Here is a 56753-nt window from a genome sequence, read left to right as displayed (position 1 = left end):
GCCCGACGACCGTTTGTCGGGTGGGGTGCATGGTGAATCTTCCTTAGGAATACCGGCGAACCGCCGAGTGACTGTAGGGCATCTCCAATAGATCCCGTCTCCGTCCGACGATAGCGCCGAATTTCCCGGAATCCTTTGTAGGGTTCCCACAACATTTGCCCTGTGCGGCAACACCGAAAGGTCATGGATTTGATCAACGTATCGAACTTGGAGCTGCGTGCCGGAGCCCGGCTGCTGATGGAGTCGGTGTCCTTCCGGGTCGACCGCGGGGACAAGATCGGGCTTGTGGGGCGCAACGGCGCCGGCAAGACCACCATGACACGTGTCCTCGCGGGGGAATCACTCCCCGCGGGAGGGACGGTGACGCGGTCCGGGGAGATCGGCTATCTTCCCCAGGATCCCCGGACGCCCGATATGGACCAGCTTGCCCGTGACCGCATCCTGTCGGCGCGCAACCTCGACACCGTGGTGACAGAGCTCCGGCAGGCGCAGGAGGACATGGCCAGCGATGTCGCATCCGTCCGGGACAAGGCCATGTCCCGTTACGACCGCATCGAATCGGCTTTCCTGGCCGGCGGTGGCTATGCGGCCGAAGCCGAAGCTGCGGCGATCTCCTCGAACCTGGCTTTGCCCGAGCGCATCCTGAACCAGCCGCTCAAGACGCTCTCGGGCGGTCAGCGGCGGCGCGTGGAACTCGCGAGGATCCTCTATTCGGGGGCGGAGACGATGCTGCTCGATGAGCCCACCAACCACCTGGACGCCGACTCCATCACCTGGCTGCGGGAGTTCCTGAAGAACCATCAGGGCGGCCTGATCGTGATCAGCCACGATGTCGAGCTGCTCGAGGCGACGGTGAACAAGGTGTTCCAGCTCGATGCGAACCGTGCCACGATCGACATCTACAATATGGGCTGGAAGCGCTACCAGCAGCAGCGCGAGACCGATGAGCGCGCTCGGAAGCGTGAGCGGGCCAACGCGGAGAAGAAGGCCCAGGTCCTGATGGACCAGGCGAACAAGATGCGGGCGAAGGCCACGAAGGCCGTTGCGGCGCAGAACATGGCCAAGCGCGCGGAGCGACTGCTCGGAGGCCTTGACGCAGTACGTGCGAACGACCGCGTGGCGGCATTGCGGTTCCCTGATCCTTCGCCGTGCGGCAAGACACCGATGACGGCCGAGGGACTGAGCAAGTCCTACGGCTCGCTCGAGATCTTCACCGACGTCGACCTCGCCATCGACCGCGGATCGAAGGTGGTCATCCTGGGTCTCAACGGCGCCGGCAAGACGACCCTGCTGAGGATGCTCGCAGGAGTGGACGCGCCGGACACCGGCCGGGTCATCCCCGGGCACGGGCTCAAGGTCGGGTACTACGCGCAGGAGCATGAAACGCTCGATACCGAACGCACGGTCCTGCAGAACATGAAGTCATCCGCGCCGGACATGCAGGACGCCGAAGTGCGCGGCATTCTCGGCTCGTTCCTGTTCTCGGGTGACGACGTCGACAAGCCGGCCGGCGTGCTGTCCGGCGGCGAGAAGACCCGCCTGGCGCTCGCGACGATCGTGGCGTCGTCGGCCAATGTCCTGCTGCTCGACGAACCCACCAACAACCTGGACCCGGCGAGCCGCGCGGAGATCCTCGGCGCACTGCGGAACTACTCCGGTGCGGTGGTCATGGTCAGCCACGACGAGGGGGCCGTGGACGCGCTCAATCCCGAACGCGTGGTCCTGCTGCCGGACGGCGTGGAGGACCTCTGGAACGAGGACTACCTGGAGCTGGTCACTCTCGCCTAGCAGCGTCAGTCCGGCGTAGCCGCGTGCACCGTCTCCCAGCGCTGCCGGGGCCGCGTCTCCGGGTAGCCATCCTGCAGGAAGATCACCATCGCCTCGCGGACAAGGCACTGCAGATCCCAGATCGCACCGCTGTCCGCCGCACTGACGAGGACGCGGGCACGGATCAGGCCGTTCACCGCTTCGGTGACCTGGAGGGTGGCGGTGCGCCCGTCCCACAGGTCGGTTCCCTCCAGGATGCTGTGCAGGTGCCCCCGCATGGCCTCGACGGGGGCACTCCAGTCCAGATCCAGCTCTACCGTGCCCAGCAGCTCGGACCGGCGCCGCGTCCAGTTCTCGAAGGGGGTGCTGGTGAAGTAGGTGGACGGCAGGATCAGCCGTCGCTCGTCCCAGACCTGCACCACCACATACGTCATGGTGATCTCCTCGATGGTGCCCATCTTGTCTTCGACAACCACCACGTCGTCCACCCGGATGGCATCGGTGAAGGCGAGCTGGACACCGGCGAAGACGTTGCTGAGCGAGCTCTGTACCGCCAGGCCGGCCACGATGGAGAGGAGGCCCGCGGAGGCCAGGATACCGGCGCCGAGTGCGCGCACCTCGTCGATCGTGAGCAGTACGGTTGCCACCGCCAGGGTGATGATCACTGCTACGCCTACGCGCCGCGCCAGCATGATCTGCGTCTTCAGCCGGCTCATCCGGCGGTGGTCCCTGGTCTCGCTCCCGTACTTCCTCAGCAGCCCCGTTTCGATCAGCAGGAGCAGCATCGCGGCGAGCCAGGCCAGGGCGGCAATGAGACCCAGCACCAGGAGGTAGCTCACCGGCCCGAACCACGGCATCCGGCCCGCGGTGCCGTCGAGGGCGATCCGGATCGCCGTGATTCCCAGCACGGCACTGAGCGGTGTTCGGGCGCGGCGCGAGACGTCCGCGATTTCCGGTACGTGCCGGAACATGCGGGCGGCGACCCGCCGGATCAGCCAGGCGAGCACGACGGCGGCCACCACCGCAGCAGCAGTTCCGGCGATAATGGGCAACGATGCGGTGAGGAAATCGTCCATCGCTTCACCGTGTCAGACCGCAGGGGGGTGCTGTCCAACTCGGCAGCTCTTTGCCGGGCTACGTACAGTCCGGGCACAGGCTGCACGCAGGCAGGGCTCGTCACCGGGGTCCTGCCTGCGGTAGTGCGGAGCGCTCGGGCCCGGAGGTGTCCGGTGTAACGGACGGTCCGCCGGCTACAGGGTGTCCGGAAGAGTGCGTCCCGGGAAAAGCGTGGCGTACTGTCGCCGATACATCCTGCGTCCCACAAGCCGGTAGGCGGGGCGGACCGACGGTGGGATCTCCTTGAACATCTCTTCCCGCTTGCCGGGCGGATTCGAGGCCAGCACCATCCCGAAATAGGCGACCAGGCGTTTGCCGTTTCCATCCAGTTCAGGCGGACCGGCTCGATGCGGGTTCTCCATTCGAGTCTTCAGGATCGACGCGTCGGACGCTTTCACGAGCATTCCGGCGGTACCGCTTCGACGCGCCGACGGACATACCCTAGGAAATGCCCCGCGCGTCGAGGATGGCGTCTTCCTCCTCCTCCGAGGTAGGCCTCCGCCGGATCACACGTTTCCGGGCACGCGGATTCGGGGAGGTCTGGCGCATCTCGGCATCGTCCTCTTCCTCGGAATCGAGGAGATGCTGCTGGCGCGCGGCGTAGCCGAGGCCGACGAAGAGGAGCACGCCGAACGCGAACCACTGCATCGAGTAGGAGAGGTGGGGGCCCTCGTCCACCGAAGGCTTGGGGAACTGGAGGGGCGCCACAGTGGCCGCCGGGCTTTCCGAGGCCATCAGACCGTAGGCGCCGGTCTGCACCGGGTAGTCGAGGCGCTCGGCGTACCCGGGAAGATCGATCGAGGCGATCTGGCCGTCGGGAGCACCGCGGTCGACCGCAGGCTCGCCCGGCCGGACGCGCGCGATCACCGTCACGTCGCCTTCAGGAGGCACGGGGACGGTGTCGGGCCTGCCTGCTTGCTCATTGCCGATCGGCAGCCAGCCGCGGTTGATGATGACGGCTGTGCCGTTGTCGAGCCGAAGCGGCGTCAGCACCTCATAGCCCGGCTGCCCGTTCAGGGGACGATTCCGCACGATGACCTCATGGTCGATGTCGTAGACCCCCCGAAGCACCACCGGCATCCACTCACGGTCGGTCGTGTAGGAGTCGAAGGAACTGTCGCCGGCGTCGTAGGGTACCGGCACACTCCCATAGTTCGCCTCGATGCGCTGGATCTCGGCCACGGCGAGGTCCCTGCGCTCCATCTGCCAGTTGCCGAGGCCCACGCAGCCGGCAGCGAGGACGACGACGAGTGCGAGCCACCCCAGCCAGCGCGGGGACAGAAGGAAGCGGTACACCTACGCGCCTTCCGGTGCTGCGGTAGTGCCCGGTGGCGTCTGCGCATTCAGCGGCACTGTCTTTTTCCACAGCCCGCGGGTCTGCAGGTAGTCCTCGAACCATTCGACATGCTCGCGGCAGGACGCCCAGACCTTGCGCCGTTCGGGGGTGTGGATGCGCGGGTTGTTCCAGAGCAGCTGCCAGCCGGCATCGGCGCGGCAGCCTTTCCGCGAACAGACGACGTTCCCGGGGACGGGACCCGGGAGGTGACTACCCTGGAGGGAGTCGAGGACGTTGAAGGCCGACTGCTCAGGCATGCCGTGGCTGTTCCTCGTCGACGATCTCACCGGACAGGACGTCGTCCGACGAGTCGGGTGCGGCGTCGCTCACCCTGGCTTCGATCTCGCGAACCGGCGCACGGTCGAGGAGCGCGTCGCTGTGGCGGATGTCGCTCGTGTCGCTGCCGCCGTTGGCGAAGATCACTGCGAAATAGGGCAGGAAGACCGCTCCGGCGATCATGATCCATTGGAGCCACCCCTCGACCACGAACACCAGGACGAAACAGACGAGGCGAATGCCCATCGAAACCGAATACTTGATCATCCGCGAGCGCATTTCGTCGGTGTGGGACTCGCGTGCATCCGAGATGCTGTGGACATCCGAATCGTGCTTGCGCTGCCTTGATTGCTTACTCATCACACTCCATAGGGACTGTCTCTATTGTCTCACCGCGGCGCCCTTTGTTAAAGTTGGGAGGCTCGCCGCTAGGATCGACGGGATACTTTGACAACGTCTAGGTGGGCACAATGTGTCCGAAGAAGCGGAGGGCCTGGTGCAGGCGGAAAATCGGAGCACGGATACGCAGGGAGGACGGAGCGTCCTGGTGACGGGCGGGAACCGGGGAATCGGTCTCGCGATCGCGCAGGCGTTCCTCGACGGCGGCGACAAGGTCGCGATCACCTACCGGAGCGGGGAGGTGCCCGAGGGCATGCTCGGCGTCCGTGCCGACGTCACCAGCATGGAGCAGATCGACGCTGCGTTCACCGAGGTCGAGGCAGCCCATGGCCCCGTCGAGGTACTCGTCGCCAACGCAGGCATCACGCGGGACACTTTGCTGCTGCGCATGAGCGAAGCGGACTTCACCGACGTGATCGACACCAACCTCACGGGCGCGTTCCGGGTGGTCCAGCGGGCATCCAAGGGCATGATGCGCCTGCGCAGGGGACGCGTCGTGCTGATCTCGTCGGTGACCGCGCTGTATGGGGCGCCCGGCCAGATCAACTATTCGGCCTCGAAAGCGGGGCTCGTAGGCATTGCACGGTCGCTGACCCGGGAGCTCGGCTCCCGCGGTATCACCGCCAACGTGGTGGCTCCCGGCTTCATCGATACGGATATGACGGCGGCGCTCCCCGAGGACATGCGGAAGAGCTACCTCTCCACCATTCCCGCCGGCCGGTTCGCCTCCCCCGAAGAGGTGGCGAAGGTTGTCACCTGGGTCGCGGGCACTGACGCCGCCTACATCTCGGGCGCCGTGATCCCCGTCGACGGCGGCCTCGGCATGGGCCACTAGGGAGTACAGGCCGGGCACGACAACCGCAGGAAACTTCCAAACACTTTGCAGCAATCCGGAGAAGGAAAAAACTTATGGGTACGTTGAACGGCACAGGAGCAATCGTCACAGGGTCATCACGGGGAATCGGGGCCGACGTCGCCCAGCTCCTCGCAGGCGAGGGCGCCTCGGTGGTGGTGAACTACCGCCAGAAGGCACCGCGGGCCAACAAGGTGGTGGCGGCGATCGAGGCCGCCGGCGGGAAAGCCGTGGCGGTCGGAGCGGATCTCACGGCTCCGGAGGGCGCAGCCGCGTTGATCACTGCAGCTCAGGAGAATTTCGGGGTCCTGAACCTCCTGATCCTCAACGCGTCCGGTGGCATGGAAACCACCATGGGGGAGGACTACGCGCTGAAGCTCAACCGTGACGCGCAGGTCGACATGGTGAAGGCCGCGGCGAACGTCATGCCGGCCGGGTCGCGCATCGTGTTCGTCACCAGCCACCAGGCGCACTTCATCGACACCGTCGAGACGATGGAAGCCTACGAGCCCGTGGCCCGGAGCAAACGTGCGGGCGAGGACGCGCTGCGGAACCTCATCCCCAAGCTGGAGGGCAAGGGCATCTCGCTGGTGGTGGTATCGGGCGACATGATCGAGGGAACGGTCACTGCCACGCTCCTCGACCGCGCCACCCCCGGTGCCATCGAAGCGCGCCGTGAGGAGGCGGGCCGCCTCTACTCGGTGTCCGAGTTCGCCGCGGAGATCGTTCGGATGGTGACCGCTGACGTGCCCACCGGCCACACCGAGTACGTCGGGGGAGCGCAGGACTTCCTGGCCAAGAGCTGACGCCTGAGGAGCGGGCTCACACAGCCGCAAGGTGGCGGACGACGTCGAGGAAGGGCAGATCGACGACGGCGTCCGCCACGTCGCGAAGCGCAGGTTTCGCGTTGAACGCGACGCCGAACCCCGCGGCCGCCACCATGTCGATATCGTTGGCGCCGTCGCCCACGGCGATGGTTCGCGCTAGCGGAATGCCTGCGGCACCGGCCCACTTCCGGAGGGTGCGCTCTTTCTCGGCACGGTCCACCACCGGACCCGTCACCCGGCCGGTGAGCACCCCGTCGTCGATCTCCAGGAGGTTGGCCCGCGCCGAGGTGAGCCTCAGGCGCTGCGCCAGCGGCTCGAGCAGCTGGGTGAAGCCACCCGAGACCGCTGCGACGGAATGTCCGGCGCCCAGGAAAGCATCGACGAGTACTTCGGCCCCCTCGCTGAGTTCGATACTCCTGCCCACTGCGTCGATCACCGACACGGGCAGCCCGGCCAGGACCGCAACCCTCGCGTGGAGGCTCTGCGTGAAGTCGAGTTCGCCGCGCATGGCCCGCTCCGTCACTTCCGCCACCTCGGCTTCACGCCCCGCGTAGGCGGCCAGGAGCTCGATGACCTCCTGCTTGATCAGCGTCGAATCCACGTCCATGATGAGCAGTTTCCGACCCGGCCCGAAAACCGGGGCAGGCACGACGGCGGTGCCGACGCCGTTCCGGTCCCCTCCGTTCCGGGTGGCGACCCCGAGCCGACCGGTGGTGGTATTCCGGGAAGCGTCGCCGTCGTCGCCGCTGTCCACCTGTTGGCGGCACGCTTCCGAAATTGCCGCGCGCAGCTGATCCACCCTGCCGCCGTAGGCGACGGAAAGCGCCTGACCGGCATATCCGTTCCCCGAGGCGTCCCCGACCCCGGTGATGACACCGCCGGCCGTGGTGACGGCGGAGCGCACCAGCGAGAGCCGGCTCTCTGGAAGGGGGCTGCCATAACTGACTACCCGGTAGTCACGGTCCATTCTTCCTCCGGAAGCTGCTCGATCAGGATGGGCACGCAGGCCCGGCCCGCGGTTTCGCCAAGAGCCCGCCTATTAGCCTAGTGTCTAGTTCCATGAGTGACGTTCTGGAACTGGCGGGAGTGAGCATCGTCAGGGGCGGCAAAACCCTGTTGAACAGCATCGACTGGCAGGTGCGGGACGGCGAGCGATGGGTGGTGATGGGCCCCAATGGTGCCGGGAAGACCACCCTCCTGCAGGTAGCCGGTGCGCGGCTGCACCCCACGAGTGGCGTTGCCGGCATCCTCGACGAAGTGATGGGTGCTGTCGATGTCTTCGAACTACGCCCTCGGATCGGGCTGGCTTCGGCATCGCTGGCAGCTCAGATTCCCGACCATGAGACCGTGCTCAATGTCGTGGTGACTGCCTCCTACGGCGTGACCGGGCGCTGGCGCGAACAGTATGAGCGGCTCGACGAACGGCGGGCCTTCCGCCTGCTCGACACCTGGGGCATGTCCACTTTTCTGAACCGGCCGTTCGCTTCCCTGAGCGAAGGCGAGCGGAAGCGCGTCCAGATCGCGCGCGCACTCATGGCCGATCCCGAGCTGCTGCTCCTCGACGAACCCGCTGCGGGCCTTGACCTCGCGGGCCGTGAGGACCTGATCATGAGGCTCACCGTCCTTGCCCGGGATGAGGACGCACCGGCCATGGTCCTGGTGACCCATCACCTCGAGGAGGTGCCTCCCGGATTCACCCACGCGATGCTGCTCCGTGAGGGCGGGATCGTCGCGTCCGGGCCGATCGAGGGCGTTCTGACCGAGGAGAACCTCAGCGCAGCGTTCGATTTCCCGCTCAGCGTCAGCCGGACGAACGGCAGATTCAGCGCCGTGGCCCGGTCCGCCGCCTGACGGCACTCCCTTCCGAATACCAGCTGATGCCTCGGATCCGGCTCGAAGGCCCGGACGATCCCCGCCTGTCCGACTACCGTGGCCTCACTGATACCCAGTTGCGCCGCCGGACCGAACCCGCTGAGGGCCTCTACATCGCCGAGGGTTCGAAGGTGTTGCGACGCGCCGTTGCCGCCGGACACACGCCGAGGTCGTTCCTCCTCACCGAGAAGTGGCTGCACGGGCTGGAGGACGTCCTCCAGCAGTTTCCCGACGTGCCGGCGTTCATCGGGGACGCGGCAGTCCTGGAGGGAATCACCGGCTTCCATCTGCACCGCGGAGCGCTCGCAGCGATGAACCGTCCGGTGCCGGCCCGCCTCGACGCGGTGCTGGAGGAGGCCAGGCGGGTGGCGGTGCTCGAGGACATCGGTGACCACACCAACCTCGGAGCAGTGTTCCGCTCCGCAGCCGCACTGGGAATCGACGCCGTACTTCTCAGCCCTGGGTGCGCGGATCCGCTGTACCGCAGGGCGATCCGGGTCAGCATGGGAGGTGTCTTCCAGGTGCCGTGGGCGCGCCTCCCGGAGGGGCCGCTCGACCTTGGACTGCTGCGGGAGTTCGGCTTCGTGATCGGCGCACTCGCCCTCACCCCGGACGCCGTGGGTATCGAGGAGTTCGCTGCGGAACGCCATGTGCGGCTCGCGCTGCTGCTCGGCACGGAAGGAAACGGGTTGTCCGACGTCGCGCTCGCTTCGGCCGACACCGCCGTCCGGATTCCCATGTACGGCGGAGTCGATTCGTTGAACGTGGCTGCGGCGGCCGCCGTCGCCTTCTGGGAATGCAGGGAAAGGACAGCCAGGTGACGCGCGATCGAGGCCCGGCCCGCCGGCTTTCGCGGACGGAAGCGGCATACGGTAGTATTGCTGGTTGGTCCTCAGCGTCCAATCCAACTTTCAATCACCAGTGCCTGGCAAAATCCAGGCGACCAGAGAAGGTATTCCTGTGAAGTCTGATATCCACCCCAAGTACCAGGCGGTTGTCTTCCGCGACCTCGCCTCCGACAAGTCATTCCTGACGAAGTCGACGGTCGGTTCGAGCAAGACCATCGAATGGGAAGATGGAAACACCTACCCGCTCATCGAGGTGGAGATCTCTTCTGAATCCCACCCCTTCTATACCGGCAAGCAGCGGATCATGGACTCCGCCGGCCGCGTGGAGCGCTTCAACGCCCGCTTCAAGGGCTTTGGCGCCAAGAAGTAGGTTTCCCTGGACGACCCGGCTCCGCCCGGTGAGAGCGAATGAAGAAAGAGCCACGCCTGACGGCGCGGCTCTTTCTTTGTTAACCTGCCTGCTGGGCGCGTAACGCACGGAGGAGGTGGTCCCGTTCCTCGATCACGATGCGGCGCAGCGCCCGCGGGGCGGCCCTGTTTCCAGCCAGCCAGCGGTCAGTCGCCTGCACGGCGGGATGCGTGGAGGGCTCGGAGCCGCCGTCGGAGTCGCAGTGGGCCGGGTAGAGGCCCCGGACCACCCGGCTCGCCATCTCCATGCCCCGGCGCTGCCACACTTCGCCGATGGCGTCGAAGTAGCGGGCCTCGAAGGGCCGGGTCAGCTCGATCCCACCCAGCGTGAAGCCTTCGATCGTGGCGCTGAGCAGGTCGTTGGAGAGCTGATCACCGTGTACCGCCTCCTGCCAGGCCGCCCGCTTGATCGCAGGGTTCGGGAAGGCTGCGGACGCCAGAGTGTACCCCACCTTGCCGGACGCGGTGTTGTCGTTGGCGAGTTCCGCCTCGAGTTCGCCGCCGGTAGTGAGCCCGTGCGCCGCCAGCGCCTGGAGGAACATCCACCGCAGCTCGGCGTCGATCTCCAGGCCGGGAACGACGGCGTCGCCGTCGAGCAGCTCCCGAAGCAACCCGGTGGACTCATCGGCTGTGCGCGCCGCGCCGGCAAGGGCACGCGCCCAGGCGAGCTGGAGGTCGGAGCCCTGACCGGATGCCATCAGGCCGTTCTTCAGGAGCGTTCCGTAGCGTCGGCGAAGGTCCGGCCTCGCTGCAGGAGGGGAGAAGCGTTCGACGGCGGTCCGCCCGTTCGCCAGAATGACCTGCAGGACGCCGACGCCGGTTTCCCTCGGTGCGGCATGTTCCACGGCGGTGAGATATTCTCCGGGGCTGAGGTCCGCGTCCCGGGTGGTGGACCAGAGAGCGGCCAGGCAGGTGGCCCTGGCCAGGGGATCCCGCACCCTGTCCACCGCCGTGAGAAGGGTTGCCTGCGACCGCTCGTCGAACCGCAGTTTCGCGTACGTCAGATCGTCGTCGTTCGGGATGAGCAGGTCCGCCTGCCGGACGCCGACCAGCCCTGGAACCCCGGTTCGATCGCCCGAGACGGTGACCTGCTCCGATGCGGTCCGGACGAGGTCTCCGGCGGCATCGTAGGAGTACAGTCCGAGCCGAACCGTGTGCGGGCGCGGCTGCTCCTTGCCGGTGACGGGATCCGTGGCTTCCTGCCGTACGGTGACCGATGCGTAGGCGCCGGCGTCGTCGAGCGTGATCTCGGCGCCCAGGGTGGGGACCCCCGAGGTCTGGAGCCACTGGCGGGCCCAGGTGCTCAGATCCCCGCCGGTCGCGTCGGCGAGCGCGTCGAGGAGGTCGGTGAGCGTGGTGTTGCCGTAGGCATGCTTGCGGAAGTAGCTGCGCGAAGCCGCGATGAATGCCTCGAACCCGGAGAAGGCCACGAGCTGCTTCAACACCGCGGCACCCTTCGCATAGGTGATGCCGTCGAAGTTCTGCTTGGCGGCTTCGAGGTCCGGAATATCGGCGACGATGGGATGCGTGGTCGGGAGCTGGTCCTGCACGTATGCCCAGGCTTTGCGCTTGTTCGCGAAACTCACCCATGAGGTGTCCCACCGGGTGGCTTCCGCGACGGCGAGGGCGCCCATGTAGTCGGCGAAGGATTCCTTGAGCCAGAGATCGTCCCACCACACCATGGTCACCAGGTCGCCGAACCACATGTGCGCCATCTCGTGCAGGATGGTGTTGGCCCGTGCTTCATACTGCGCGGCGGTCGCTGCGGACCGGAAGACATAACCCTCGGTGAAGGTGACAAGGCCCGGGTTCTCCATGGCTCCCAGGTTGTACTCCGGCACGAAAGCCTGGTCGTACTTCCCGAACGGGTAGGGGTAGTCGAACAGGTCGGAGAAGAAGGTCAGCCCCCGCCGGGTGACGTCGAGGATCTCCTCGGAGTCGAAGGATGCAGCGAGTGATTTCCGGCAGTACAGTCCGAGCTCGATGCCTGGAGCAGCCGCATTCATCGGTTGCCAGGAGCCGGATACCCTGTGGTATGGACCTGCCAATACCGAGGTGATGTAGGTGGAGATCCGCTGCGTCGGCGCGAAGTGCCAGGTACCGGAGTCCTGGCGTCCCTCCTCACGGCGGTCCACGACGGCGTTCGACGCGACGGTCCACGACGACGGTGCCTGCACCGAGAAGGTGAAGGCGGCCTTGAGGTCGGGCTGCTCGAAATTGGCGAACACCCGGCGGGCGTCCGCGGGCTCGTACTGGGTGTAGAGGTAGGTGGAGCCGTCAGCCGGGTCGACGAATCGATGCATCCCCTCGCCGCTGCGGCTGTACAGAGCCGTGCCGTCCACGGTCACCGTGTTGCGTTCGCTGAGCTCTTCGAGCCGGATCCGCGCACCCGTGACCGTCGAGCCGAGGTCCAGTTCCACGCCGTTCAGCGTCACTGACTCGACGCTCCTGGAGATGAAGTCGAGAAAGGTCGAGGAACCGGGGGCGGTGCAGGTGAAGGTGACGGTAGACCGGGACCGGAAGCCGGTTTCCTCCGGATCCTCGGCATCGCGCAGGTCCAGGGCGACGTCATAGGCCTCGACCCGGAGGAGCTGTGAGCGCGCTGCCGCTTCGTCCCGCGTGAGATTCTCGTTGTCCATCCGGCCATTCAACCACGGCCCGAAATGACGCATGACGACGGCGACGACGGCGACGGCGATGCTTGCCAGACTTCTCCAAGGTGGAGGAACTAGGGTCGATGGGTTCCATCGGGAGAAGCCGTGACTATCGCACGGTCTCTTGCCAGGAGTCTCTGGCCCCGGAACTGGAATCCGAGTTTGACCGGTTAGGAGAATTATGTTGAAGAAGCAATGGTTGATGGGTCTGGTCCTCGCTGGGTCGATATCGGTGGCAGGCTGCGGCGCGCCGAGCGAGGACCCCGCAGCAGGATCCGACACCCAGCAGGAAACTCCGGCCGAGGGTAGCGGTGAAGCAGCGGATGGTAGCGGAGCCGCTCCCCAGGAAGAGCTGCCCGAGCCCGATCTCGAGGGCATTCCCGAGGTGGTGGCGGAAGTCAACGGGAAGCAGATCCTGAAGGAGAAATTCACGGCGTCCTATGAGGGCCAGTTCCAGCAGCTGGCCATGCAGTCGCAGCAGAGCGGTCAGGAAGTCGACCAGGACCAATTGAAGGCCCAGACGGCCGACACCCTGATCGGCAGCGAACTGCTGGTGCAGGAAGTGGAGAAGCGCGGCATCGAGGCATCCACCGAGGAGATTGACGCATCGTGGGCTGAACTGGTGGAGTCAAGCCAGCTCGGGTCGAAGGAAGAGGTGATCGCTGCCATCGCCGAGCAGGGCATCGACGAAGCGGAAGTGACGTCCCAGGTGGAGGACCAGGTCGGGGTCGACAAGCTCATCGCCGAGGAAGCCGGTGACACCACGGCCACCGAAGCCGAGCTCCAGGCACTGTATGACCAGGTGAAGGCCCAGCAGGCCGAGGCCGGCGGGCAAGAGGGACAGGAAACCGAGTTCCCAGCCTTCGAGGAGGCACGGCCGGCTCTCGAGGAGCAGGTGCGGGGTCAGAAGGAAGCCGACGCGGCGGAGGCGCTGGTGTCAGCCCTGCGCGAGGAAGCGGATGTCGTAGTCCATATCTGACCGACATCCGGAACCGAAGCAGCCTGCCCCGGAAAGCCGGGTCAGGCTGCTTCTTTCAGTGTGACTGCGGATCACGCGATAGGCACGGCCTGGCCCTTCCGCACGATCGTCAGCCCGGAATCGGTGACGGCGAAGCCGCGGCTGAGATCCAGGTCGCGGTCCACCCCCACTGAAGCGCCGGCAGGAATGCGCACGTTCTTGTCGATGATTGCCTTCCGCACTACGGCGCCGGCCCCCAGCGTTACCTTGTCAAGAAGCACGGACCCGGTGACTTCGGCCCCCTGGTCGATGAACACGTCAGTGGCAAGGATGGAACCGTGGACCGTTCCACCGGAGATCACGACGCCGGCCGAGACGATGGAGTCGTGGGCCTCGCCCGACTGCCCGCTTGCGCTGCGCACGAACTTCGCCGGAGGAGAGACACTCTGGCGCGTGTAGATAGGCCATTGCAGGTTGTAGAGGTTGAACAGCGGAAGCGGGGAGATGAGGTCCATGTTCGCCTCGTAATAGGAGTCCATCGTGCCGACGTCGCGCCAGTACTGGCGGTCCCGCTCGGTAGATCCGGGAATGATGTTGGTGGTGAAGTCGTAGACGGCGGCGTCGCCGCGCTCCACGAAGTACGGAATGATGTCCCCACCCATGTCGTGCTTGGTGTTCAGGCGGGCCGCATCCTCCTCGAGGGCCTTGACCAGGGCGTCGGCGGTGAACACGTAGTTGCCCATCGACGCGAGGAAACTGTTCGGATCATCGGGCAGCCCCGGGGTCGTCTTGGGCTTTTCGACGAATGCGGCAATCCGTCCGGGATTGTTCTCGTCGACCTCGATCACGCCGAACTGGTCCACGAGGTTCATGGGCTGCCGGACGGCGGCGACACTCACGGAAGCGCCGCTTTCCACGTGGGCATTGACCATCTGCTCGAAGTCCATGCGGTACACGTGGTCGGCACCGATGACGACCACGATGTCCGGCTGGGCGTCGTAGATGAGGTTGAGGGACTGGTAGATGGCGTTGGCGCTTCCCAGGAACCAGCTCTTCCCACGGCGCTGCTGCGCCGGCACCGATGCGATGTACTGCTGGAGCTGCGTCGACATCCGCCAGGTCTCGGAGACGTGCCGGTCAAGGCTGTGGGACTTGTACTGCGTGAGGACCACGATCTGCAGGTAGCCGGAGTTCACGAGGTTGGAGAGCGCGAAGTCGATGAGCCGGTAGCTGCCGGCGAAGGGCACGGCGGGCTTCGCACGGTCCGCGGTCAAAGGCATGAGCCTCTTCCCTTCACCGCCTGCCAGTACCACGGCGAGTACTTTCTTCAGTGCCACGAATGACCCCCTGCTCTTCCTTGAGTATGCGTTTCTGCTGTTCCCTCCGCCCTCGGTGGGGCGGGTTCACTTCACACTAGAGGACTGGGACGCACTGCACTACGTTGGAGGAGTGCGAGTAGATATTGTGTCAAAGGAATTTCCGCCGGAGATCTATGGCGGCGCGGGGGTGCATGTCGCCGAGCTGAGCCGTGTGCTGGCCCCGCAGGTCGACCTGAACGTCCATTGCTTCGGGGCGCCGCGCCCGCCGGACTATTCCGGGGCGAAGGTATGGACCTATGGGGTTCCCGCCGGCCTGGCGGACGCCAACGCAGCGGTGCAGACCCTGGGTACCGACATCGAGATGCTGGGTAACATCGCCGGAGCCTCCCTGGTCCATTCGCACACCTGGTATGCGAACATGGCCGGGCACCTGGCATCGCTCCTGCATGGAATTCCGCATGTTCTGAGCGCTCACAGCCTCGAGCCCCTGCGGCCGTGGAAGGCGGAGCAGCTCGGCGGCGGGTACGCACTGTCATCGTGGGTCGAGAAAACGTCCTATGAGGCCGCCGCGGCGGTGATCGCTGTATCGGCCGGCATGCGGGCCGATATCCTGCGCAGCTATCCCGACGTCGACCCCGCGAAGGTGCACGTGGTGCATAACGGGATCGACGTCGGCGAATGGAACCGGGACGAGGACGACGACGCCCTCACCGCCCTCGGGATCGACCCGACCCGACCCAGCGTGGTGTTCGTTGGACGCAACACACGCCAGAAGGGTGTTCCCTACCTGCTCCGGGCGGCTGCCCTGCTGCCGGCAGGAGTCCAGCTGGTGCTCTGCCTGGGGGCCGCCGACACCAAGGAGTTGGCTGCCGAGACCGAGGTCCTGATCAATACGCTGCGTGCGGAGCGCGGATCGGTGATCCTGATCGAGCGGATGCTGCCCCGGAAGGAACTGATCCAGGTACTGAGCCACGCGACGGTCTTCGCCTGCCCGTCCATCTACGAACCGCTCGGGATCGTCAACCTCGAGGCGATGGCCTGTGGGGCGGCAGTGGTGGCGAGCGCTACCGGCGGCATTCCCGAGGTGGTGCAGGACGGTGTGACCGGAACCCTCGTGGACCTCGAGCAGGTTTCCGACGGCACCGGGACGCCGCTCGACCCGGAGAAGTTCGTCTCGGACTTCGCAGCGGCGCTGACCGAGCTGGTGTCCGATCCGGAGCGCGCCCGCCGCATGGGAGTCGAGGGCCGGCGGCGTGCCGAGGAGCACTTCGACTGGGGCTCGATCGCGAAGTCGACCCTCGACGTCTATACGGGAGTGCTCTAGCTCAGTTCCTTCGCGCTGCCGCCTTCGTTTTCCGGATTCCGGCCTGCCGTGCGAGAAGGGTCTTCTCGTCGATCCCCGCCTCTCCGCTTGCCCGCATGCGCCGCGCATGAGCGGCGGCCTCATCCTGGCGTTCCTGCTCCGCACCGGTCGCGATGGCCGCGCGGACGTGCTCCGGGCCGTATCCGAAGGCCTCGACGAGGTCGAGTGAGTGCGGGCGGATCTTCGCCAGCAGGCGGTTGATGTACGCGTTGAGGGTTCGTGCGCGCTGCGTTGAAAGGCGCCCGTTCAGAAGATACCAGGAAAGGTTCTTCTCGATGAGGCAGAGGCCGAAGAGGTCACGGACCCACGTCATCACCTGCCGGGTCCCGGGATCCTTCAGTTCCTTGAGCCCCCGGGTGAACGCTTCCCACTGCAGCAGTTCGGCGTGTGCGCGGGCTGCCTCGATGAGGTCGTTCTGGTGGTCGTTGAACAGCGCGGCGGACTTCTCCTTCGACATGCCCTTCACCCCGCGCAGCTCGCCGGCCAGTTCCGCCACCATGCTCGAGACGCGGTCCGAGAGCAGCTCGTGCTGGGTATGCTCGTCACGCAGCGCGATCGCCGACTTCTTTTCCGATCCCGAATCCGCGACGGTCTGTGCGACGCGGCGCAGCCCGGAACGGTGAAGCGTCCGGCCGGCCGCCTGCGTGACGGCATACCGGGCGAGCACGCCGAAGTCCATGTCCTTGAACTCCCTTGCATAATCGCCGAGCAGGCGCTTGGCCACGAGTTGCAGGAGGACGTTGTTGTCACCCTCGAACGTGGCATAGACGTCGAGGTCGGCGCGCAGCGAGGTGAACCGGTTCTCGGTGAGGAACCCTGCACCCCCGGTGGCTTCGCGGCATTCCTGCAGGGTGTCCAGTGCAAGCCAGGTGGACAGCGGTTTGTAGGCCGCGGCAAGGGTTTCGAGGTCCTGGCGGTCCTCGTCCGTGTCGTGCGAGCCGGAGAAGACGCCGTCGAGCTTCTCCAGCAGCTCCTCGTGCGCGAACGAGGCGGCATACGTCGCGGCAAGGCGCGGGAGCAGGCGCCGCTGGTGGCGCTGGTAGTCCATCAGCACCTCCTCCGTGAGCTCGGACGAGGCGTTGAACTGGCGGCGCTGGGTCGAATAGGTGATGGCGGCCGTCAGAGCCAGCTTGCTCGCTGCCACCGCTGCACCGTCGAGTGAGACCCGCCCCTGGACGAGCGTTCCGAGCATCGTGAAGAACCGGCGTCCGGGGGAGGCGATCGGCGAGGTGTAGTCCCCGTTCGGGGCGACGTCGCCGTAGCGGTTGAGTAGGTTCGTCCGAGGCACGCGGACGTCCGTGAAGTGGAGGCGGCCGTTGTCGATCCCGTTGAGCCCGCCCTTCAGGCCGTCGTCCTCACCGCCCACGCCGGGCAGGAAACTGCCTTCAGGCGTGCGAAGTTCGACATAGAAGCCGTGCACGCCCCGGTTGACGCCCTGCGTCACGAGCTGGGCGAAGACGACCGCTGCGCGCCCGTCGATGGCCGCGTTGCCGATGTAGTCCTTCCAGGCCGCACGGAAGGGGGTGTTGATCACGAATTCCTCGGCATCGGGATCGTAGGTGGCGGTAGTCGCGATGCTCGCCACATCCGAGCCGTGGCCCGTCTCCGTCATTGCGAAGCACCCCGGGATCTCCATGTTCATGATGCCCGGCAGCCACGCCTCGTGGTGCTCCCTGGTGCCCAGGTGCATCACGGCCGAGCCGAAGAGCCCCCACTGGACCCCGGCCTTGATCTGGAGCGAGGGATCGGCGACGACCAATTCCTCGAAGCCTGCGACGTTTCCGCCATGGTCATCGGCCCCGCCCAGGGAGCTGGGGAACGCTCGGTGTACAGCTTGCTGCTGGACGAGGTAGTGCAGCTGGTCGTGGCAGCGTTGCCGGTGCTCGGCCGAGGAGAGGCCCTCGATCTTCTGGACCTCGGGGCGGCCGGCGAGTTCACGCGCGATCCGGCGGACGTGTGCCCATTTTCCGAGGAGCAGTTCACCGAGGACGGCGGTGTCCACGACGGCGTCATCGTTGTCCTGGATGTCGGCGGTAGCGGGAACCTGAAGCTGGCGGACGGCTGTCTGCGTCATGGCGTGTCCTTTACTGGTTGCTGGATCGATGGGTGGCGGGTGCGGCGTAGCTGATGCCGTCGAAGAGCCAGGCGGTGAGCTGGTCCGTCAACTGCTCCTCGGAGGGCTTGCCCGGGCCGTCTTCGGTCGACAGCCACAGTTCGCCCGCCGCCCTCACCATGCCGATGGCGGCGCGAGGCCAGTATTCGGCGACGGCGTCCCGGGAGCCGTCGGGCCCGTGCGCCGCAAGGAGGTAGGAGCGCATCGGCTCGGCGATCATGTCCGTTGTCGTCTCGAGGAAGGAGGCGAGGGTGCCCGGGGCGCGGTCCTCGCCTGCGCCCCCCGCGGAGTCCGGCGCCTCCGCGCGGGTGACGAACGCGTAGACGTTGGGGGAGGTCCGTGCCATCTGCAGGTAGGCGAACACCATCGACCTCAGCCCTTCGCGCGGGCTCGCGGCCTGCCGGGCGGCGTCGAGGACCTTCTGCTGCATCTGGTTGAGGACTACCTCTGCCACCGCTCGCTGCAGCCCCGTCTTGTCTCCGAAATACCGGTAGTAGACGGACTTGGAGGTATCGGCCGCAGCGGCGATGTCCTCCATGGACGCTCCCGGCCCCAGCGCGTCGACGGCACGGCGTGCGGTCTTGATCAGGGCACGACGACGCGCCGTGCGGTGATCCTGCCACCTGCTGGAGCGGCCGTCCCCGGGCGGCGTGTCCCGCGCGGCGGACCCCGCCCCAGAGGCCGAAGCGCGCGCGGAGGTGCCCGGAAGCAGTGTGGCTGAGTTCATGATACCCAGCGTATCAGGTACGCTTGGTATCGATAACTTCCGCGCATTCCGCCAATTGCCCCCAGGAGATCCTCCATGCCAGAATCGACCATTCCCGCCAGTGTTCCCGTCCGGAAGGCAGTGGTGATCGGGGGGAACCGCATCCCCTTCGCCCGCTCCGGGGGCCCGTACGCCTACTCCTCCAACCAGGACATGCTCATTGCGGCGCTGGACGGCCTGGTGGCGCGGTTCGGGCTGCAGGGGGAGCGCATCGGGGAGGTTGCGGCAGGGGCGGTGCTGAAGCACTCCCGCGACTTCAACCTCACGCGCGAAGCAGTGCTCGGCTCCGCCCTGTCGCCCACGACGCCTGCCTATGACCTCCAGCAGGCCTGCGCAACGGGACTTGAGACCGTGGTGGGCCTCGCCAACAAGATCAAACTGGGGCAGATCGAGTCCGGGATCGCCGGTGGCGTCGATTCCGCTTCGGATGCCCCCATCGCGGTCAGCGAAGGGCTTCGCCGCATCCTGCTGGATCTTGCGCGCGCGAAGACGACCCAGCAGAAAATTCGAACGCTGGGCAAACTGCGGCCCAGGGACCTGGCCCCGAACGCGCCCACCACCGGTGAACCACGCACCGGGCTGTCTATGGGCGAGCACCAGGCCCTGACGACGGCGGCCTGGGAAATCAGTCGGGAAGCGCAGGACGAACTGGCTTACCTGAGCCACTCCAACCTCGCCGCCGCTTATGAGCGTGGTTTCTTCACCGATCTGGTGACGCCGTACCGGGGTCTAACCAGGGACGCGAACCTGCGCCCCGACACCTCCCGCGAGAAGCTCGCGACACTCAAGCCCGTGTTCGGGAGGGCACTGCCCACACCGGCCACCATGACGGCGGGCAATTCCACACCGCTCACCGACGGCGCCTCCGTGGTGCTGCTGGGATCCGAGGATTACGCGCGGGAGCACAACCTGCCCATGCTGGCGAACGTGGTCGACGCCGAGGCCGCTGCCGTGGACTTCGTGAACGGCAAGGAGGGGCTCCTCATGGCCCCGGTCTACGCCCTGCCACGGCTGCTCAAGCGCAACTCCCTCACCTTCGCGGACTTCGACTTCTTCGAGATCCACGAGGCCTTCGCCGGCACCGTCCTCAGCTCGCTCGCCGCCTGGGAGAACGAGGACTTCTGCCGCAACCGATTGGGACTCGACGGGCCGCTGGGTACCATCGACCGCGCCAAACTCAACGCCAACGGATCATCACTCGCAGCAGGCCACCCCTTCGCGGCGACAGGCGGACGCATTGTCGCCTCGCTTGCGAAGGCACTGTCCGAGAAGGGCTCGGGGCGCGGACTGATCTCCGTGTGCGCCGCGGGCGGCCAGGGCGTCGTCGCCATTCTCGAGGCGCGCTGACGATGGCCGACAAGTACCTTGAACTCATCAACAATCCGCTCCCCTCAAGGATCGCCAGGTCGCTCGGTCTCCCACGGCCCGCCGTACTCCGGCGCCACGCGCCGGGTGCGACGCTCGCGGACCACCCCGTTCTCGTCGTCGGCTCCGGCGCCGGTGCCGACGCACTGGCCGGCGAGCTGCTGTCCTGGGATCTCGAGATTCGCCGTCACGCACGTCCGGGCGAGACGCTGAGCGCGGCGATCGTCGTCCTCGACGACGTGTCGTCGCCCGGCGACCTCGCCGCACCCCTGCTCGAGCTCGGGCAGGCAGTCCGGCTCCTCGCTACGGGCGGCCGGATCGTCGGACTGTTCCGCGCGCCGCGCGAGTCGACGGACCCGGCAGAGGCGGCAGCGCGGCAGGGCATCGACGGAACCATCCGGTCCGTGGCCCGCGAGCTCCGCAGCGGCTCCACCGCCAACGGCATCATCCTCGAGCGCTCCGTGAGCGTGGAGGATTCCGGCGTGCTGGCCACCCTGCGGTTCCTCCTTTCGGGGAAGAGTGCCTACGTCGACGGCCAGTTCCTCGCCGTCGGCCCAGCGGGGCCGATCACTTCACCGGCGGACAACCGTGGAGCCGCGGACCTCGACCGACCCCTGGCGGGCAGGACCGCGCTCGTCACGGGTGCCGCACGGGGTATCGGTGCGGAGATCGCGGCGGTGCTGCACCGTGACGGAGCGAACGTCGTCGTCGTGGATGTCCCGGCCGCGGGCGAGCAGCTGGCGCGGGTGGCAAACCGGGTGGCCGGGACCGCGCTGCAGCTCGACATCACGGCGCCCGACGCCGGAGCGCGCCTGCTCGCGCACGTCGCCACCCGCTACGGCTCCCTGGACATCCTGGTGCATAACGCCGGCATCACGCGGGACAAGCTGCTCGCAAACATGGACGCAGCACGGTGGGACTCGGTGATGGACGTCAACATCATCTCCCAACTGCGCATCAACGAAGCGGTTCTCGCCTCCGAGATCTTCGCGACCGACGGGCGGATCGTGAGCCTGGCCTCGACCAGCGGCATCGCCGGCAACCGCGGGCAGAGCAACTATGCCGCATCGAAGGCCGGCGTGATCGGCATGGTGCGCGCCACCTCGGCCCGGTTCGAGGACAGTGCGCGCACCATCAATGCCGTGGCACCCGGTTTCATCGAGACCGAGATGACCGCCAGGATTCCGCCCCTGACACGGCAGGTCGCACGGCGCCTCAGCAGCCTCCAGCAGGGCGGGCTTCCCATCGACGTCGCCGAGACCATCGCGTTCCTCGCCTCCGGTTCCGCCGCGGGAATCAACGGCCAGGTGGTGCGGGTGTGCGGACAGAACCTGGTGGGGGCATGAACGAGGTGGTCCTGGGGCAGGTTCCGGCGCTGCCCGCGCTGTATCGGGACGCGGTGCTCCGTGCGGCCCGGCGGCGTGTTCGCGGTTCGGCTGTCCGGCTCGAGGTGCCCTCCGTCCGGCACCGGGCGGAGCGGATCCGCGTGGACCCGGGGGCACTGACCGCGTTTCAGCACCTACTGGGCGAACCGGCGCGGGACACCCTGCCCTCCGCCTATGTTCATACCATCGCATTCCCTGTCGCCATGAGCGTCCTGGCGCGGCCCGAGTTCCCGTTGCCGCTGCTCGGCATGGTGCACCTGGGCAGTACCGTGGAGCAGTTCCGGAGTATCTCCCTGGCGGAGCAGTTGGACGTCGTTGCCTACGCCGAGGACCTTCGCCCGCACCGTGCGGGTACCCAGGTGGATGTCGTCACCGAAGTATCAGGAGAGGGCTCCACCGTATGGAGGGGGCGCTCGGTATACCTGGCGCGGGGAGTGCGGCTGCCCGAGGCAGGCAATGCGTCGCGAAAGGACTCCTCCGGTCCGCACCCGTCCGCGTCATTCGTTCCGCCCGTACCCACCGGGATCTGGGAACTCGACAGTGGCACAGGGCGGCGCTACGCCGCAGTCTCGGGGGACTGGAACCCCATCCACCTGAGCTCCGTCGCAGCGAGAGCACTCGGGATGAAGCGGTCCATCGCGCACGGGATGTACCTCGCGGCCCGCATGGTTGGCCAGGCCTGCCCCGCCCCGGCCGATGAACTGCGCTGGAGCATCGACTTCGCCACACCGGTGCTCCTGCCGGGCAGCGTCGCTGTCGCCTTCACGGAAGCGCCGGCCGGCATGCCGCAGGGCGACGCGCCGGGGAAGCAGGCTGGCGCACACGTCGGAAAGCGAGCCGATGTCCCACAGGACGACAGGACGGCGATCGAATCCCTGCGCACCGACGTCGTCGGCTGGTCCCGGGAACGCAACCGGCCGCACTTCACCGGCTGGGTGGGACGCTCCGCCTAGAATGGGCGGATGAACGACCTGCTGCTCCAGGCCCGGGAGCTCGACGCCCGGGACCCGCTGGCCTCCTACCGCACCCGTTTCCTGACCGCCGAGGAAAACGACGTCGTCGCCTATCTCGACGGCAATTCACTCGGCAGGCCCCTGGCTGCGACGCCCGATACGCTGGCTGACTTCGTGCGCTCGCAGTGGGCCGGGCGCTTGATCCGCGGCTGGGACGAGGGCTGGCTGGCGCTTCCGGAGCGGATCGGCGACCGTTTGGGGGACGTGGCCCTCGGGGCTGCCCCCGGGCAGTGCATAGTGGCGGATTCGACGAGCGTGCTTCTCTACAAACTGGCGCGCGCCGCCATCGCTGCCCGTCCGGGCCGGACCGAGATCGTGATCGACCGCGACAACTTTCCCACCGACCGCTTCATCGTGGAGGGAATCGCCCGCGAGTGCGGCCTCACCATCCGGTGGCTCGACACCCAGTACGACGCCGGGGCGACCGTTCCCGAGGTCGCCGCCGCCGTCGGGCCGGACACGGCGCTCGTGGTGCTGAGCCACGTGGCGTACCGGTCGGGGCACTGTGCGGACGTGCCCGGCATCACGGAGGTGATCCACGACGCGGGCGCGCTGGCCCTGTGGGACCTCAGCCACTCGGTGGGTTCAGTGCCTGCGGAGCTCGACGCCTGGGGCGTCGACTACGCGACGGGCTGCAGCTACAAGTACCTCAATGGCGGCCCGGGTGCTCCCGCCTGGGCCTACGTGGCATCCCGCCACCTTCCGGACCTCCACCAGCCCATCCAGGGCTGGCTGGGCAGCGCCGATCCCTTCGCCATGGGCGGCTCCTATGAGCCTGCGCAGGGGATCCGGAGGATCGTCTCGGGAACGCCGCCGATCATGGGCATGCTCGCTCTGCAGGACATGCTGGAGGTGATTGCCGAGGCGGGGATGGCACAGGTCCGGGCGAAGTCGATGGCGCTGACCGATTTCGCCGTGCGGGCCGTGGACGAACTGCTCGGGAACGACGGCGTGGTGGTGGCGTCTCCCCGGTCCGCCGACCGGCGTGGCGGCCACATCACCATCGACCACCCGGGCTTCGCAGCCATGGTGCCTGAGCTGTGGGCCGCCGGAGTGATCCCGGATTACCGGAACCCCTCGGGAATCCGTCTGGGGCTCTCGCCGCTGTCCACGTCTTTCGAGGAGACCCTGCACGGTGTGAGCAGCATCGCCGAAAGGATGCGGCAGCAATAGCTTCCATGCATTCTCCGATCGTGCAGTGTCGATGAGCGAGTTCGCCTCCGTCTGGTGGGGCCTTGTCGTCGGGGGTTTTTCGATGGTTCCCGCGCCCGTCATCGGAGAGCTCCACCTTGCCGGGATCCTGGGGGCCGCCGTCGTGCTGTCCCTGCCTGCGGTGACGTGGCGCTATTTCGGCCTGTTCGTGACCACCGTGCATGAACTCGGACACGCGGTTGCCGCTCTGGTGTCGCTGCAGCGGGTGAGCGGAATCGAGCTGCGGTTCGACCACTCGGGCGTCACCATGACCCGGGGAAGGGGTGGCTGGCGCGCGGTCTGGACGGCCTTCTGGGGCTATCCGGTGCCGGCTCTTGTCGGGACCGGCCTGGTGGGTGCCGCGGTCTCCGGGGCTGCCTCGATAGCACTGTCCCTCAGTGCGCTCATTCTTCTTGCACTGGTGTTCCTCATCCGCAATGTGCAAGGATTCGTGGTCGCCGGGCTGCTCGTGGGCCTGTCGACGGCGCTCGTCTGGTATGCCAGTCCGGCACTGACCGGTTATGCGACGCTGTCGACGGGCGTTGCGCTCCTCGTCGGCGCCGTCAAGGACTGGTTCAAGGTGACAGCGGTGCACATTCGCAGGCACTCGGCACTCGCGTCTTCGGACGCATACCTCCTCGCCCAGCGCAGCGGTGTTCCCGCCGTCGTCTGGCTGGGACTTTTCGCGTGCATCATCGGCGGGTGCATCCTCGGGACGGCGGGCCTCCTCTACGGAGCGGTGTTCCGCTCGTCCTGAACGTTTCCGGTTCGGGTGTCCGTCGCGGAGCGCGGGGGCTGGGCCGTCAGGAAGTCCGTGAGGTCGAAGGCGGGTGCCTCCTCGAGCTGCGCGTAGGTGCAGGAGGCCGGCTCGCGGTCGGGCCTCCAGCGGCTGAACTGGGTGGTGTGTCGGAAACGCTCACCCTCCAGATGGTCGTACCGGACCTCGATGACCCGCTCCGGCCGCAGCGGGGTAAAAGTGAGGTCCTTGCCCCCGGACCAGCGGCTGCCCTCGGCATTGCGTGGCGTGCGGGTTCCATCCTGCTCCCTGGCAGATGACCATGGGTGGCCGTCGGAAGGAGTGATCAACGGTTGCAACTCGGTGAACAGTTCCTTCCGACGAGCTGCAGGAAAAGCGCTGACTACTCCCACGGCTGCCAGGTCTCCGTCATCCGTGTACAGCCCCAGCAGGAGGGAACCGATGCTTTCGGCGTCGGTCTTGTGCGCGCGGTAGCCGGCAACAACGCAGTCGGCCGTCCTCTCGTGCTTGATCTTGAACATCGCCCGTTTACCGGGTTGATAGGCGCCCTCGAGCGGCTTCGCGACAATTCCGTCCAGGCCGGCACCTTCGAACTGTGCGAACCACTGCCCGGCCTCGACCGGATCCCCTGTAGCGGGCGTGAGGTGGATGGGTGGCCGCGCGACGGCCAGCGTTTCCTCGAGAAGCCGCCGGCGCTCGACGAACGGCGACCCGGTGTGGTCCTCTCCACCTCGGGCCAGGATGTCGAACGCGACGAAGCTCGCCGGGGTCTGCTGCGCCAGGAGAGCGATCCGGCTGGCTGCCGGGTGGATCCGCTGCTGAAGCACCTCGAACTCGAGCCGTCCTCCGACCGCGAGCACAACCTCACCGTCGAGGACACAGCGGTCGGGCAGGTTGTCCTTGAGGGCGGCGACGAGCTCGGGGAAGTAGCGCGTCAGGGCCTTGCCGTTCCGGGAACCGATCTCCAGCTCAGCGCCGTCACGGAAGATGATGGCCCGGAACCCCTCCCATTTCGGTTCATAGCTGAGCGGACCTTCGGGAATTCCGCGCACGGACTTTGCGAGCATCGGGGCAACGGGCGGCATCACGGGAAGGCGCATGATTCCTATTGTCGCCTTCCTCTCCGCGCCCATGCAGTCCTGCGATCCCGGAGGGCCGCCTCCGGCACCACTTCCCCTCCCGGCTCATCCTTCCTCGTCCGACGCGGCGGCACAGTCATGGCCGCCACTTCTTCAAGCCGGGGGTGGAGGTGGTCGCCGTCGTCGACGGTCCCCGTCTGCCACCACAGCCGGAGCCCTTCCGGCCCGCCCTCGAGCCCGGCCAGGTTGTTGTCGAACCACGGTCCCCGGATGTTGCGCCAGCGGAACGGCGGGTCGGGGACCTTGACGGAGCGCGCCACGAGTGCTCCGACCGGTGCGGCGAACCCATAGGAGAGGATCGCGGTGGAGGAGCGCAGGAGCCGGGGAAGCGGGTTACGGATAGGGGAGCAGACCGCCTGGAGGATGCGGCTGCCCGAAGGCCGATCCACCTCGGAGACGTAGGAGAAGTGCACGTCTCCCGAGAGGAAGGTGACCGTCTCGGGTGCCGGGCCACGCTTGCCGTCCGCCACCTCCGTAGCCATCAGCGCCACGTCATGGAAACTGTTCTGGAAGGCGGCCCAGTGCTCGAGATCCATGCCCTGCCGCAGCTTCTCTCCCAGCAGTGCGCCCGCCTTTCCCCAGGCACCCTGCGCGAGGGCCTCGTCCCAGGACTCGATATGGTGCAGCCCGAGGGGCAGCAGGAACGGTAGTGAGGTGCCGACCAGCAGATGGCGGAAGCCGCCCACCATCTTGCTGTCGAGCCACGCCGTCTCCTCCTCGTTCAGCAGGGCACGTGCATCGGGGGTGAGCACGCGGGCTACGCGGGAGTCCACCACGATCAGGCGGGTGTCATCGAAGTCCCGGAAATAGCTCCACCGATAGCTCGCGGGGTCCTTGTCGGCGCGGTCCGCGAAAGCGTCGAGCTCCTCGCTCAGATCCAGCTCGTCGTCGTCGTGGTGGTTGACGATCCGCTGCCAGATCTCGTCCTCGGCGCGCCGCTCAGGTGACAGGTTGCCGAGGTGCTGGTACACCCAGTAGGACGCCAGGCCCGCGACGATCCGGTCCTGCCACCAGGAGGTGGCTTCCATCTCCTGCTTCCAGCTCGTCGAGGCATTCCAGTCATCGCGGATGTCATGGTCATCGAAGATCATGGCGCTGGGGAGGGTGGACAGCAACCAGCGGTTCGCATTGTCGGACCAGGCAAGGCTGTACAGGTGGGCATACTCCTCGTAGTCCTTGAGCTCGGCCCCCGGATCTTCCCTGATGTCCCGGCGTGCCGCAATGAACTGCTGCATCTCCTTGCTGGTGGAATCGGCATAGACCTGGTCGCCGAGGAACAGGATCAGATCCGGCCTCGGGAATGCGGCGTCGTCCGCCATGGAAAGCGCGTAGGCGCGCATCGCATCGACGCCGTGGGTCCGGTTGCCTTCCTTGGTGTGGGGGATGCTGGTGCGACATGACCCGAAGGCCAACCGCAGGGGCTCGCCCTCGGCGCGCGTCGTAATGACCGACGCGGGAAACGTCAGCTCGGGGCCCTGGGACAGGTCCGGCCAGACCTGACGACCGTCGATCTCGACGGTGTAGGCGGTTCCGCTGCCCGGCTGAAGCCCGGTCACTTCGACGAGGGCGTAGTGGTGGCCGTGGACGGCGAACGTGCGCGCAGTCCAGGACTCATGGCCGCTTCGGACGACGACGGACGCGGCTTCTCCGGTCTCCACCCAGATGCTCGCCGACGTTTCGTCGACGTACCGCAGCATGGGCCCGAGCACCAGGGGTGTTGTGGTCATGAGTATGTTCTACCCCTCGAAGGCCGGGACGGCTATCCAATCGTGCTACCCCGCAGGATTCCGCCCCAGGAAAGCAGCTGCTCCGAGGGTACGGGCATTTCCGGAATTGCGTTGTCAGACCGTGATCGAAAAAGGACTCCTCCTGGCCGTTCTGGTTGTAGAGTGCGACTCATCAGGCTCAGAACTCACTTCAGCCCCACAGCAGAACAGGTTGATCCATTGAACAAGCGACTCCTCATGGCACTCTCCGTCAGCGCACTTCTTCTTGGCGGTTGTGCATCCGCGGAGAACGCCGGCGACAGAACCGCCACGCCCAGCGAGGAGAGCACGACACCGTCGGAGTCTTCTGCCGCACCTTCTGCCGCACCTTCTCCCGCGCCACCGGTTCAGCCTTCGGTTGCGCCTTCGGTTACGCCTTCGGCTGACCCCGCGCCGCTCCCGGCCGAGCCATCGGGCGAATCCGGTGAACCTTCACCAGCACCTGCGGAAGTACAGGAGCCACCGGCAGCAGTCCCGGTTCCGCCGTCACCTGTCGATACCCAGCTGCCGTCCGATACGTCCCCGTACCCGGGCAGCTCGCCGTCCGTCGCGTTCAGTGCCCCGGTGACGCCCGAATGGTCCATCTGGATCGCAGGACGATCCTGGAAGGTCACGGGATCCGGGTATGTCCCCGGAGAGCAGCTGCAGATTACCTTCGCTCCGTACCAGACGGACAGTCCACCGATGGAGGACACTTTCGTCACCGTCGACACAGACGGCCGCTACACCACCTGGCTGGACGTCCCGGCTGCTGCGGCGCCGGGGACCTACAGCATCCTGACCTCGGCCGTTCCGTTCACCGAAGTGAGCAAGAGATCCGCCACGGTCGAGGTCGTCGCCGCCTTCTAGGGCCCAAATGCCTGTGGCGCCCCGTAGTCGCAGCGTGGCCGTCATGCGGCGTGGTCGATGACGTCGGAGGCCGGCGTGGGCACACTTCATTTCAACCGGCGCCACCCGCCTGCACGGTTGTTGGCGATGATCTGCCGAAGCATCGCCGACACAGCAGGGACGTTGATCGGATCACCGTCGCGGAATGCGATCGTCCGGGCGGTCTTGTTGTTCTGACCGCCCGTGATGATGTGGTCCGGATCGGGGACGATCGCACCATCATAAAGAAACAGGTTGACGTGATCCTTCGCGGCCAGAAGTGCGCAGACGTTCCCATCGAGCACGAAGTACGGGCGGTCGGTTCGCTTGATGGTCTCGGACACCTCAGGATCAGCCGCATGGATCAGGGCCCGCAACTCCTGGCAGAGGATTTGCTGCCAACCCGGTAGTTCGGCGATGTACCTGTCCACCCTCGGATCCGCCATGTGCGTCATTACTCGTCCTTCGCATCACAGGCCTGCCGCGGGCACAGGCGGAAATCCCGACGACGGAGGCGGGAGACGAGGACCTGGTGCCGTCGGGAATCTTCTAGAGCGGCTTTTTGGCCAGTAGCCGAACCCAGTCAGGTGTCGGCTTCCCGAGCTTCCGGTCGGTCGTCATCCGAAGGCGGGCTGCCCTGATCCGGACCCGCTCCTGTGAACCGGAACGCGATACTGCGGCGGATGCGTGCTGGCCAGCTGTCTCGTTCTTCTGGCTCATCGGTGACGTCGCGCTCATCGTCAACCTCCTTCGTGGTCGTCGTTCCATTGTCCCGCACCTCGTCAATGCCGTCCACGCTTCCCAGGGGATGCAGCGGTTCCGCCCACGCCACTTCGAGGACCGACAGCTCCTCAGGGCCGGCGAGCTCACTCTCAGCGAGCAGTTCCAGTACACCGAGCCCGAGTTCCTGGCGGTGGAAATCGTCGGACATCGACGCATCCAGCGCCCATTCCGCCCGTGTCCACCACTGGGATCGCTGGTCGGCTTTCCGGCGGTCCTTGACATTCTGCCAGGCGAAATAACCGGTGATGATCGCCGTGAGGAGGATGGCGAACGGTCCGAGAGCTCCCACCACATCCCACCACGGAGTGCCGTCCGAAACGACGTCGACCACAACCGGATCCGGCGGGGGAGCCGTGGTGAGCGGAATCATCGTGCCAGCCTATGCGGAATCGGAGACACAAAAAAACCCCGGCGAACCGGGGTTTTTATTGTGCGCGGAGGGGGACTTGAACCCCCACCCTCGTTAAAGGACTAGCACCTCAAGCTAGCGCGTCTGCCATTCCGCCACCCGCGCAGGTGGTGGTTCCGCGGTCAGAAACCGTCGAAAGCAACGAGAAAAACTCTAACACGAGTTAGCCCTGTGGTTTGAATCGAGGAGTTCGACCGGCAACCGAAGCAGGGGACGCGGCCGCAAAAGCACAGCCGCACGACGGCGACTCGGTAGGCTGGACGGGCACCCCACAAGCCAGGAGGACGCAGTATGAGCATCATGCCCGAAGACGAAGTTGTACGAATCTGCCAGGAACTCATCCGCATCGATACCTCGAACTTCGGCGACAACGCGGGGCCGGGGGAACGGGTCGCAGCCGAGTACACCGCCGCGCTCATCGAGGAGGTGGGCCTCGCGACACAGACCTTCGAGGCGGCTCCCGGGCGGGCATCGGTCCTTGCCCGCATGGAAGGCAGCGACTCCTCGCTGCCCGCACTGGTGGTGCACGGACACCTGGACGTCGTTCCCGCCCAGAAGGAGGACTGGTCCGTCGACCCCTTCGGCGGTGAGGAGAAGGACGGTCTCATCTGGGGCCGCGGCGCTGTGGACATGAAGGACATGGACGCCATGATTCTCTCGGTTCTCCGACACATGAAGCGGAACGGCATCAAGCCCAAACGGGACCTCATTTTCGGCTTTTTCGCCGATGAGGAGGCCGGAGGCAACTACGGCGCATCCTGGCTCGTGGACAACAAGCCGGAGCTCTTCGAAGGTGCCACCGAAGCAATCTCGGAGGTGGGCGGGTTCTCCTCCACCATTGGAGGCCAGCGCACCTATCTCCTGCAGACGGCGGAGAAAGGGATCTCCTGGCTTCGGCTGGTGGCGCACGGCCGGGCAGGACACGGCTCCCAGATCAATACCGACAATGCAGTGACTCGCCTTGCCCGGGCGGTCTCGAAGATCGGCGACTACTCCTGGCCCATCGAGCTGACTCCCACCACGCGCCAGTTCCTCGACGGCGTCACCGAACTCACCGGCGTCGAGTTCGACCCCGACCACCCGGAAGTCCTGCTCGCCGAACTCGGCACGGTAGCGCGCTTCGTCGGCGCAACCCTGCAGAACACGTCGAACCCCACAATGCTCAAGAGTGGCTACAAGCACAACGTGATTCCGGGCACGGCCGAGGCCATGGTGGACGTCCGGACCCTTCCCGGCCAGCAGGACCAGGTCCTCGAGATCGTGCGCGCACTGGCAGGGGAAGGAGTGGACGTCTCCTACGCGCACAAGGATGTCTCCCTCGAGGTGCCCTTCTCCGGCAATCTGGTGGACTCGATGATTGATGCCCTGCACAGCCAGGACCCGGGGGCGAAGGTGCTCCCCTATACGCTGTCGGGCGGTACCGACAACAAGTCGCTGAGCCGTCTCGGTATCACCGGCTACGGTTTTGCACCGCTGCAGCTGCCCGACGAGCTGGACTTCACAGGCATGTTCCACGGTGTCGACGAACGCGTGCCCGCCGACTCGTTGCGTTTCGGCGCGAGAGTGCTTACACGCCTCTTGACCACCTACTGAGGCTCTACTGGGAATCCAGGGTGCGTTCGACCCGGAGGACTTTACGCCTCAACCAGAAGCGCCTGCTCCCGCTGGTGTAGATGCAGCTGCGCTCGAGTTCCCACTTGCCGTATTCGGCGTGTTCGGTGATCAGTTTGCGCGTGGCCGGCAACGGTTCGCCGGGATTGATCGTCACGACCAGGTACTCGTACTGGCGGCTGAAATCGCGCCCGCGGACGGTAGTGGAATTCAGAAATTGTTCTTTCATATCCCTCCAATTCTGATCACTTTACCTATAACGTCTAGTGCATGAGCATAGATCCGCGTGTCGCGCTCCAGGCCCTCGTCACATCACTCGAGGAGCACCTCGCGGCGTCGGCATCACGGCGGCGGGAGGACGATCCGGCCGTTGAGGCCGCGTACCTGGCGATCGCCGATGCGTTCGAAGTCTATGAGGAAGTCCTTTACGACGCATACGGCGAAGTGACCCCGCTGGAGATCTATGAGGAGTCCGACGACGAATCGGACGACGATGAATCGGACGACGAGTCCGACGACGACGAGCGCATCACCCAGGGCGAGCGGGCTACGCCGTAGGGACCGATACTTCGTCGAGAACATCCGCAATAGTCTGCGGAATGGCCTGGAGGTTCGTCTGCAGGAGCTCCTTCAGCTGGTGGGGAGTCCTTGCGCCCAGGATCACCGAAGAGACGCCCGGTCGGTGAAGCAGCCACCGCAGTGCCAGTTCGTGGGGCTGCAAGTCCAGGCCCTTCGACGCGGTGCAGAGGGCTTCGATGATCCGCTGCGGCCGACCGGTCAGGTAGGAATCGACGTAGGGCGCCCAGACCTCGGAGGCGCCTCGTGAATCCGACGGCAGACGGCCCCGGTATTTTCCGGTGAGGACCCCCCGCCCCAGCGGCGCCCAGGCGAGGATCCCCGCATCGAAGGCCGCGGCGGCTGGAACAGCCTCGGATTCCACCCGGCGGTTCACGAGCGAGTACTCGACCTCGTTGGCAACCAGAGGGAAGCCCGCCGACGCAGCGAGGCGCGCAAACTCCCAGCCCGAATGGTTGGAGGCCCCGACGTACCGGGCACGTCCGGAGGTATAGGCATGTTCAAGGGCGCTCAGTGTTTCGTGCAGCGGCACGGAGGCGTCGCAGGCGGGGGCGAGCCACAGGTCGACGGAGTCGGTGCCGAGCAGCGTCAACGAGGCGTCGAGTGAATCCAGCAGGCCCCGGCGGGAGGTATCGACGCTTCCGGTTCCACTTCGCGGTGAGCCGCCCTGGACGGCCAGCACTATTTCCGAACGGGCCACCGTGTCGCCGATGAAACTGCCCAGCATCGCTTCCGCCTGACCCTCGCCGTACCCGGCCGCCGATTCAATCAGGGTGCCCCCGGCTTCGGTGAAGAGCCTCAACTGCTCCCGCGCGGCCTCTTCCTCCACCTCACGGCCCCAGTTCATGGTCCCGAGTCCAAGCGCCGACACGGACAGGCCGCTCGATCCCACGTTTCGCCGTTGCATAGTGCAAGCCTAAAGCCTGGGCGGAAAAGGTTGCTCTAAGGTCGTAAGAGTGAATTGGATCGAAGCTGTCGTCCTCGGATTCGTCCAGGGGCTTACTGAATTCCTGCCCATCTCCTCGAGTGCCCACCTCCGCATCGTGGGTGAGCTCCTTCCCAATGCCCAGGATCCCGGAGCCGCCTTCACCGCGATCACCCAACTGGGAACCGAGGCCGCGGTCGTCGTGTTCTTCTGGCGGGACATCGTCCGGATCCTCAGGGCATGGTTCGGTTCCCTGAGGGGGTCGGTGCCTCGGAACGACCCGGACGTGCGCATGGGGTGGCTGGTGATCCTCGGCAGCATCCCCATCGGCGTGCTCGGGTTGCTGTTCCAGAACCAGATCGAAGGTGCGTTCCGCAGCCTCTGGATCGTGGCGACCACCCTGATCGTCTTCGGTCTGATCCTGGCAGTCGCGGATGCGGTAGGAAAGCAGACAAGGGACCTCGGTCAGCTCACCTACCGGCACGGCATCCTCTACGGTTTCGCGCAGGCGCTCGCCCTCATTCCCGGGGTGTCACGCTCCGGCGGAACGATCACCGCCGGACTCCTGATGGGCTACACCAGGGAGGCGGCAGCACGTTATTCGTTCCTGCTGGCCATCCCCGCCGTGTTCGCCAGCGGCTTCTACCAGCTCGCCAAGAGCGTCGGCACGCCGGGGCCCTTCGGCCTGGGGGAGACGGCACTCGCAACGGGAATCGCCTTCGTGGTGGGATTCGCCATCATCGGCTGGTTCCTGCGCTTCGTTTCTACCCGCAGCTACAGCGTGTTCGTCTGGTACCGCGTTCTCCTCGGGCTCGCTCTCTACGCCCTGCTGAGCTTCAACGTCATCAACGCCTGACGGGCCGACGTAAGCTAGGGAAGTGATTGCGTGGAACCTGAGCCCTGTCCCTGATGTTGCCGGTAGCCAGTCGAGGATCGAACTGTTCGACACCGCCCAGGGAAAAATAGTGGAACTTCCCGCGGAACCGGCGGCGAGCCTCTACGTCTGCGGCATCACCCCGTACGATGCGACACACCTGGGCCACGCGTCCACCTATGTCGCCTTCGACCTCCTCAACCGCACCTGGCGGGACAGCGGCTCCACAGTGAGCTACGTCCAGAACGTCACCGACGTGGATGATCCCCTGCTCGAGCGGGCTACGGCCACCGGGGTGGACTGGCGGGAGCTGGCCGAGCAGCAGATCGAGCTCTTCCGGACCGACATGGCTGCACTGAACGTCCTGCCTCCCGATTCCTACATCGGTGCCGTCGAGTCCATCGACTGGATCGTCCCCGTCGTCGAAACCCTCGTGCACCGCGGCCTCGCCTACGCCGTCGAGGGCAACGCGACGGAGCCCGACGGCGACATTTACTTTTCCCTCGACGCCGCCGCCGCGCTTTCCCCGGAGGATGCCGACCGCTGGTTCCTCGGCCAGGTGTCCCACCTCTCCGAGGAGCAGATGCTCCCGCTCTCGGCGGAGCGGGGTGGCGACCCCGACCGCCCCGGCAAGCGCAACCGGCTCGATCCGCTGCTTTGGCGCCAGGCCAGGCACGGCGAACCCGCCTGGCACGGCGGGCTGCTCGGCAGCGGACGGCCGGGCTGGCACATCGAGTGCGCGGTGATCGCCCAACGGTTTCTTCCCTCGCCGTTCACCGTGCAGGGCGGTGGATCCGACCTGGTCTTCCCCCATCATGAGATGAGTGCCGGCCATGCCTGGGCGAGCAGCGACAAGCCGCTTGCACGCCACTACGCGCATGCCGGAATGGTGGGGTACGACGGCGGCAAGATGAGTAAGTCCCGGGGCAACCTGGTGCTCGTTTCCGCTCTGCGGCGCGACGGCGTGGATCCGGCCGCCATCCGGCTGGCGATCCTGAGCTTCCACTACCGGACGGACTGGTCCTGGACCGACGCCGTCCTGCAGCAGGCCGTCGAGCGGTTGGGCCGCTGGCGCTCGGCACTGGCAGCCGTGACGCCGACGGACGTGAAGGAGGTCGTCATGGACATCCGCAGTGCGATGGCATCCGACCTCGACGCCCCTGGTGCACTTGCCGTCGTGGACGGCTGGGCTTCACGTGCGGGCGAACATCTCGAGGACGAGGAAGCAGCCGACCCGGAGGCACAGGGCCAGCTCGTCGCCGCCCTGGACGCCCTGCTCGGTGTGCGGCTCTAACTGTTACCCACAGCCGTTATCCGCAGCTTCTACTCGCGGCGCCGCTTCTTGAGGTAACGCTCGAACTCGCGTGCGATCGACTCTCCGCTGGCTTCCGGGAGGTCGACGGTGTCCTTGGCCTCCTCGAGCTGCCGGACATATGCCGCCACCTCGGGATCCTCGGTGGCCAGCTCATCCACACCGCGTTCCCAGGCTTCCGATTCCTCGATCAGCGCCTGCGTCTCCACGCCCACCTGGAGGACTTCCTCGAGCTTGCTGAGCAGCGCCAACTGGGCCTTGGGCGACGGCGACTGACCCACGTAATGGGGCACTGCGGCCCACAAGGACAAAGTCGGGATGTCGGCGAGCAGCCCCATCTCCGCGAGCACTCCGACGATCCCGATGGGGCCCTCATAAGTGGATGGTTCCACCTCGAGGCTCTCCCTCACGAGGTCGTCATCGGAGGTCACCGTGACGGGAATCGGCCGCGTGTGCGGAACATCGGCCAGCAGCGCACCCACCAGGACGATGCAGTCGACGTCGAGTTCCTTTGCCGAGGCCACGAGTTCCGCCGTGTAGGCGCGCCACTTATAGGAGGGCTCGACACCGTGAACGAGGATGATGTCCAGATTGGAGTTCGGCACGGACGCCTTGCTGATCTTCGTATTGGGCCATTTGATGCGCCGCTGCCCCGATCCGTTGCGTTTGATGACGGGCCGGGTGAACTGGAAGTCGTAGAATTCGTCGGCGTCGATGGTCGAGATCTTTTCGCTTCCCCAGAAGCGGCCCATGTACTTGAGTGCGTCGCTGGCGGCCTCGCCGGCGTCGTTCCAGCCCTCGAAGGCGGCGAGCATGATGGTGACACGCTTGTCCGGCTCGGCGGCATCCTGAAAGAGGTCCCGTACGCCGCCTGGGGTGCTGTCGTCGAAGGTGTCCACGTGTTCACCCTAAACCTCGGCCCGCGCCGCTGTCAGTCGCTACGCTGCCGCTTCGCCGAAAGCTGATGCGACGGGGGCCGGGACGAAGGCCCGATGCGGGACGCACAGGACAGCCACCGTAGACTTGGAGACATGCCTACACCTGTTCCGTCCAGCACAGCCGCGGGAATTTCCCCAGCACCGACGCCGCAGGGCGGCGGTCTCCTCCAGGCCGTCCTGTGGGACATGGATGGAACCATCGTGGACACGGAACCGTACTGGATCGCAGCGGAATTGGATCTCGTCCGACACCATTCCGGGACCTGGAGCACCGAACAGGCCGAGCAGCTGGTCGGCCAGGCCCTCGAATTCTCGGCGGGCATGCTGCAGGCCGCCGGCGTCGACCTGACGGTGCGGGAGATCATCGACCACCTGATCCGGGAGGTCTCCGAACAGGTCAAGTCCGAGGTTCCCTGGCGGCCCGGCGCACGCGAGTTGCTCGAAGAGCTCCGCTCCATGGGCGTGCCCTGTGTTCTGGTGACGATGTCCGAACGCCTGCTGGCCGCCGAGGTTGCCTCCCAGCTTCCTGACGGCACGTTCGTCGAACTGGTCACGGGCGACATGGTGGGCCGCGGGAAGCCGGATCCCGAAGCGTACCAACAGGCCTACAACTTCCTCGAGCACCGCATTACCGGCCTCGAAAAGTCGCGCGTCGTGGCGATCGAGGACTCCCTGCCGGGAGTCACATCGGCCCTTGCAGCAGGAGTGGTGACGGTCGCCGTGCCGCACTTCGTTCCGCTGCCGCCCAACCCCCATTCCATCGAGTGGTCGACGCTGCAGGGCAGGACCGTCCAGGATCTCGAGTCCCTGCTCCGAGCCGCGCCCTTCGCCGCACAGGCCTCCCGGTGAGCGGCGATCCAACCCCGAAGGGGACGGCCAGAGCCGGCAGGAGTCCCGGAGTCTCCCTCGGAAGGATCGCCGGCATCCCGGTGATCCTCGCCTGGTCATGGTTCGCCATCACGGCTGTCATCGTGATCCTGTTCGGACCCAGGGTCGAGGATACGTTCCCCGGGATCGGTTCCGGAGCCTACGCAGTAGCGCTCGGCTATGCGCTGCTCCTCGCAGCCTCGGTCCTGATCCACGAACTCGCCCACGCACTGTCAGCGCGCGCCTTCGGCTGGCCCACCGCGCGGATCGTCCTCAACCTGTGGGGCGGCCATACCCAGTTCGAACACTTCTCGGGCTCACCGGGCCGCTCGGTGGTCGTGGCGCTGGCAGGCCCCGCTGCGAACTTCATCCTTGCGCTCCTCGGGTGGGTGATCCTCGGCGCCCTGGAACCCCGCACCGTGTGGTTCCTCCTCACCGAGATCCTCGTCTGGGCCAACCTGCTCGTTGCCATCTTCAATGTGCTGCCCGGGCTTCCCCTCGACGGCGGCCGCATGGTCGAGTCCGCCGTGTGGAAAGCAACGGGGAGCCAGGACCGGGGCACCGTGGCGGCCGGCTGGGCCGGCCGACTGCTCGTGGTGGTGCTGCTCGGCGTCGTCGTCGGAATTCCCCTGCTGCAGGGCCGGCAACCGGACCTCACGCTCATCATCCTTGCCGTGGTCATGGGCGCTTTCCTGTGGATGGGAGCCAGTGCCTCGATCGACAACGCCAGGATGCGGCTTCGGCTGCCCGATATCAGTGCCAACCGCCTGAAGCAGGCAGCAATAGGACTGCCGGCCGGAACCCCCGTGGCGCAGGCGCGGCGGATCGTCCGTGACACGCCGGCGTCGGCGATCGTCCTGACGGGAGCCAGCGGCCAGCCCGAGGCCGTCGTGGACACCGTTGCCCTCGAGTCCGTTCCCGACTCCGCAGCGGATGCGACGCCGGTCAGTGCGACGGCGCGTGCCCTTCCTGCGGGTGCCTACGTACCCGAGTGGGCGGAAGGACAGGAACTCGTCCAGTTCCTCGCGCGGCTCGAGGGAAACGAGTACGCGGTGATCGACAGCCGCGGCTCGGTGACCGGCCTCCTCCACCAGAGAACCGTGATCCAGGCCATCACCGGTAAATCGGCTCCCGGCTCCAGGCCCTAGCCCCGACTTCCGGGCCCGCGGCGCGACGACGGCGCCGCGGCCCGCGCCTCCGCTTCCGCTGCCACCCCGAAACCCCCGAAGGAATTCCACCATGAGTACACCCGCGAACCACCGCTCCCCGGGACAGGCGCACGGCGCAGCAAGCAGGCGCGGCCCGTTCCGCGCTGGAGAACGTGCCCAGTTGACTGACGAAAAAGGGCGCATGAACACCGTGACCCTGACTCCGGGAGGGGCGTTCCACACGCACAAGGGATTCCTTCTCCACGACACCCTGATCGGCGAACCCGAGGGCACCATCCTTCCCAACACCACGGGCCAGCTGTACCAGGCCCTGCGGCCGCTGCTTTCCGACTTCGTCCTCTCCATGCCCCGCGGCGCTGCTGTGGTCTACCCCAAGGACGCCGGGCAGATCGTGACCATGGGCGACATCTTCCCGGGCGCCCGGGTGGTGGAGGCCGGCGTCGGCTCGGGTGCGCTCTCGATTTCCCTCCTGCGTGCGGTGGGGGACACCGGTTCCCTCCACTCGTTCGAGCGGCGCCCGGAGTTCGCTGAGATCGCCAAGGGCAACGTCGAAACCATCTTCGGCGGTCCGCACCCGGCCTGGAAGATCTCCCTCGGAGACTTCCAGGAACAGGTCCTCCAGGAGGAGGCTCCGGGAACCGTCGACCGGGTGGTGCTGGACATGCTGGCGCCCTGGGAATGCCTCGACGCAGTGGCAACGGTGCTCACCGCAGGAGGAGTGTGGGTGAGCTATGTGGCAACGGTGACGCAGCTGTCCCGCACTGCCGAGGCTATCCGTGCCGACGGCCGTTTCACCGAACCGGAAGCCTGGGAGTCGATGGTCCGCGGCTGGCATCTCGAGGGCCTCGCCGTCCGTCCCGACCACCGCATGGTGGCCCACACGGGCTTCCTCCTGACCACCCGGCGTCTTGCGCCCGGCGCGGTCGGCTTCACTCCGAAGCGGCGACCGTCGAAGACCGGCTTCAGCGAAGAGGACCTGAATGCCTGGACCCCGCAGGCCGTCGGTGAACGGGACGTGTCCGACAAGCGCCTCCGTAGGGTTGCGAGGGACGCCTCATCCACCATCCAACGGGGATCGCTGCCCGCCGAGGAGGCCCAGGCGCGGCGGGATGCGCTGCTGGAGGGAATCCCGGACGACGGCGCTCCGCAGGACGGAGATCAGACGTAGCAGAGACAGCCCCTCTCCCTCAGCCCGGGCAAGCGTAGGACGGCGGGTCTGCGCTATGGTCGAAACACAGCCCAGTGCCGAACCGAAGGTGGCGATACGCGATGGCGGAATCCGAAGAACACGTTCCCCCTTCCGGGGGGCAGCCGCAGGAGCCGGCAGTGTATGACGGCGACAACGCCATGACCCAGCGCCAGCTCAATGTCCTCCGCGACAAGCTGCGCCATATCGACCGCCAGCTCGCCTCGGCCACCTCGAACAACTCCCGCCTGGTGGCGGCCCTGGAGGCCGCACGCACCGAGATCGTGCGGCTGAAGGCGGCCCTGGAGAAGGAAGGTGCCGCACCTTTCAGTTTCGCCACCGTCATCCAGATCAACACGCAACAGGCAGCCGAGCCGGGAACCACCACGCAGGCAACGGTGCAGGACACCGCGGATATCCTCCAGTCGGGACGGAAGCTCCGGGTCACGGTGAGCCCCCTCATCAACGTGCGCCAGCTCGCGCCGGGCCAGGAAGTGCTGCTGAACGAGTCGCTGACCATCGTGGCCGCGCTCGGCTACGAGCGGGCCGGGGAACTGGTCACCGTCAAGGAGCTCCTCGGGACCGACCGCGCGCTCGTGGTGGGGCGGATGGACGACGAGCGCCTCGTTCGGCTCAACGGGCACCTGCAGGGAGAGCGGATCCGGGTCGGTGATGCCTTGGCCGTGGACACGAAGTCCGGCTTCGCCCTCGAGAAGGTGCCGCGTAGCGAGGTGGAGAACCTCGTCCTCGAGGAGGTACCGGACATCGCGTACGAGGACATCGGGGGACTGGGCCCGCAGATCGAGCAGATCCGCGACGCCGTCGAGCTCCCGTTCCTCCACCCCGACCTGTACCGCGAACACGGGCTCAAGCCCCCGAAGGGCATCCTGCTATACGGTCCTCCCGGCTGCGGAAAGACACTGATCGCCAAGGCCGTCGCCAATTCCCTCGCCGCGCGTGCGGCGGAACGCTCGGGGTCGGAGCAGGTCCGCAGCTACTTCCTCAACATCAAGGGACCGGAGCTGCTCGACAAGTACGTGGGGGAGACCGAGCGGCACATCCGGCTGATCTTCGCACGGGCCAGGGAGAAGGCGTCGGACGGCAGCCCGGTGGTGGTGTTCTTCGACGAGATGGAATCGCTGTTCCGCACCCGCGGGACCGGGGTATCCTCCGACGTCGAGACCACCATCGTCCCGCAGCTCCTCAGCGAGATCGACGGCGTCGAGAAGCTGGAGAACGTCATCGTGATCGGCGCGTCGAACCGCGAGGACATGATCGACCCTGCCATCCTGCGGCCGGGCAGGCTCGACGTCAAGATCAAGATCCAACGACCCGACGCCGAAGGGGCTGCGGAGATCTTCGCGAAGTACATCACCGGCGGCCTGCCGCTGCACGCCGATGATCTCGCCGAGCATGGCGGTGATGCCCGGGTCACCATCGAGGAAATGATCCGGCGCACCGTCGAGAAGATGTACTCGACGGACAAATCCAACGAGTACCTCGAAGTCACGTACGCGAACGGTGACACGGAGATGCTCTACTTCAAGGATTTCAACTCCGGGGCAGTCATCCAGAACGTGGTGGACCGGGCAAAGAAATACGCCATCAAGGACCTGCTGCTCGAGGGCAGCAAGGGGCTCCGGATCGAGCACCTGATGCGTGCGGTCGTTGACGAGTTCCGTGAGCACGAGGACATGCCGAACACCACGAATCCCGATGATTGGGCACGGATCTCAGGCAAGAAGGGGGAGCGCATCACCTATATACGGACCATTGTGCAGGGCAAGGCGGGCCAGGAGCCCGGCAAGTCACTCGAGACGACGGCGAACACCGGTCAGTATCTGTGAGGGACGGCACTCCTAAACCGTTCCCGAAGGGCCCGGACGGCGTGACCGTGCACCGGGTCATGGGCACGGAAACCGAGTACGGCATCATCGCCCCCGGCCTGCCCTCGGCAAATCCGACCCTTCTGTCCTCCCAGGTGGTCAACGCGTACGCCGCGACGCTCCGGGAGGGCCTCGGCAACCTGGCCGGCACACGATGGGACTACACCGATGAGGCGCCTCTTGCCGACGCGCGGGGCTGGCGGCTCGACCGGTCGGCGGCGCACCCCACCCAGCTCACGGACGAAGCGCCGGTACTGACCGCCGAGCAGATAGCACTCGAACGCGACGAATCCGCCGACAGCGCCGTCCTGATGAACCTCGTCCTCAACAACGGCGCCCGGCTCTACGTCGACCATGCGCATCCGGAGTATTCCTCGCCCGAAGTCACCAACCCGCACGACGCCGTGCTGTGGGACCGGGCAGGCGACCATGTCGCCCTCACCGCCATGCGGCGGATCGCCTCGACCCCGGGTTTCTCGCCGGTCCACCTCTACAAGAACAACACCGACAACAAGAGTGTTTCCTACGGTTCGCACGAGAATTATCTCGTCCCGCGGAAGGTGCCGTTCGGCCAGCTCGCGGCGTCTCTCATCCCCTTCTTCGTTTCCCGGCAGGTGCTGTGCGGTTCCGGGCGTGTGGGAATAGGAGCGCTGAACCAGGCACCCGGTTACCAGATCTCCCAGCGGGCCGACTTCTTCGAGAACGAGATCGGGCTGGAGACCACCGTCCGACGCCCCATCATCAACACCCGCGATGAACCGCATGCGGTCGCCGAAAAATACCGCAGGCTCCACGTGATCATCGGAGACGCGAACCTCAACGAGGTGTCCAACTACCTCAAGGTGGGGACGACGGCGCTGGTCCTTTCCCTCATCGAACACGGCCTGGCCCCCTTGCCCGAACTTGCCGATCCGGTGCGTGCGCTCCAGGCCATCAGCCACGACCCCACCCTCACCGCAACCGTGGAGCTTGCCGACGGCCGGTGGATCACCGGCCTCGACCTGCAGGAGATCTACTTCTCCGCTGCCGCGAAAGCCGCCGACGCCGACCCCCAGACCGCCGATGTGCTGCGGCGGTGGGAAGGACTTCTCGGTGTCCTGAGGACCGATCCCATGGCCGCCGCCGGGCAGGTGGACTGGGTCGCGAAGCTCAAGGTGCTGCAGGCGTACCGCGATCGCGATTCGCTCGAGTGGGGGGATGCGAGGCTCGGGCTGATCGACCTGCAGTATGCCGACCTGCGGCCGGACAAAGGTATCTATCACCGGCTGGCCCGGCGCGGGGATGTGGAGTTGCTCGTGGGGCAGGCCGAGGTGGAGAGGGCCGCCGTCGAGCCTCCCCAGGATACCCGCGCGTACTTCCGCGGGAAGTGTATCTCCACGTTTCCGGCGCAGGTGGTGGGGGCGAGCTGGGACTCGATCATCTTCGAACTCCCTTCCCAGGAGAGGCTCCAGCGGGTTCAGACCCGGGAACCACTGCGGGGGACCGCGGCGCTCACCGAACAGCTTTTCGAACAGGCGGCCGACGCCGAGGATTTCCTGGCCCGATTGTTGAGCGGCCCGGAACCACGCGTGGCACCATAGGAGTCAGCACAATCACTCCGGCGAAGGACACCCATCATGGCGACACAGGACCACAGAAGCACCGGCGCGCGGCCGGAGGAACAGGAAGACGCCCAGCCGGAGCCGCTGCCTGCTCCCGCCGGCGCGCAGGAAAGCGCCGACACCCAGGGCGTCGATGACCTGCTGGACGAGATCGACGGAGTACTGGAGTCCAATGCGGAGGAGTTCGTACGGGGTTTCGTGCAAAAGGGCGGCCAGTAACGGATGATCCCGGAAGACGCAGCAGCAATAGTTTCCCGCGCCGCCTCGACGTCGTTCGCCGACCACCTCGGACGCGACCATCCCGAGCTGCTGCCCTCCAACCGCAGCGTCGGAACCATCGCGCCGGCAGCCGGCACCGCCGCCGGGCTCGCCCCGCACGCCACCACGATCGTCTCCATGACCTTCTCCGGCGGTGTCCTGATGGCGGGAGACCGCCGTGCGACCATGGGCAACATCATCGCGAGCCGGCATATCGAGAAGGTTTTCCCCGGTGACCTGTTCTCCGTCCTGGGTATTGCCGGAAGTGCCGGAATCGGTCTTGACCTCACCCGGCTGTTCCAGGTCGAGCTGGAGCACTACGAGAAGATCGAGGGCACCCGGATGAGCCTCGACGGCAAGGCGAACCGGCTGGCCGCCATGGTGCGGCAGAACCTCCCCATGGCGCTGCAGGGCCTCGCTGTCGTGCCTCTCCTTGCCGGGTTCGATACGGAGCGCAGGGAAGGAAGGCTTTTCTCCTTCGACGTGACCGGTGGCCGGTACGAGGAACAGGAACACCACAGCGTCGGTTCGGGCTCGGTTTTTGCCAGGGGCGCCCTGAAGAAGCTGTGGAAACCCAACCTGGATGAGACGACTGCCGTTCAGGTCGCCGTCGAATCGCTCTATGACGCGGCCGATGACGACTCGGCGACCGGCGGCCCCGACGTCGTCCGACAACTTTGGCCCGTGATCTACACCGTCAACAGCGCTGGAGCGCGCAGGGTGCCGGAGCGCGAGCTCGAAGAGGCAGCGCTGGGGATCATCGGCCGCAGGTCGGTCGCAGGAAGGGAAGCGTAGCCATGACGCAGCAGTTCTACGTCTCGCCTGAACAGTTGATGAAGGACCGGGCCGATTTCGCCCGGAAGGGAATCGGCAGGGGACGCTCGGTCATCGTCATGGCCTGCCGCGACGGAATAGCGCTCGTCGCCGAGAATCCATCACCGTCCCTGCACAAGCTGGGCGAGATCTACGACCGCATCGCGTTCGCCGCGGTGGGGAAGTACAACGAGTTCGAGAGCCTGCGCCAGGCGGGAGTGCGGTACGCCGACGTACGGGGGTACTCCTATGCACGCGAGGACGTCACAGCGAGGGGGCTGGCAAGCGTATACGCCCAGAGCCTCGGGGCCGTCTTCACTGCCGAGAGCAAGCCCTTCGAGGTTGAACTCGTTGTCGCGGAAGTGGGGGAGACACCCGCCGGGGACCATCTGTACCGGCTCACCTTCGACGGCTCGATCGCCGACGAGACCGGCCTGGTGGTCATCGGCGGCGCAGCCGACGCCGTGGTCGATGCACTGCGGGACAGCTGGTCGAAAGACCTGACCTTCCCCGACGCGATCCGGGCGGGTGTCGCCTCGCTCCAGAACGACGGCGCCGCCGGTCAGCCTTCGCACCGGCTCACCTCGGGCGTGCTCGAGGTTGCGGTGCTCGACCGGGATCCCGGGACAACGCGCGGAAGCCGCCGCGCGTTCCGCCGTCTCGCCGCCTCCGAGCTCGAAGGGATCCTGACGAACGGCGGGGGCACCTGATGGACCGGCGCATCTTCGGCATCGAAACCGAGTTCGGCATCTCCTACTCCGGACCGAACTCCCGCCCGCTTTCCCCGGAAGAGGTGGCCCGTTATCTCTTCCGCAAGGTGGTCAGCTGGGGCCGTTCCTCCAATGTCTTCCTCACCAACGGTTCTCGGCTGTACCTCGACGTCGGCTCCCACCCGGAGTATGCGACGGCCGAGTGCGATGACCTGGTGCAGCTGATCACCCACGACCGCGCCGGCGAACTGATCCTCGAGGACCTGGTGGCGGAGGCGCAGCGCAAGCTGGCACAGGAGGGTTACAACGGCAGCATCTATCTCTTCAAGAACAACACCGACTCGGCCGGCAACTCCTACGGCAGCCACGAGAACTACCTGATCCCCCGGAAACTCGAATTCGCGCGGCTCGCGGACATCCTCATCCCGTTTCTCGTGACGCGGCAACTCCTGGTCGGTGCAGGAAAGGTCCTCAAGACCCAGACCGGATCGATCTACGCGTTCTCCCAGCGTGCGGACCACCTGTGGGAGGGCATTTCTTCAGCCACCACCCGTTCACGGCCCATCATTAACACCCGCGACGAACCGCATGCGGACGCCGAGCACTACCGCCGGCTCCACGTGATCGCGGGCGATTCGAACATGTCCGAGACCACCACCCTGCTCAAGGTCGGGTCGGTGGACCTGATCCTCCGCATGGTCGAGGCAGGCGTCATCATGCGCGACTTCCGGCTCGAGAATCCGATCCGCAACATCCGCGAGATCTCCCATGACCTCACCGGCTCACAGCTTCTGAAGCTCGCCAACGGCCGGCAGGTCTCCGCCCTGGACATGCAGCGCGAGTACCTCGACCGGGCGCGGAGGTTCGTCGACGACAACGGGGCGCACCACGCCCACGTGCCGCTGGTCCTCGACCTGTGGGAACGCACGCTCGACGCCGTCGAACGGCAGGACACCTCGCGCATCGACACGGAGATCGACTGGGCCATCAAGAAGAAGCTGCTGGACCGTTACCTCAACCGCTCGGGCCTGGGACTGGACTCGGCGCGTGCCGCTCAGATCGACCTGACCTATCACGACATCTCCCGCGCCCGTGGACTCTTCTTCCTCCTGCAGGCTCGGGGGGAAGCCGCCCGCGTGGTCGATGACACAGCGGTGAAGGAGGCGGTCGACGTCCCGCCCCAGACCACGAGGGCGCGTCTTCGCGGCGAGTTCGTGCGTCGGGCAAAGGAAGCGAATCGGGACTACACCGTGGATTGGGTCCATCTGAAGCTCAACGACCGCGCGCAGCAGACAATCCTCTGCAAGGATCCTTTCGCAGCTGTCGATGAGCGTGTGGAGGCGCTCCTGCGCCAGCTGTAATGGAGCGGAAAATCCGCCTGCAGGGAGAAAGTCGCAGTGGACACCCGTTAGGCTTGATGGTGCCGGACTGCTTGTGCCTCCGTCCGGCCGACCGAAACCATCTGTGAAAGAAGTCCTGTGCGAAAAGTACTTGCAACCCTCCTCCTGTTGCTGCTGGTGCTCACCGCCTGCGGCGGAACGACATCGGGCCGGACCGCCGGCGATTCCGCGGTCCTCGATTCGGTCGAGGTCAGCGGAGGCAGCGACGAGGAAGCGCCGACCGTCGAATTCGATACTCCTCTCGACGTCACGGGAACAGCTGTGAAGACCGTGATCGAAGGGGACGGCGAGGAGATCGAGGCGAACCAGCAGATCACCTTCCACGCAGTGTTCCTCAACACCGAGGACGGCACCGTGGTCGGTGACACCTACTCCGGAGGCGAACCGCAGCCCCTCGCGGTCGACGACCTGCTCAAGGAGCAGGATGCCGAACTGCACGACGTCCTGGTGGGCACGAAGGTCGGCGCCCAGGTCGCGTACACCCGGCCCATGGAGACTGTCGAAGGACAGCCCGAGGGAACTGCCGACCAGCAGCTCATCGTGCTGAAGGTACTGTCCGCCGAGGATCTCCCCCCGGAGCCGGAAGTACTCTCTCCCGAGGAAGTCCAGACGCTCGAGGACGAGGGCAAGCTTCCCACCTTCACCTTCGGCGAGGACGGCGCCCCGCAGATCACCATTCCGGACAACGAGCCGTCCGAGGATCTCGTCGTGCAGGTACTCGAAGAGGGCACCGGCGAAGTGGTGACCGAAGCCGACACCATCACAGCGAACTACAGCGGATGGCGCTGGGAAGACGGCGAGAACTTCGACTCGAGCTACTCCCGTGGCGAGCCCACCGAATTTCCGCTGACGGGCGTGATCCGCGGCTGGACCGAGGGACTGTCAGGACAGAAGGTGGGCTCCAAGGTCATGCTCGAGATCCCCGCCGCCTGGGCCTACGGAGACCCGGCGCAGCAGGGTGCCCCGGCCGGCCCACTGGTGTTCTACGTCGAAATCACCGGCAAGACAGCCGCCCAGTAGCCTGCACCCCTTTTCACGACAACAAGGAGAACCATGTCATTCGGACAGCGCGAGTTCGACCGCCAGAAGCCCGAGGTTGATTTCCCCGACCACGCGGCACCCACCGAGTTGATGATCGACGACCTCATCGAGGGCAACGGCCAGGAGGTGAAGACAGGGAACACCGTGTCTGCCCACTACGTCGGCGTCGCCTTCTCTACGGGCGAGGAATTCGACGCGTCCTGGAACCGCGGCGCCCCCCTCGACTTCCGGGTGGGAGTGGGACAGGTCATCCAGGGCTGGGACCAGGGCCTGCTCGGAATGAAGGTCGGAGGTCGACGCCGGCTGGAAATCCCGTCCGAGCTCGCCTACGGAGCGAGCGGCGCGGGATCGGCCATCGCGCCGAATGAATCACTGATCTTCGTGGTGGACCTCCTGGCAGTTCGATAGTCCGGCCCCCGTGTCAGCAAAACGTACCGAACGGCTCCTCACGCTGGTGATCCTGCTGCTTTCGAGCAGGAGGGGATTCACCAAGGAGGAACTGTTCGAGGAAATTGAGCTGTACGGTGAAGCGGCAACCGGCGCTGCACGCGAGAAGCTGTTCGACCGGGACAAGGCAATGCTGCGCGAACAGGGTATTCCCCTCGAGGCGTTCAGCGAGGATCCGTTGTTCGAGAATGACAACACCGTGCAGCGCTATCGGATCAATGCCGAGGACTACCGCCTGGCGGGCGTGAATTTCACTCCTGAGGAATACGCCGTCCTCAGCATGGCAGCCAGCCTCTGGGATCAGGGAGCGCTCGACTCCGCCGCATCCCGTGCGATGCGCAAGCTCAGCACCAGGAGTGGCGATGCCGAAGTGCCGTCGCGCCTTCCCGTGCAGCCGCGCATCCCCACCAACGATCCCTACTGGGACGAGGTGTGGCGTGCGATGTCCAAACGGAGGCTGCTGCGGTTCACTTACCGGGCTGCGAGTACCGGCCGGGAGGAAGAGCGAACGCTCCAACCGTGGGGGATGGGGGCCCGGTTCGGGCACTGGTACGTCGTGGGCTATGACACCTCCCGCCAGGCCGAACGGTTCTTCCGGCTGTCCCGCATCACTTCCGCACCCCGGCTCCTCGAGGCCGGTTTCGCTGTTCCCGAGTCCTTCGACATGAACAGGGCCCTGGGCTCGCTTCGGCGAAGTGAGCCGGACAACACGGCACGGATCGCAGTTCGCCCCGGGTCCTCCCACGCGCTCCGGGTGCGGAAGGGCACGGCTGTCCTTTCCGCGGGGGAGGAGTGGGACCAGCTCGGGGTGAAGTACTCGAGCGCCCAGGTCCTCGCCCGGGAGGTTGCGGTCTTCGGGCCGAACGCGCGCGTGGAGCAGCCCTCGGAGCTCGCCGCCGAGGTCAATGCACTCCTGCGGGGGGCGCTCGAGGCATTGCTCGAGGCGCCCGACGACGTCGTGCTCTCCGACACTCCGATGTCCGCCCCACGGCGGCAGTCCTCGGCGCAGGATCACCTCCTGCGCCTCCTCGATCTGGTGCCGTACCTCCTCGCCCACCCGGGTGCGGAGCTGGCGCCGACCGCCCGCCGCTTCAATGTGACGGCAGATCAACTGACGCGGGACCTCGACCTGCTCTTCGTCAGCGGTCCGCGACACTATCCGGACGGACTGATCGACGTCAATATAGAGGACAACCGGATCTACCTGACGAATGCCCAGAACCTCGCGGAGCCGGTGAAGCTGAGCATGGATGAAGCGTGTGCGCTGATCGTGGGACTGCAGGCCCTGCGCGATCTCTCAGGCACGAGGACTACCGAGGCACTGCTCAGCGCCCAGACCAAACTGGCGGCCGCGGCCGGGGACGCGGCCCGGATCGGCAGCGCCGTCGCCACGAAGCTCACTGAAGAGGATATCGATCCCGCCCTCGAGGCACTGCAGGACGCCCTGGTCTCCGGCGTCCGGGTGGAAATCACCTATCTGGTCCCTGCGCGCGACGAAATCTCCCAGCGGCTCCTTGAACCGGTCCGCGTGTTCTCCCATCAGGACGTCTGGTACCTGGAAGCGTGGTGCGTGCACTCGGAAGGCTTGCGGAACTTCCGGCTCGATCGTATCCAGGATGTGCAGGCAACCACGGTACCGGTCGAGAACCGACGCTTCGAGCCGCCCCCAGAGGGAAGGGCAGGGGGAATGGCTGAGGGAACTACCGGGGGAGCGACCGGGATGACTCGGTCGTCACCGGAGGTCTACAAGCCGTCGCCGAGCGACCGACTCGTCACCCTGGTGCTCCAGCCACCCGCACGATGGGTGGCGGAGCAGTACGGTGCTGTACGGACGGGTGAACTACCCGGCGGCGCGCTTGCAGCCGAAGTCCGGCTGAGTTCGGTGTCCTGGCTGCCCGGTCTGGTGGCGAGCCTCGGCGGCAACGCCGTCGTCATCCATCCCCGCGAGGTGCGCGAAAGTGCGCTGCGCTGGGTGGAGGAGGCCCTGGCGGTTCGGGCGTGACCTAGACTGGGCAGATGCCTTGGTGGTCGTGGATCGTAATCTGGGTTGCCCTGCTGGCACTCACCGCACTGTTTATCCTCTTTCTGGGATTCCGCGTTTTCCGCGGTGCCATGTCGACGCTTCGTGAGTTCGAAGGCGCCGCGGATCGCCTTCAGGTGAACAGTGGGCGAACCATGACCGACAACGACGATAAGGATGGTCATGGCGACGCCGGTGAATCCGCCTTTCTTCCTGCGGTCTTCTCCACGCCCGAGGCGGTCCGGACGGCCAATGCGCTCGGTAGGACGGGGCGGGTGGGCCGGCGAAGGGCCACCCGTGTCCGGCTCCGGGCCGAGCGGAACCAACCGCAGCTCCTGCGTGACATGCCGCATCTTTGACCTAAACTAAAAGGGGATCAACGAGAGGAACCTGATCATGAGGCCTGAAGGCTGGACAATCGTCGTCGTCATCGTCATCGCTATCCTGTTGTTCGGTGCACCGAAGCTTCCGGGCCTGGCCCGCAGCGTCGGCCAGTCGCTGCGGATCTTCAAGTCCGAGGTGAAGCAGATGAAGGATGAGAACAAGTCCGACGACGGCGCCGAGCCGACCGTCGAGGGCAGGATCGTGGACCACACGCCCTCTTCCGGAACGTCTCCCGGGACGGCTTCGAACCAGCCGTATAACGCGCCGAGTGCCACCGGATCCCCGGTCCCACCGAATCAGGGCAACTCCCCGACGCACACCCAGTAACGCAGGTGGCCAGCGCGAAGGGGCGAAAAGCCAATCCTGAAGGGCGGATGGCCCTCAAGGAACACCTCAAGGAAGCTCGAAACCGGCTCTTCAAGTCCGCGATCGCCGTCGTGATCTGCACCGTTCTCGGATTCCTGATCTACGAACCGGTCCTGGAGGCGCTCTCGGCCCCGGTGGTCGATATCAACGAGCGCGAGGGCCGTAGTGCCGCGCTGAACTTCGACACCGCGGGCTCTCCCTTCGACCTGATGGTCCAGGTCTCCGTTTTCCTCGGTCTGATCCTCTCGAGCCCCATCTGGCTGTACCAGCTGTGGGCGTTCATCACCCCCGGTCTGAAGACCAAGGAACGCCGTATCTCGCTGTCCTTCATCGGAGTTGCCGTCCCGCTGTTCCTTGCGGGGATCTTCCTGGCCTGGCTGATCCTGCCCAACGCCGTGCGCGTCCTGACGGACTTCACCCCCAGCGGCTTCTCGAACATCATCACCGTGTCGGTCTTCATCACCTTCGTGCTCCGCCTGATGCTGGCCTTCGGCATCGCCTTCCTCCTGCCGGTGGTGCTGTTCGGCCTGAACATGGTGGGACTGGTCTCCGGCCGGCAGATCCTGAAGGCCTGGCGGATCACCGTTTTCCTCGTCTGCCTCTTCGCCGCCATGGCCGCACCGGGCGCCGACGCGATGAGCATGTTCTACCTCGCAGTTCCCATGCTCCTCCTGTTCTTCGTGGCGATCGGCCTGTGTCTCCTCAATGACAAGCGCCGCGCCCGACGCACCGCCATCCGGGAAGCCGACGTCGCCGCGAACGCCGACCAGGCATCCTCGCTCGAGGGACTCTGAGCGCCCTACAAATCTGGTGTAGGCGGGAACCCCGAACGTCTAGGGTGGAAGAATGAGTACCCCAGCAGAGCGCTATCAGGCTGCCAAGGCGCGCGCCTCACATTCGCGGACGGACCTCTACCGCTTCGAGAAATCCCTTCGGTTCGAGCTCGATCCTTTCCAGCGGGAAGCGTGTGAGTTCCTGGAGGCCGGTAAAGGGGTGCTCGTGGCTGCGCCAACGGGTGCCGGCAAGACCGTCGTCGGCGAGTTCGCCGTCCACCTGGCATTGCAGCGCGGTCTCAAAGCCTTCTATACGACGCCGATCAAGGCGCTCAGCAACCAGAAGTACTCCGAACTGGCTGCAACCCACGGCGCGGACCGCGTAGGCCTGCTCACCGGTGACACCAGCATCAATGCCGACGCCGACGTCGTCGTGATGACCACCGAGGTGCTCCGCAACATGCTGTACGCCAACTCGGACACCCTCGACGACCTCGGCTACGTGGTGATGGACGAGGTCCACTACCTGGCGGACCGCTTCCGCGGAGCCGTGTGGGAGGAAGTCATCATCCACCTTCCCACCGAGGTGAAGGTCGTGTCCCTGAGTGCCACGGTGTCCAATGCAGAGGAATTCGGAGCGTGGCTGGACACCGTGCGCGGCGACACCGACGTCGTGGTGTCCGAACACCGGCCCGTGCCCCTGTGGCAACACGTCATGGTGGGCCAGGACATGCTCGACCTCTTCGCCGGCGACATCGCATTCGACGAGGCGGCTCCCGCAGGGCCCGAGCCGGGCGCGGACAAGCGTTACGACGTCAACCCTGAACTGCTGGAACTCGCCAGCAGCGAAGTCCGGCTGAACCGGCGCGCCAACTGGGGATCGGGCAGCGGCCGGCGCGGCCGTAACCAGGGCCGTCGCGGACCGCAGGAGTCCCTCGTCCGCAGGGCAAGCCGCCCCCAGGTCATCACCGCGCTCGACCGCGCCGACCTGCTGCCCGCCATCACCTTCATCTTCTCCCGCAACGGCTGCGAGGCGGCGGTGGGCCAGTGTTTGCACGCCGGGCTGTGGCTGACCACGGAGCAGGAGCGCGCAGTGATCAGTGAAACGATCGATGCCGCCACCCTCGATATTCCCCGTGATGACCTCGAGATCCTGGGGTTCTGGACCTGGCGCGAGGGGCTGTTGCGCGGTTTCTCCGCCCACCACGCGGGGATGCTCCCGACGTTCAAGGAAGTAGTCGAGAAACTCTTCGCCGCCGGACTGGTCAAGGCAGTGTTCGCGACCGAGACTCTCGCGCTCGGGGTCAACATGCCGGCGAGGTCGGTGGTTCTCGAAAAGCTCGACAAGTTCAACGGGGAGGCCCACGTGAACGTGACCGCGGGCGAGTACACCCAGCTGACCGGGCGGGCCGGCCGGCGTGGTATCGACGTCGAAGGCCATGCTGTGGTGTTATGGCAGCCCGGCACGGATCCGGGTGCGGTGGCCGGCCTTGCCTCCCGTCGTACCTACCCCCTGAATTCGAGCTTCCGGCCAACCTACAACATGAGCATCAACCTGATGGCGCAGTTCGGCCAGGAACGCTCGCGCGAGATCCTCGAGACCTCCTTCGCGCAGTTCCAGGCGGACCGCTCAGTGGTCGGCCTGGCCAAGCAGGTGCGCAGCAGGGAGGAATCGCTCCAAGGGTATGAGAAGTCGATGACCTGCCACCTCGGGGACTTCCGGGAATACTCCGGACTGCGCCGCGAGTTGAGCGACCTCGAGTCCCACGCCTCCCGCGACAGGTCGAAGTCGCTCCGGTCCGCTGCCGAGGCTTCCTTGGAGGCGCTTCGTCCCGGGGACGTCATCGACGTGCCGGGCGGGCAGAGCCAGGGATACGCTGTGGTCCTCGACAGCGATTCCTCGCGTGAACCCCGGCCGACGGTGCTCACCCTGGAAACCCAGATCCGCCGTATCGGCGCCCAGAACCTCGACGGGCCGGTCGAGATCCTCTCGCGCATCAAGATCCCCAAGCACTTCAGCGCACGCAGCCCGAAGGACCGGAGGGATCTTACGTCGTCGCTCCGGAACGCCCTCGCCGAGAAGCGTCCGCCGCGCCGCGGCGCGGGACGTACCGATGGCTTGCCGTCAGCTTCGGCCGCTGCTGAGGAACGCGCCATCTCCGAACTGCGGCGCCGCCTGCGGGCCCATCCCTGCCATGGCTGCAGTGACCGTGAGCAGCATGCGCGCTGGGCGGAGCGATGGTGGAAACTCCGCAAGGAAACCGATCGCATCGCCGGACAGATCCGGGGCAGGACAAATACCATCGCCAAGACGTTCGACCGCGTGTCGGAGGTGCTGGCGCATTACGGGTACCTCCAGGAGGACCCCGAAGGTCTTCGGATCAGCGCGGCGGGACAGAAACTCCGGCGAATCTACGGTGAGAAGGACCTGCTGATAGCCCTCTCCGTCGAGCACGGCGCCTTCAGCGACCTCGATGCCGCCGAGATGGCCGCAGTGGCCTCAGTACTGGTATACCAGGCGAAACGCGAAGAGCGGGGTGTCCGCCCGGTCCTGCCGAGTGTGGCACTCGAGGGGTCGGTCGAGACCATCATCCGCCAGTGGTCGCAACTGACAGACCTGGAGGAACAGCACCGGCTGCCGGTCACCGGTGAGCCCGAACTCTCCCTCGTCTGGCCGATGTACAAGTGGGCTCAGGGTCGCTCCCTCCAGGCGGCGTTGAGCGGCACCGAGTTGGCCGCCGGTGACTTCGTCCGCTGGTCCAAACAGGTGATCGACCTGCTGGATCAGCTCGCGAAAATCCGCGACCTCCCGGAAGGAATGCACGCCACCTGTGTGAGGGCCATTCGCCTGGTTCGCCGCGGCGTGGTGGCATACTCGAATATCAGTGAGTAAGACACCGGCGCACAGGACACTGCCGCTAGAATCCGAGCCAAGAGAGCATCCCCGACACCCATGACAAAACCCCTCCCGATCCTGTACCGCAACGGCTCCGTCTACAGCCCCGCAGATCCATTTGCGACGGCGATGCTCGTGGACGGTGACACGGTAGCCTGGGTCGGTTCCGAACACGCTGCCCAGAACCTGACGGGGGAGGGCGTCCGCACCGTCGACCTCGACGGCGCGCTGATCACGCCGGGCTTCGTCGATTCACACGTTCACACCACCGAAACGGGAATCGCCCTCGGTTCCCTCGACCTGTCCGGGTGTCCCTCCCTCGCGGATCTGCTGCGGAGACTCTCCGCAGCGGCCGCGGACCGGGAAGGGACCCTGCTCGGCTTCGGGTGGGATGAATCGCGGTGGCCCGAGAAGCGTGTACCCACTGCCGCCGAACTGGACAACGCCACCGGTGGCCGGCTGGTATACCTGGTGCGCGCGGACGTGCATTCCGCGGTCGTGTCCGGCGCCCTGGCCGCTGCACTCGACCTTTCGGCGCTGGACGGTTGGGACGATGGTTTCGTGGTGCGGAGCGCGCATGTGGCAGCACGCTCGGCCTCCCGCAGCCTCACCCCGCAACAGCGCAGCATTTATCAACGAGCTGCCCTGGGCTTCGCCGCCTCCAGAGGCTACGTCGCCGTCACCGAGATGGCCGCGCCGCACATCGCTCCGCAGGAAGACCTCGAGGGCCTGCTGCTCATCGACGGGACCTCGCAGGAAGTCCCGCTCCCTGTCGTGATTCCCTACTGGGCCCAGCAGGTGGAATCGGTTGAGGATGCCCGACGGGTGATGGCGATGTTCGGCGGACGGCTCGCAGGACTCGCGGGTGACCTGAACGTGGACGGCTCCATCGGGTCACGAACGGCTGCCCTCAGGGCACCCTACGCGGATGATCCGGGGAACTGCGGGCACACCTTCCTGGCGGACGACGCGGTGGCGGCGCACCTCACGGCGGCTACTTCCGGCGCCTTCCAGGCGGGTTTCCATGTCATCGGTGACGCCGGGCTCGACAGCGTACTTCGCGGTCTCGATGCTGCGGCCTCGGCGCTGGGAGTCGAGGCTGTGCGGCGGTCCGGCCACCGGTTGGAGCACGTGGAACTTCTCGACGACGAAGCCATTGCAGCGCTGGTGCGCTTCGGGGTTTCCGTCAGTGGCCAGCCTGCTTTCGACGCCGCGTGGGGCGGCACCGGTGAGCTGTATGCCCAGCGGCTCGGCGAGGAGCGCAGCTCGGGGATGAACCGGTTCGCATCACTCCTGTCGGCGGGAGTTCCACTCGCCCTGGGTTCGGACAGCCCCGTGACGCCGCTCGACCCCTGGGCTTCCGTGCGGGCATGCATCTCCCACAACACCCCGGCCGAACGGATCTCGGCCCGTGCAGCCTTCATTGCCCATACCCGTGCCGGGTGGCGCCTGGCCGGGTTCCAGAACCCGATGCGCGGACAGCTTGCCCCCGGCGTCCCGGCGTCCTATGCCATCTGGGAGGTCGACGAATTGATGGTGCAGACGGCGGACGACCGCGTCCAGTCCTGGAGTACGGACCCCCGTGCGGGTACGCCACTCCTGCCGGCCCTTGACACCGAGAATCCGCCGAGGTGCATCGCAACGGTCCACGACGGGGTGGCGCTGTTCAGCTCCTCCGACCTGTCCTAGGTTGCTGCCATGACCGGTGCCACCGGGCATCGGCCCGGAAATAGTTCTCCGAAGCCCACCATGCGCTGACCTGCAAGGAGAGACGTTTCCCCACGTCAGGGCGCCGTTGACACTCCCTTCGAAGCACGTAAGCTTTTGACCTACGGGTTGGAGGATCTCCTGGAACGGGAGGCCCGGCCGGCTACCACTCGACCGATTCAGGCGCTGCAGCACAAGCGCATGAATCGTGCTGGCCGGTGGCCGCCGGCACCTACGGGAACAGGTTTGCGCGTCAGTAGAAAACAGAGCCGGGAGTATCCGGTTCAGGTACGAAGGCGCGCGAACCTGTTCGCCCCGCTGCTGCGGCCAGCCGGGCGACCGGCACCGGCGCGAGAAACCCCTATACGGAGCCGTCCCATATACTTGCGGTTTGGCTCTGAAAACGGAGCTCCCCCGTGCGCTCCCGCGCATTTCGCTGGAAAGGCTCCGAACGCGTGCGTGTTGTCACCATCATCCCTACCTTCAATGAGATCGAATCCCTGCCGCTCACCCTTGCGCGGCTGCGGAAGGCGGTTCCCGAGTCGGATGTCCTCATCGTCGACGACAACAGTCCCGACGGGACCGGGGATTTCGCGGACGACGCCGCCGCATCGGACCCACAGGTTTTCGTCCTTCACCGAGCTGGTAAGGCAGGGCTGGGGGCCGCCTACATCGCGGGGTTCCGCTGGGGGCTTGACCGGGACTATGACGTCCTCGTGGAGATGGACGCAGATGGCTCGCACCGGCCGGAGGAGCTTCCCTCGCTGCTCGCAGCGGTCGACAGCGCCGATCTGGTCATCGGTTCACGCTGGGTCCCCGGCGGAAGCGTCGTCAACTGGCCGGCCCACCGGAAACTGCTCTCGCGCGGCGGCAGCACCTACTCGCGCGCGATGCTCGGATTGCCGGTGCGTGACATCACGGCCGGATTTCGGGCATTCCGTAGGGAGACCCTCGAATCCCTCGACCTCGCCTCGGTCGAGTCGGTGGGCTACGGGTTCCAGGTGGACATGACCTTTCGTGTCGCACGGCTCGGGAAAACCATCACGGAAGTTCCGATCACCTTCGTGGAGCGTGAACTCGGCGCCTCCAAGATGAGCGGGAATATCGTCTTCGAGGCCATCGGGAACGTCACGAAGTGGGGGCTCTCTGCGCGCTGGGCGAAGCTGGCGGGGCGCTTTCGAAGCAAGGCGTAGCTTCTGGACGACGGCGCTCCCGGACGACGGCAGAAAAAGAGCCGGTACCCACCCTCTCGGGCGGATGCCGGCTCTTTCGCCCGTAAACCGGGGAAATATTCTAGACTGACTGCTTTTCGCCCCGGCGTTCCCGCAGGATCGTCAGGCGGTCCTGGAGGATCTGCTCGAGCTCCTCGACCGACCTGCGCTCAAGGAGCATGTCCCAGTGCGTTCGCACCGGCTTGTCGTTCGAGGTGTCCGGCTTCTCACC

At 66.2% G+C, this 56753-nt stretch carries 55 protein-coding genes and 1 tRNA gene (2 of these 56 only partly in view); 36 read left to right on the top strand and 20 right to left on the bottom strand.

All coding sequences use genetic code 11. The annotated features are described in order from the left end of the window. Positions 1 to 31: the 5' portion of a biotin transporter BioY gene (locus IWX75_RS13740; RefSeq protein ID WP_196822809.1), read on the bottom strand. It extends 620 nt beyond the left edge of the window; the window shows 31 of its 651 coding nt (coding positions 1-31); its start codon is at positions 29 to 31; its stop codon lies off the left edge, out of view. 158 nt (positions 32 to 189) lie between these two features. On the opposite strand from IWX75_RS13740, the gene IWX75_RS13735 reads away from it, so the two are divergent. Then, positions 190 to 1788, top strand: coding sequence for an ABC-F family ATP-binding cassette domain-containing protein (locus IWX75_RS13735; RefSeq protein WP_196822917.1), 1599 nt, complete (start codon positions 190 to 192; stop codon positions 1786 to 1788). A 5-nt stretch (positions 1789 to 1793) separates the two neighbouring features. On the opposite strand, the gene IWX75_RS13730 is transcribed toward IWX75_RS13735, so the two are convergent. From IWX75_RS13730 to IWX75_RS13710, 5 genes are all read right to left on the bottom strand, one after another. After that, positions 1794 to 2843 (bottom strand): mechanosensitive ion channel family protein, encoded by a 1050-nt coding sequence (locus IWX75_RS13730; RefSeq protein WP_196822808.1) that lies wholly within the window; start codon positions 2841 to 2843, stop codon positions 1794 to 1796. A gap of 174 nt (positions 2844 to 3017) precedes the next feature. Continuing rightward, positions 3018 to 3281 carry a hypothetical protein gene (locus tag IWX75_RS13725; protein WP_334684350.1) on the bottom strand — a complete coding sequence of 88 codons (264 nt, stop codon included), beginning with the start codon at positions 3279 to 3281 and terminating at the stop codon, positions 3018 to 3020. A 43-nt stretch (positions 3282 to 3324) separates the two neighbouring features. Then, the gene (locus IWX75_RS13720; RefSeq protein WP_196822807.1) at positions 3325 to 4179 is read right to left on the bottom strand and encodes an SURF1 family cytochrome oxidase biogenesis protein; all 855 of its coding nucleotides are present in this window, start codon (positions 4177 to 4179) and stop codon (positions 3325 to 3327) included. Next, positions 4180 to 4476, bottom strand: coding sequence for a hypothetical protein (locus tag IWX75_RS13715; protein ID WP_334684349.1), 297 nt, complete (start codon positions 4474 to 4476; stop codon positions 4180 to 4182). Further along, on the bottom strand, positions 4469 to 4855 hold the full coding sequence (locus IWX75_RS13710; protein ID WP_196822806.1) for a DUF3099 domain-containing protein: 387 nt from the start codon (positions 4853 to 4855) through the stop codon (positions 4469 to 4471). Before IWX75_RS13710 ends, IWX75_RS13715 begins: the two co-directional genes overlap by 8 nt. Before the next feature lie 112 nt (positions 4856 to 4967). Here IWX75_RS13710 and IWX75_RS13705 point away from each other — a divergent pair, with 112 nt between their 5' ends. Both IWX75_RS13705 and IWX75_RS13700 read left to right on the top strand, forming a co-directional pair. After that, the gene (locus IWX75_RS13705) at positions 4968 to 5729 is read left to right on the top strand and encodes a beta-ketoacyl-ACP reductase (RefSeq protein ID WP_442858985.1); all 762 of its coding nucleotides are present in this window, start codon (positions 4968 to 4970) and stop codon (positions 5727 to 5729) included. 74 nt (positions 5730 to 5803) lie between these two features. Further along, positions 5804 to 6553 carry an SDR family oxidoreductase gene (locus IWX75_RS13700; protein ID WP_196822805.1) on the top strand — a complete coding sequence of 250 codons (750 nt, stop codon included), beginning with the start codon at positions 5804 to 5806 and terminating at the stop codon, positions 6551 to 6553. A gap of 16 nt (positions 6554 to 6569) precedes the next feature. Here IWX75_RS13700 and serB read toward each other — a convergent pair whose 3' ends face one another. Further along, the gene (serB, locus tag IWX75_RS13695) at positions 6570 to 7541 is read right to left on the bottom strand and encodes a phosphoserine phosphatase SerB (protein ID WP_196822804.1); all 972 of its coding nucleotides are present in this window, start codon (positions 7539 to 7541) and stop codon (positions 6570 to 6572) included. 92 nt (positions 7542 to 7633) lie between these two features. On the opposite strand from serB, the gene IWX75_RS13690 reads away from it, so the two are divergent. The 3 genes from IWX75_RS13690 (at position 7634) to IWX75_RS13680 (ending at position 9664) form a co-directional block, all read left to right on the top strand. Beyond that, entirely contained in the window at positions 7634 to 8425 is a 792-nt protein-coding gene (locus tag IWX75_RS13690; protein WP_196822803.1) for an ABC transporter ATP-binding protein, read from the top strand. 26 nt (positions 8426 to 8451) lie between these two features. Beyond that, positions 8452 to 9267, top strand: a complete 816-nt coding sequence (locus IWX75_RS13685; RefSeq protein WP_196822802.1) for a TrmH family RNA methyltransferase — start codon at positions 8452 to 8454, stop codon at positions 9265 to 9267. Positions 9268 to 9406: 139 nt separating this feature from the next. Further along, positions 9407 to 9664 carry a type B 50S ribosomal protein L31 gene (locus IWX75_RS13680; protein WP_196822801.1) on the top strand — a complete coding sequence of 86 codons (258 nt, stop codon included), beginning with the start codon at positions 9407 to 9409 and terminating at the stop codon, positions 9662 to 9664. Between the two features lie 79 nt (positions 9665 to 9743). On the opposite strand, the gene pepN is transcribed toward IWX75_RS13680, so the two are convergent. Then, positions 9744 to 12341 (bottom strand): aminopeptidase N, encoded by a 2598-nt coding sequence (gene pepN / locus IWX75_RS13675; protein ID WP_196822800.1) that lies wholly within the window; start codon positions 12339 to 12341, stop codon positions 9744 to 9746. Positions 12342 to 12537: 196 nt separating this feature from the next. On the opposite strand from pepN, the gene IWX75_RS13670 reads away from it, so the two are divergent. After that, positions 12538 to 13335: a SurA N-terminal domain-containing protein gene (locus IWX75_RS13670; RefSeq protein WP_196822799.1), complete on the top strand. Its 798-nt coding sequence runs from the start codon at positions 12538 to 12540 to the stop codon at positions 13333 to 13335. A gap of 71 nt (positions 13336 to 13406) precedes the next feature. On the opposite strand, the gene glgC is transcribed toward IWX75_RS13670, so the two are convergent. Beyond that, the gene (glgC, locus tag IWX75_RS13665) at positions 13407 to 14651 is read right to left on the bottom strand and encodes a glucose-1-phosphate adenylyltransferase (protein WP_196822798.1); all 1245 of its coding nucleotides are present in this window, start codon (positions 14649 to 14651) and stop codon (positions 13407 to 13409) included. Between the two features lie 112 nt (positions 14652 to 14763). On the opposite strand from glgC, the gene glgA reads away from it, so the two are divergent. Then, the gene (glgA, locus tag IWX75_RS13660) at positions 14764 to 15957 is read left to right on the top strand and encodes a glycogen synthase (protein ID WP_196822797.1); all 1194 of its coding nucleotides are present in this window, start codon (positions 14764 to 14766) and stop codon (positions 15955 to 15957) included. A gap of 1 nt (position 15958) precedes the next feature. Here the strand turns inward: glgA and IWX75_RS13655 are convergent, their stop codons facing one another. Together IWX75_RS13655 and IWX75_RS13650 are read right to left on the bottom strand one after the other, a co-directional pair. Next, entirely contained in the window at positions 15959 to 18070 is a 2112-nt protein-coding gene (locus tag IWX75_RS13655; RefSeq protein WP_196822796.1) for an acyl-CoA dehydrogenase family protein, read from the bottom strand. Between the two features lie 10 nt (positions 18071 to 18080). Beyond that, on the bottom strand, positions 18081 to 18836 hold the full coding sequence (locus IWX75_RS13650; protein ID WP_196822795.1) for a TetR family transcriptional regulator: 756 nt from the start codon (positions 18834 to 18836) through the stop codon (positions 18081 to 18083). Between the two features lie 75 nt (positions 18837 to 18911). Here IWX75_RS13650 and IWX75_RS13645 point away from each other — a divergent pair, with 75 nt between their 5' ends. From IWX75_RS13645 to IWX75_RS13625, 5 genes are read left to right on the top strand one after another with little or no spacing between them, the layout of a single operon-like run. Next, complete coding sequence (locus IWX75_RS13645; protein ID WP_196822794.1) at positions 18912 to 20222, top strand: acetyl-CoA C-acetyltransferase; 1311 nt, start codon at positions 18912 to 18914, stop codon at positions 20220 to 20222. Between the two features lie 2 nt (positions 20223 to 20224). After that, entirely contained in the window at positions 20225 to 21586 is a 1362-nt protein-coding gene (locus tag IWX75_RS13640; RefSeq protein WP_196822793.1) for a 3-oxoacyl-ACP reductase, read from the top strand. Further along, positions 21559 to 22578, top strand: coding sequence for a MaoC family dehydratase (locus tag IWX75_RS13635; RefSeq protein WP_196822792.1), 1020 nt, complete (start codon positions 21559 to 21561; stop codon positions 22576 to 22578). The genes IWX75_RS13640 and IWX75_RS13635 overlap by 28 nt, the downstream gene beginning before the upstream one ends. A gap of 9 nt (positions 22579 to 22587) precedes the next feature. Next, a complete protein-coding gene (locus IWX75_RS13630; RefSeq protein WP_196822791.1) occupies positions 22588 to 23811 on the top strand; it encodes a kynureninase in 1224 nt (407 codons plus the stop codon). A 31-nt stretch (positions 23812 to 23842) separates the two neighbouring features. Then, positions 23843 to 24586 carry a M50 family metallopeptidase gene (locus IWX75_RS13625; protein WP_196822790.1) on the top strand — a complete coding sequence of 248 codons (744 nt, stop codon included), beginning with the start codon at positions 23843 to 23845 and terminating at the stop codon, positions 24584 to 24586. Here IWX75_RS13625 and IWX75_RS13620 read toward each other — a convergent pair. Then, positions 24559 to 25686 carry an ATP-dependent DNA ligase gene (locus IWX75_RS13620; protein ID WP_196822789.1) on the bottom strand — a complete coding sequence of 376 codons (1128 nt, stop codon included), beginning with the start codon at positions 25684 to 25686 and terminating at the stop codon, positions 24559 to 24561. The two genes, IWX75_RS13625 and IWX75_RS13620, sit on opposite strands and share 28 nt — an antisense overlap. A gap of 5 nt (positions 25687 to 25691) precedes the next feature. Then, positions 25692 to 27452: an alkaline phosphatase D family protein gene (locus IWX75_RS13615; protein WP_196822788.1), complete on the bottom strand. Its 1761-nt coding sequence runs from the start codon at positions 27450 to 27452 to the stop codon at positions 25692 to 25694. Between the two features lie 219 nt (positions 27453 to 27671). Here IWX75_RS13615 and IWX75_RS13610 point away from each other — a divergent pair, with 219 nt between their 5' ends. Next, positions 27672 to 28340, top strand: a complete 669-nt coding sequence (locus IWX75_RS13610; protein ID WP_196822787.1) for a hypothetical protein — start codon at positions 27672 to 27674, stop codon at positions 28338 to 28340. 86 nt (positions 28341 to 28426) lie between these two features. Here the strand turns inward: IWX75_RS13610 and IWX75_RS13605 are convergent, their stop codons facing one another. From IWX75_RS13605 to IWX75_RS13595, 3 genes are all read right to left on the bottom strand, one after another. After that, the gene (locus IWX75_RS13605; RefSeq protein ID WP_196822786.1) at positions 28427 to 28813 is read right to left on the bottom strand and encodes a DUF1801 domain-containing protein; all 387 of its coding nucleotides are present in this window, start codon (positions 28811 to 28813) and stop codon (positions 28427 to 28429) included. A gap of 128 nt (positions 28814 to 28941) precedes the next feature. Then, positions 28942 to 29511, bottom strand: a complete 570-nt coding sequence (locus tag IWX75_RS13600; RefSeq protein WP_196822785.1) for a hypothetical protein — start codon at positions 29509 to 29511, stop codon at positions 28942 to 28944. Positions 29512 to 29572: 61 nt separating this feature from the next. Beyond that, positions 29573 to 29655: transfer RNA gene (locus IWX75_RS13595), tRNA-Leu, on the bottom strand. 186 nt (positions 29656 to 29841) lie between these two features. Here IWX75_RS13595 and IWX75_RS13590 point away from each other — a divergent pair. Then, positions 29842 to 31143 carry a M20/M25/M40 family metallo-hydrolase gene (locus tag IWX75_RS13590; RefSeq protein ID WP_196822784.1) on the top strand — a complete coding sequence of 434 codons (1302 nt, stop codon included), beginning with the start codon at positions 29842 to 29844 and terminating at the stop codon, positions 31141 to 31143. 4 nt (positions 31144 to 31147) lie between these two features. Here IWX75_RS13590 and IWX75_RS13585 read toward each other — a convergent pair whose 3' ends face one another. Further along, positions 31148 to 31390, bottom strand: a complete 243-nt coding sequence (locus IWX75_RS13585; protein ID WP_196822783.1) for a DUF5703 family protein — start codon at positions 31388 to 31390, stop codon at positions 31148 to 31150. Between the two features lie 41 nt (positions 31391 to 31431). Here IWX75_RS13585 and IWX75_RS13580 point away from each other — a divergent pair, with 41 nt between their 5' ends. Beyond that, on the top strand, positions 31432 to 31719 hold the full coding sequence (locus IWX75_RS13580; RefSeq protein WP_196822782.1) for a hypothetical protein: 288 nt from the start codon (positions 31432 to 31434) through the stop codon (positions 31717 to 31719). Here IWX75_RS13580 and IWX75_RS13575 read toward each other — a convergent pair. Continuing rightward, entirely contained in the window at positions 31709 to 32644 is a 936-nt protein-coding gene (locus IWX75_RS13575) for an aldo/keto reductase (protein WP_196822781.1), read from the bottom strand. The two genes, IWX75_RS13580 and IWX75_RS13575, sit on opposite strands and share 11 nt — an antisense overlap. Positions 32645 to 32693: 49 nt before the next feature. Here IWX75_RS13575 and IWX75_RS13570 point away from each other — a divergent pair, with 49 nt between their 5' ends. Both IWX75_RS13570 and mshC read left to right on the top strand, forming a co-directional pair. Beyond that, positions 32694 to 33518 (top strand): undecaprenyl-diphosphate phosphatase, encoded by an 825-nt coding sequence (locus tag IWX75_RS13570; protein WP_196822780.1) that lies wholly within the window; start codon positions 32694 to 32696, stop codon positions 33516 to 33518. A 22-nt stretch (positions 33519 to 33540) separates the two neighbouring features. Further along, the gene (gene mshC / locus IWX75_RS13565) at positions 33541 to 34830 is read left to right on the top strand and encodes a cysteine--1-D-myo-inosityl 2-amino-2-deoxy-alpha-D-glucopyranoside ligase (RefSeq protein WP_196822779.1); all 1290 of its coding nucleotides are present in this window, start codon (positions 33541 to 33543) and stop codon (positions 34828 to 34830) included. Between the two features lie 29 nt (positions 34831 to 34859). Here the strand turns inward: mshC and IWX75_RS13560 are convergent, their stop codons facing one another. Beyond that, positions 34860 to 35747 carry a PAC2 family protein gene (locus tag IWX75_RS13560; RefSeq protein ID WP_334684348.1) on the bottom strand — a complete coding sequence of 296 codons (888 nt, stop codon included), beginning with the start codon at positions 35745 to 35747 and terminating at the stop codon, positions 34860 to 34862. A 132-nt stretch (positions 35748 to 35879) separates the two neighbouring features. On the opposite strand from IWX75_RS13560, the gene IWX75_RS13555 reads away from it, so the two are divergent. The 18 genes from IWX75_RS13555 (at position 35880) to IWX75_RS13470 (ending at position 56503) form a co-directional block, all read left to right on the top strand. Then, entirely contained in the window at positions 35880 to 36635 is a 756-nt protein-coding gene (locus tag IWX75_RS13555; protein ID WP_196822778.1) for an HAD family hydrolase, read from the top strand. Beyond that, complete coding sequence (locus tag IWX75_RS13550; protein ID WP_196822777.1) at positions 36632 to 37801, top strand: site-2 protease family protein; 1170 nt, start codon at positions 36632 to 36634, stop codon at positions 37799 to 37801. Before IWX75_RS13555 ends, IWX75_RS13550 begins: the two co-directional genes overlap by 4 nt. Positions 37802 to 37892: 91 nt before the next feature. Continuing rightward, positions 37893 to 38990 (top strand): tRNA (adenine-N1)-methyltransferase, encoded by a 1098-nt coding sequence (locus IWX75_RS13545; RefSeq protein ID WP_196822776.1) that lies wholly within the window; start codon positions 37893 to 37895, stop codon positions 38988 to 38990. Positions 38991 to 39091: 101 nt separating this feature from the next. Next, entirely contained in the window at positions 39092 to 40855 is a 1764-nt protein-coding gene (gene arc, locus IWX75_RS13540; RefSeq protein ID WP_196822775.1) for a proteasome ATPase, read from the top strand. A 59-nt stretch (positions 40856 to 40914) separates the two neighbouring features. Then, a complete protein-coding gene (dop, locus tag IWX75_RS13535) occupies positions 40915 to 42474 on the top strand; it encodes a depupylase/deamidase Dop (protein WP_334684360.1) in 1560 nt (519 codons plus the stop codon). Positions 42475 to 42510: 36 nt separating this feature from the next. Continuing rightward, on the top strand, positions 42511 to 42714 hold the full coding sequence (locus tag IWX75_RS13530; protein ID WP_196822774.1) for a ubiquitin-like protein Pup: 204 nt from the start codon (positions 42511 to 42513) through the stop codon (positions 42712 to 42714). A 6-nt stretch (positions 42715 to 42720) separates the two neighbouring features. Continuing rightward, positions 42721 to 43548 carry a proteasome subunit beta gene (prcB, locus tag IWX75_RS13525; RefSeq protein ID WP_442858988.1) on the top strand — a complete coding sequence of 276 codons (828 nt, stop codon included), beginning with the start codon at positions 42721 to 42723 and terminating at the stop codon, positions 43546 to 43548. Positions 43549 to 43550: 2 nt separating this feature from the next. Next, positions 43551 to 44276, top strand: coding sequence for a proteasome subunit alpha (gene prcA / locus IWX75_RS13520; protein WP_196822772.1), 726 nt, complete (start codon positions 43551 to 43553; stop codon positions 44274 to 44276). Beyond that, entirely contained in the window at positions 44276 to 45637 is a 1362-nt protein-coding gene (pafA, locus tag IWX75_RS13515) for a Pup--protein ligase (RefSeq protein ID WP_196822771.1), read from the top strand. Before prcA ends, pafA begins: the two co-directional genes overlap by 1 nt. Before the next feature lie 117 nt (positions 45638 to 45754). Next, a complete protein-coding gene (locus IWX75_RS13510; RefSeq protein WP_196822770.1) occupies positions 45755 to 46696 on the top strand; it encodes an FKBP-type peptidyl-prolyl cis-trans isomerase in 942 nt (313 codons plus the stop codon). Positions 46697 to 46729: 33 nt separating this feature from the next. Beyond that, positions 46730 to 47125 (top strand): FKBP-type peptidyl-prolyl cis-trans isomerase, encoded by a 396-nt coding sequence (locus IWX75_RS13505; RefSeq protein WP_196822769.1) that lies wholly within the window; start codon positions 46730 to 46732, stop codon positions 47123 to 47125. 10 nt (positions 47126 to 47135) lie between these two features. Beyond that, entirely contained in the window at positions 47136 to 49166 is a 2031-nt protein-coding gene (locus IWX75_RS13500) for a helix-turn-helix transcriptional regulator (protein WP_196822768.1), read from the top strand. A 14-nt stretch (positions 49167 to 49180) separates the two neighbouring features. Continuing rightward, positions 49181 to 49543 (top strand): hypothetical protein, encoded by a 363-nt coding sequence (locus IWX75_RS13495; RefSeq protein WP_196822767.1) that lies wholly within the window; start codon positions 49181 to 49183, stop codon positions 49541 to 49543. Between the two features lie 37 nt (positions 49544 to 49580). Continuing rightward, a complete protein-coding gene (gene tatA, locus IWX75_RS13490; RefSeq protein WP_196822766.1) occupies positions 49581 to 49895 on the top strand; it encodes a Sec-independent protein translocase subunit TatA in 315 nt (104 codons plus the stop codon). Positions 49896 to 49942: 47 nt separating this feature from the next. Then, positions 49943 to 50728, top strand: coding sequence for a twin-arginine translocase subunit TatC (gene tatC, locus IWX75_RS13485; RefSeq protein ID WP_196822765.1), 786 nt, complete (start codon positions 49943 to 49945; stop codon positions 50726 to 50728). 52 nt (positions 50729 to 50780) lie between these two features. Continuing rightward, positions 50781 to 53600 carry a DEAD/DEAH box helicase gene (locus IWX75_RS13480; protein WP_196822764.1) on the top strand — a complete coding sequence of 940 codons (2820 nt, stop codon included), beginning with the start codon at positions 50781 to 50783 and terminating at the stop codon, positions 53598 to 53600. A 60-nt stretch (positions 53601 to 53660) separates the two neighbouring features. Then, positions 53661 to 55292: an amidohydrolase gene (locus IWX75_RS13475; RefSeq protein WP_196822763.1), complete on the top strand. Its 1632-nt coding sequence runs from the start codon at positions 53661 to 53663 to the stop codon at positions 55290 to 55292. Positions 55293 to 55765: 473 nt separating this feature from the next. After that, positions 55766 to 56503: a polyprenol monophosphomannose synthase gene (locus IWX75_RS13470; RefSeq protein WP_196822762.1), complete on the top strand. Its 738-nt coding sequence runs from the start codon at positions 55766 to 55768 to the stop codon at positions 56501 to 56503. A 100-nt stretch (positions 56504 to 56603) separates the two neighbouring features. Here IWX75_RS13470 and IWX75_RS13465 read toward each other — a convergent pair whose 3' ends face one another. Continuing rightward, a protein-coding gene (locus IWX75_RS13465) for an RNA polymerase-binding protein RbpA (RefSeq protein ID WP_026533428.1) crosses the window boundary here: on the bottom strand, positions 56604 to 56753 show its 3' portion. The gene runs 198 nt beyond the window's last position; 150 of the gene's 348 nt are visible here — the last part of the coding sequence; the start codon falls outside the window, past its right edge; it ends in the stop codon at positions 56604 to 56606.

It is taken from the genome of Arthrobacter sp. CAN_A6 (assembly GCF_015751715.1).
Classification (GTDB): Bacteria; Actinomycetota; Actinomycetes; order Actinomycetales; family Micrococcaceae; genus Arthrobacter_D.
This window is presented reverse-complemented; position numbering and strand designations above follow the sequence as displayed.

Excerpts from the sequence above, each read along its gene's own strand:
- IWX75_RS13655 (WP_196822796.1), bottom strand. The coding sequence starts at position 18,070 with ATGACGCAGACAGCCGTCCGCCAGCTTCAGGTTCCCGCTACCGCCGAC.
- IWX75_RS13730 (WP_196822808.1), bottom strand. The coding sequence starts at position 2,843 with ATGGACGATTTCCTCACCGCATCGTTGCCCATTATCGCCGGAACTGCT.
- IWX75_RS13545 (WP_196822776.1), top strand. The coding sequence starts at position 37,893 with ATGAGTACACCCGCGAACCACCGCTCCCCGGGACAGGCGCACGGCGCA.
- IWX75_RS13690 (WP_196822803.1), top strand. The coding sequence starts at position 7,634 with ATGAGTGACGTTCTGGAACTGGCGGGAGTGAGCATCGTCAGGGGCGGC.
- IWX75_RS13715 (WP_334684349.1), bottom strand. The coding sequence starts at position 4,476 with ATGCCTGAGCAGTCGGCCTTCAACGTCCTCGACTCCCTCCAGGGTAGT.
- IWX75_RS13670 (WP_196822799.1), top strand. The coding sequence starts at position 12,538 with ATGTTGAAGAAGCAATGGTTGATGGGTCTGGTCCTCGCTGGGTCGATA.
- IWX75_RS13580 (WP_196822782.1), top strand. The coding sequence starts at position 31,432 with ATGAGCATAGATCCGCGTGTCGCGCTCCAGGCCCTCGTCACATCACTC.
- IWX75_RS13505 (WP_196822769.1), top strand. The coding sequence starts at position 46,730 with ATGTCATTCGGACAGCGCGAGTTCGACCGCCAGAAGCCCGAGGTTGAT.
- IWX75_RS13615 (WP_196822788.1), bottom strand. The coding sequence starts at position 27,452 with ATGACCACAACACCCCTGGTGCTCGGGCCCATGCTGCGGTACGTCGAC.
- IWX75_RS13630 (WP_196822791.1), top strand. The coding sequence starts at position 22,588 with ATGAACGACCTGCTGCTCCAGGCCCGGGAGCTCGACGCCCGGGACCCG.
- serB (WP_196822804.1), bottom strand. The coding sequence starts at position 7,541 with ATGGACCGTGACTACCGGGTAGTCAGTTATGGCAGCCCCCTTCCAGAG.
- arc (WP_196822775.1), top strand. The coding sequence starts at position 39,092 with ATGGCGGAATCCGAAGAACACGTTCCCCCTTCCGGGGGGCAGCCGCAG.
- IWX75_RS13555 (WP_196822778.1), top strand. The coding sequence starts at position 35,880 with ATGCCTACACCTGTTCCGTCCAGCACAGCCGCGGGAATTTCCCCAGCA.
- pepN (WP_196822800.1), bottom strand. The coding sequence starts at position 12,341 with ATGGACAACGAGAATCTCACGCGGGACGAAGCGGCAGCGCGCTCACAG.
- IWX75_RS13480 (WP_196822764.1), top strand. The coding sequence starts at position 50,781 with ATGAGTACCCCAGCAGAGCGCTATCAGGCTGCCAAGGCGCGCGCCTCA.
- dop (WP_334684360.1), top strand. The coding sequence starts at position 40,915 with ATGGGCACGGAAACCGAGTACGGCATCATCGCCCCCGGCCTGCCCTCG.
- tatA (WP_196822766.1), top strand. The coding sequence starts at position 49,581 with ATGAGGCCTGAAGGCTGGACAATCGTCGTCGTCATCGTCATCGCTATC.
- IWX75_RS13700 (WP_196822805.1), top strand. The coding sequence starts at position 5,804 with ATGGGTACGTTGAACGGCACAGGAGCAATCGTCACAGGGTCATCACGG.
- IWX75_RS13575 (WP_196822781.1), bottom strand. The coding sequence starts at position 32,644 with ATGCAACGGCGAAACGTGGGATCGAGCGGCCTGTCCGTGTCGGCGCTT.
- IWX75_RS13640 (WP_196822793.1), top strand. The coding sequence starts at position 20,225 with ATGGCCGACAAGTACCTTGAACTCATCAACAATCCGCTCCCCTCAAGG.
- IWX75_RS13625 (WP_196822790.1), top strand. The coding sequence starts at position 23,843 with ATGAGCGAGTTCGCCTCCGTCTGGTGGGGCCTTGTCGTCGGGGGTTTT.
- IWX75_RS13650 (WP_196822795.1), bottom strand. The coding sequence starts at position 18,836 with ATGAACTCAGCCACACTGCTTCCGGGCACCTCCGCGCGCGCTTCGGCC.
- IWX75_RS13605 (WP_196822786.1), bottom strand. The coding sequence starts at position 28,813 with ATGACGCACATGGCGGATCCGAGGGTGGACAGGTACATCGCCGAACTA.
- tatC (WP_196822765.1), top strand. The coding sequence starts at position 49,943 with ATGGCCCTCAAGGAACACCTCAAGGAAGCTCGAAACCGGCTCTTCAAG.
- prcA (WP_196822772.1), top strand. The coding sequence starts at position 43,551 with ATGACGCAGCAGTTCTACGTCTCGCCTGAACAGTTGATGAAGGACCGG.
- IWX75_RS13590 (WP_196822784.1), top strand. The coding sequence starts at position 29,842 with ATGAGCATCATGCCCGAAGACGAAGTTGTACGAATCTGCCAGGAACTC.
- IWX75_RS13585 (WP_196822783.1), bottom strand. The coding sequence starts at position 31,390 with ATGAAAGAACAATTTCTGAATTCCACTACCGTCCGCGGGCGCGATTTC.
- IWX75_RS13620 (WP_196822789.1), bottom strand. The coding sequence starts at position 25,686 with ATGCGCCTTCCCGTGATGCCGCCCGTTGCCCCGATGCTCGCAAAGTCC.
- IWX75_RS13495 (WP_196822767.1), top strand. The coding sequence starts at position 49,181 with ATGCCTTGGTGGTCGTGGATCGTAATCTGGGTTGCCCTGCTGGCACTC.
- IWX75_RS13685 (WP_196822802.1), top strand. The coding sequence starts at position 8,452 with ATGCCTCGGATCCGGCTCGAAGGCCCGGACGATCCCCGCCTGTCCGAC.
- IWX75_RS13530 (WP_196822774.1), top strand. The coding sequence starts at position 42,511 with ATGGCGACACAGGACCACAGAAGCACCGGCGCGCGGCCGGAGGAACAG.
- IWX75_RS13475 (WP_196822763.1), top strand. The coding sequence starts at position 53,661 with ATGACAAAACCCCTCCCGATCCTGTACCGCAACGGCTCCGTCTACAGC.
- pafA (WP_196822771.1), top strand. The coding sequence starts at position 44,276 with ATGGACCGGCGCATCTTCGGCATCGAAACCGAGTTCGGCATCTCCTAC.
- IWX75_RS13645 (WP_196822794.1), top strand. The coding sequence starts at position 18,912 with ATGCCAGAATCGACCATTCCCGCCAGTGTTCCCGTCCGGAAGGCAGTG.
- IWX75_RS13600 (WP_196822785.1), bottom strand. The coding sequence starts at position 29,511 with ATGATTCCGCTCACCACGGCTCCCCCGCCGGATCCGGTTGTGGTCGAC.
- IWX75_RS13710 (WP_196822806.1), bottom strand. The coding sequence starts at position 4,855 with ATGAGTAAGCAATCAAGGCAGCGCAAGCACGATTCGGATGTCCACAGC.